General features: G+C 70.5%; 44 protein-coding genes and 1 riboswitch. Of the genes, 18 read left to right on the forward strand and 26 right to left on the reverse strand.

Features of this window, described 5'->3' with window-relative positions; all coding sequences use genetic code 11:
• Positions 1 to 150: 150 nt before the first annotated feature.
• The 4 genes from AB0I88_RS32770 to AB0I88_RS32785 all read left to right on the forward strand — a co-directional run bounded on the left by AB0I88_RS32770 (position 151) and on the right by AB0I88_RS32785 (position 5,280).
• Positions 151 to 996, forward strand: a complete 846-nt coding sequence (locus tag AB0I88_RS32770; protein ID WP_361033588.1) for a hypothetical protein — start codon at positions 151 to 153, stop codon at positions 994 to 996.
• Entirely contained in the window at positions 993 to 2,732 is a 1,740-nt protein-coding gene (locus AB0I88_RS32775; protein ID WP_361033591.1) for a hypothetical protein, read from the forward strand. The genes AB0I88_RS32770 and AB0I88_RS32775 overlap by 4 nt, the downstream gene beginning before the upstream one ends.
• 224 nt (positions 2,733 to 2,956) lie before the next feature.
• Positions 2,957 to 4,873, forward strand: coding sequence for a hypothetical protein (locus AB0I88_RS32780; protein ID WP_361033594.1), 1,917 nt, complete (start codon positions 2,957 to 2,959; stop codon positions 4,871 to 4,873).
• Positions 4,870 to 5,280 (forward strand): hypothetical protein, encoded by a 411-nt coding sequence (locus AB0I88_RS32785; RefSeq protein WP_361033597.1) that lies wholly within the window; start codon positions 4,870 to 4,872, stop codon positions 5,278 to 5,280. The genes AB0I88_RS32780 and AB0I88_RS32785 overlap by 4 nt, the downstream gene beginning before the upstream one ends.
• A gap of 254 nt (positions 5,281 to 5,534) precedes the next feature.
• Here the strand turns inward: AB0I88_RS32785 and AB0I88_RS32790 are convergent, their stop codons facing one another.
• Both AB0I88_RS32790 and AB0I88_RS32795 read right to left on the reverse strand, forming a co-directional pair.
• A complete protein-coding gene (locus AB0I88_RS32790; RefSeq protein WP_361033600.1) occupies positions 5,535 to 6,227 on the reverse strand; it encodes a hypothetical protein in 693 nt (230 codons plus the stop codon).
• 107 nt (positions 6,228 to 6,334) lie between these two features.
• Positions 6,335 to 7,762, reverse strand: a complete 1,428-nt coding sequence (locus AB0I88_RS32795) for an MFS transporter (RefSeq protein WP_361033603.1) — start codon at positions 7,760 to 7,762, stop codon at positions 6,335 to 6,337.
• Between the two features lie 178 nt (positions 7,763 to 7,940).
• Between AB0I88_RS32795 and AB0I88_RS32800 the strand changes: the two genes are divergently transcribed.
• Together AB0I88_RS32800 and AB0I88_RS32805 are read left to right on the forward strand one after the other, a co-directional pair.
• Positions 7,941 to 8,225, forward strand: coding sequence for a metal-sensitive transcriptional regulator (locus AB0I88_RS32800; protein ID WP_203684610.1), 285 nt, complete (start codon positions 7,941 to 7,943; stop codon positions 8,223 to 8,225).
• Between the two features lie 49 nt (positions 8,226 to 8,274).
• Positions 8,275 to 8,553, forward strand: a complete 279-nt coding sequence (locus tag AB0I88_RS32805; RefSeq protein ID WP_361033607.1) for a heavy-metal-associated domain-containing protein — start codon at positions 8,275 to 8,277, stop codon at positions 8,551 to 8,553.
• Between the two features lie 127 nt (positions 8,554 to 8,680).
• On the opposite strand, the gene AB0I88_RS32810 is transcribed toward AB0I88_RS32805, so the two are convergent.
• Positions 8,681 to 9,397 carry an alpha/beta hydrolase gene (locus AB0I88_RS32810; RefSeq protein WP_361033610.1) on the reverse strand — a complete coding sequence of 239 codons (717 nt, stop codon included), beginning with the start codon at positions 9,395 to 9,397 and terminating at the stop codon, positions 8,681 to 8,683.
• A gap of 246 nt (positions 9,398 to 9,643) precedes the next feature.
• On the reverse strand, positions 9,644 to 10,048 hold the full coding sequence (locus AB0I88_RS32815; RefSeq protein WP_361033613.1) for a hypothetical protein: 405 nt from the start codon (positions 10,046 to 10,048) through the stop codon (positions 9,644 to 9,646).
• 121 nt (positions 10,049 to 10,169) lie between these two features.
• Here AB0I88_RS32815 and AB0I88_RS32820 point away from each other — a divergent pair, with 121 nt between their 5' ends.
• Positions 10,170 to 10,469, forward strand: a complete 300-nt coding sequence (locus AB0I88_RS32820) for a metal-sensitive transcriptional regulator (protein ID WP_106330541.1) — start codon at positions 10,170 to 10,172, stop codon at positions 10,467 to 10,469.
• Between the two features lie 15 nt (positions 10,470 to 10,484).
• Here the strand turns inward: AB0I88_RS32820 and AB0I88_RS32825 are convergent, their stop codons facing one another.
• Positions 10,485 to 11,498 (reverse strand): flagellar M-ring protein FliF C-terminal domain-containing protein, encoded by a 1,014-nt coding sequence (locus AB0I88_RS32825; protein WP_361033617.1) that lies wholly within the window; start codon positions 11,496 to 11,498, stop codon positions 10,485 to 10,487.
• Between the two features lie 590 nt (positions 11,499 to 12,088).
• A riboswitch (cyclic di-AMP (ydaO/yuaA leader) is annotated at positions 12,089 to 12,277 on the forward strand.
• A 6-nt stretch (positions 12,278 to 12,283) separates the two neighbouring features.
• Here AB0I88_RS32825 and AB0I88_RS32830 point away from each other — a divergent pair.
• Positions 12,284 to 12,856: a C40 family peptidase gene (locus AB0I88_RS32830; protein WP_361033620.1), complete on the forward strand. Its 573-nt coding sequence runs from the start codon at positions 12,284 to 12,286 to the stop codon at positions 12,854 to 12,856.
• Positions 12,857 to 12,949: 93 nt separating this feature from the next.
• Here AB0I88_RS32830 and AB0I88_RS32835 read toward each other — a convergent pair whose 3' ends face one another.
• Genes AB0I88_RS32835 through AB0I88_RS32845 form a run of 3 tightly spaced genes read right to left on the reverse strand, consistent with a single transcriptional unit; the run spans position 12,950 to position 16,414 of the window.
• Complete coding sequence (locus AB0I88_RS32835) at positions 12,950 to 15,214, reverse strand: heavy metal translocating P-type ATPase (RefSeq protein ID WP_361033623.1); 2,265 nt, start codon at positions 15,212 to 15,214, stop codon at positions 12,950 to 12,952.
• Positions 15,215 to 15,227: 13 nt separating this feature from the next.
• Complete coding sequence (locus AB0I88_RS32840) at positions 15,228 to 16,205, reverse strand: hypothetical protein (RefSeq protein ID WP_361033626.1); 978 nt, start codon at positions 16,203 to 16,205, stop codon at positions 15,228 to 15,230.
• Positions 16,206 to 16,207: 2 nt separating this feature from the next.
• Entirely contained in the window at positions 16,208 to 16,414 is a 207-nt protein-coding gene (locus AB0I88_RS32845; RefSeq protein ID WP_361033629.1) for a heavy metal-associated domain-containing protein, read from the reverse strand.
• A gap of 494 nt (positions 16,415 to 16,908) precedes the next feature.
• Here AB0I88_RS32845 and AB0I88_RS32850 point away from each other — a divergent pair, with 494 nt between their 5' ends.
• A complete protein-coding gene (locus AB0I88_RS32850; protein ID WP_361033631.1) occupies positions 16,909 to 17,898 on the forward strand; it encodes a F510_1955 family glycosylhydrolase in 990 nt (329 codons plus the stop codon).
• A gap of 63 nt (positions 17,899 to 17,961) precedes the next feature.
• On the opposite strand, the gene AB0I88_RS32855 is transcribed toward AB0I88_RS32850, so the two are convergent.
• The 6 genes from AB0I88_RS32855 to AB0I88_RS32880 all read right to left on the reverse strand — a co-directional run bounded on the left by AB0I88_RS32855 (position 17,962) and on the right by AB0I88_RS32880 (position 21,481).
• On the reverse strand, positions 17,962 to 19,470 hold the full coding sequence (locus tag AB0I88_RS32855; RefSeq protein ID WP_361033634.1) for an ABC transporter permease: 1,509 nt from the start codon (positions 19,468 to 19,470) through the stop codon (positions 17,962 to 17,964).
• Positions 19,467 to 20,153, reverse strand: a complete 687-nt coding sequence (locus tag AB0I88_RS32860; protein WP_361033637.1) for an ABC transporter ATP-binding protein — start codon at positions 20,151 to 20,153, stop codon at positions 19,467 to 19,469. The genes AB0I88_RS32855 and AB0I88_RS32860 overlap by 4 nt, the downstream gene beginning before the upstream one ends.
• A gap of 176 nt (positions 20,154 to 20,329) precedes the next feature.
• The gene (locus tag AB0I88_RS32865) at positions 20,330 to 20,791 is read right to left on the reverse strand and encodes a DUF2752 domain-containing protein (protein WP_361033640.1); all 462 of its coding nucleotides are present in this window, start codon (positions 20,789 to 20,791) and stop codon (positions 20,330 to 20,332) included.
• Positions 20,788 to 21,096, reverse strand: coding sequence for a multicopper oxidase domain-containing protein (locus AB0I88_RS32870; protein ID WP_361033643.1), 309 nt, complete (start codon positions 21,094 to 21,096; stop codon positions 20,788 to 20,790). The genes AB0I88_RS32865 and AB0I88_RS32870 overlap by 4 nt, the downstream gene beginning before the upstream one ends.
• Positions 21,029 to 21,238, reverse strand: a complete 210-nt coding sequence (locus AB0I88_RS32875) for a DUF2933 domain-containing protein (RefSeq protein ID WP_361033646.1) — start codon at positions 21,236 to 21,238, stop codon at positions 21,029 to 21,031. Before AB0I88_RS32875 ends, AB0I88_RS32870 begins: the two co-directional genes overlap by 68 nt.
• 42 nt (positions 21,239 to 21,280) lie before the next feature.
• Complete coding sequence (locus AB0I88_RS32880; RefSeq protein WP_361033648.1) at positions 21,281 to 21,481, reverse strand: hypothetical protein; 201 nt, start codon at positions 21,479 to 21,481, stop codon at positions 21,281 to 21,283.
• 392 nt (positions 21,482 to 21,873) lie between these two features.
• Between AB0I88_RS32880 and AB0I88_RS32885 the strand changes: the two genes are divergently transcribed.
• Genes AB0I88_RS32885 through AB0I88_RS32895 form a run of 3 tightly spaced genes read left to right on the forward strand, consistent with a single transcriptional unit; the run spans position 21,874 to position 24,860 of the window.
• Complete coding sequence (locus AB0I88_RS32885; RefSeq protein WP_361033651.1) at positions 21,874 to 22,998, forward strand: beta-propeller fold lactonase family protein; 1,125 nt, start codon at positions 21,874 to 21,876, stop codon at positions 22,996 to 22,998.
• A 48-nt stretch (positions 22,999 to 23,046) separates the two neighbouring features.
• Positions 23,047 to 23,748: a response regulator transcription factor gene (locus tag AB0I88_RS32890; RefSeq protein WP_361033654.1), complete on the forward strand. Its 702-nt coding sequence runs from the start codon at positions 23,047 to 23,049 to the stop codon at positions 23,746 to 23,748.
• The gene (locus tag AB0I88_RS32895; RefSeq protein ID WP_361033657.1) at positions 23,748 to 24,860 is read left to right on the forward strand and encodes an ATP-binding protein; all 1,113 of its coding nucleotides are present in this window, start codon (positions 23,748 to 23,750) and stop codon (positions 24,858 to 24,860) included. The genes AB0I88_RS32890 and AB0I88_RS32895 overlap by 1 nt, the downstream gene beginning before the upstream one ends.
• 100 nt (positions 24,861 to 24,960) lie before the next feature.
• On the opposite strand, the gene AB0I88_RS32900 is transcribed toward AB0I88_RS32895, so the two are convergent.
• Positions 24,961 to 25,185 carry an SHOCT domain-containing protein gene (locus AB0I88_RS32900; protein ID WP_361033660.1) on the reverse strand — a complete coding sequence of 75 codons (225 nt, stop codon included), beginning with the start codon at positions 25,183 to 25,185 and terminating at the stop codon, positions 24,961 to 24,963.
• 152 nt (positions 25,186 to 25,337) lie between these two features.
• Positions 25,338 to 25,568 carry a DUF2933 domain-containing protein gene (locus tag AB0I88_RS32905; RefSeq protein WP_361033663.1) on the reverse strand — a complete coding sequence of 77 codons (231 nt, stop codon included), beginning with the start codon at positions 25,566 to 25,568 and terminating at the stop codon, positions 25,338 to 25,340.
• A 152-nt stretch (positions 25,569 to 25,720) separates the two neighbouring features.
• Here AB0I88_RS32905 and AB0I88_RS32910 point away from each other — a divergent pair, with 152 nt between their 5' ends.
• From AB0I88_RS32910 to AB0I88_RS32925, 4 genes are read left to right on the forward strand one after another with little or no spacing between them, the layout of a single operon-like run.
• Positions 25,721 to 28,507, forward strand: coding sequence for a heavy metal translocating P-type ATPase (locus tag AB0I88_RS32910; protein ID WP_361033666.1), 2,787 nt, complete (start codon positions 25,721 to 25,723; stop codon positions 28,505 to 28,507).
• A gap of 12 nt (positions 28,508 to 28,519) precedes the next feature.
• Complete coding sequence (locus tag AB0I88_RS32915; RefSeq protein WP_361033669.1) at positions 28,520 to 29,212, forward strand: isoprenylcysteine carboxylmethyltransferase family protein; 693 nt, start codon at positions 28,520 to 28,522, stop codon at positions 29,210 to 29,212.
• Positions 29,209 to 29,526: a metal-sensitive transcriptional regulator gene (locus tag AB0I88_RS32920; protein ID WP_361033672.1), complete on the forward strand. Its 318-nt coding sequence runs from the start codon at positions 29,209 to 29,211 to the stop codon at positions 29,524 to 29,526. Before AB0I88_RS32915 ends, AB0I88_RS32920 begins: the two co-directional genes overlap by 4 nt.
• 14 nt (positions 29,527 to 29,540) lie before the next feature.
• The gene (locus AB0I88_RS32925) at positions 29,541 to 29,969 is read left to right on the forward strand and encodes a hypothetical protein (protein ID WP_361033675.1); all 429 of its coding nucleotides are present in this window, start codon (positions 29,541 to 29,543) and stop codon (positions 29,967 to 29,969) included.
• A gap of 153 nt (positions 29,970 to 30,122) precedes the next feature.
• On the opposite strand, the gene AB0I88_RS32930 is transcribed toward AB0I88_RS32925, so the two are convergent.
• Together AB0I88_RS32930 and AB0I88_RS32935 are read right to left on the reverse strand one after the other, a co-directional pair.
• The gene (locus AB0I88_RS32930) at positions 30,123 to 31,520 is read right to left on the reverse strand and encodes a 4Fe-4S binding protein (protein ID WP_361033678.1); all 1,398 of its coding nucleotides are present in this window, start codon (positions 31,518 to 31,520) and stop codon (positions 30,123 to 30,125) included.
• Positions 31,521 to 31,537: 17 nt separating this feature from the next.
• On the reverse strand, positions 31,538 to 32,119 hold the full coding sequence (locus tag AB0I88_RS32935) for a hypothetical protein (RefSeq protein ID WP_361033681.1): 582 nt from the start codon (positions 32,117 to 32,119) through the stop codon (positions 31,538 to 31,540).
• A 408-nt stretch (positions 32,120 to 32,527) separates the two neighbouring features.
• Here AB0I88_RS32935 and nifJ point away from each other — a divergent pair, with 408 nt between their 5' ends.
• Complete coding sequence (gene nifJ, locus AB0I88_RS32940) at positions 32,528 to 36,040, forward strand: pyruvate:ferredoxin (flavodoxin) oxidoreductase (RefSeq protein WP_361033684.1); 3,513 nt, start codon at positions 32,528 to 32,530, stop codon at positions 36,038 to 36,040.
• Between the two features lie 195 nt (positions 36,041 to 36,235).
• On the opposite strand, the gene AB0I88_RS32945 is transcribed toward nifJ, so the two are convergent.
• The 7 genes from AB0I88_RS32945 to AB0I88_RS32975 form a co-directional block, all read right to left on the reverse strand.
• Positions 36,236 to 37,540, reverse strand: coding sequence for an MFS transporter (locus tag AB0I88_RS32945; protein ID WP_361033686.1), 1,305 nt, complete (start codon positions 37,538 to 37,540; stop codon positions 36,236 to 36,238).
• A complete protein-coding gene (locus AB0I88_RS32950) occupies positions 37,537 to 38,733 on the reverse strand; it encodes a PLP-dependent cysteine synthase family protein (protein WP_361033689.1) in 1,197 nt (398 codons plus the stop codon). Before AB0I88_RS32950 ends, AB0I88_RS32945 begins: the two co-directional genes overlap by 4 nt.
• A 74-nt stretch (positions 38,734 to 38,807) precedes the next feature.
• Positions 38,808 to 39,182 (reverse strand): hypothetical protein, encoded by a 375-nt coding sequence (locus AB0I88_RS32955; protein ID WP_361033692.1) that lies wholly within the window; start codon positions 39,180 to 39,182, stop codon positions 38,808 to 38,810.
• A gap of 173 nt (positions 39,183 to 39,355) precedes the next feature.
• Complete coding sequence (locus AB0I88_RS32960; protein WP_361033695.1) at positions 39,356 to 40,006, reverse strand: DUF305 domain-containing protein; 651 nt, start codon at positions 40,004 to 40,006, stop codon at positions 39,356 to 39,358.
• Between the two features lie 86 nt (positions 40,007 to 40,092).
• Positions 40,093 to 40,530: a DUF6153 family protein gene (locus AB0I88_RS32965; protein ID WP_361033698.1), complete on the reverse strand. Its 438-nt coding sequence runs from the start codon at positions 40,528 to 40,530 to the stop codon at positions 40,093 to 40,095.
• 65 nt (positions 40,531 to 40,595) lie between these two features.
• A complete protein-coding gene (locus AB0I88_RS32970) occupies positions 40,596 to 41,111 on the reverse strand; it encodes a DUF2269 domain-containing protein (RefSeq protein WP_361033701.1) in 516 nt (171 codons plus the stop codon).
• A complete protein-coding gene (locus tag AB0I88_RS32975; RefSeq protein WP_361033704.1) occupies positions 41,108 to 41,284 on the reverse strand; it encodes a hypothetical protein in 177 nt (58 codons plus the stop codon). Before AB0I88_RS32975 ends, AB0I88_RS32970 begins: the two co-directional genes overlap by 4 nt.
• Before the next feature lie 81 nt (positions 41,285 to 41,365).
• Between AB0I88_RS32975 and AB0I88_RS32980 the strand changes: the two genes are divergently transcribed.
• Positions 41,366 to 41,956: a TetR/AcrR family transcriptional regulator gene (locus tag AB0I88_RS32980; protein ID WP_361033707.1), complete on the forward strand. Its 591-nt coding sequence runs from the start codon at positions 41,366 to 41,368 to the stop codon at positions 41,954 to 41,956.
• Between the two features lie 51 nt (positions 41,957 to 42,007).
• On the opposite strand, the gene AB0I88_RS32985 is transcribed toward AB0I88_RS32980, so the two are convergent.
• Positions 42,008 to 42,886 (reverse strand): L,D-transpeptidase family protein, encoded by an 879-nt coding sequence (locus AB0I88_RS32985; protein WP_361033710.1) that lies wholly within the window; start codon positions 42,884 to 42,886, stop codon positions 42,008 to 42,010.
• Between the last annotated feature and the right edge of the window lie 157 nt (positions 42,887 to 43,043).

Here is a 43,043-nt window from a genome sequence, read left to right on the forward strand (position 1 = left end):
ACTGGTGTCCGACCGCGCCGCTGAGCGGTAAACAACTACCACCAGAACCGCCCAGACGAGCCTGATCAGGCATCAATCGCGCACCAAGTCGTTAGGCGTGATCGGTCCTGGCGCGGCCGCAACGATGATCGCAACGCGGCCTACTCCGACTTGCTGTTCACTTCCGGTCTGCGCCGTAGTGAGGGTGCCTCGCTGCTGACGATCGAGGTTCCGGCGCTGGGCTCGGCGACGCATCGTTATGGCTGCGGCCGGTTGGGCCGGCAGGTTACCAAGTCCCGCAAGCCGCGAACCTTCTACGCCTCGGCTGAGGCCCTCGGCGCCGTTACGGCCTACATCGGTACGACACGGCGGGCTGCGGTCCGCCGTGCCCAGGCCGCCGGCCGCTACGAGGCCACGCCGGGCCTGCGGGTGGTGACGCGCCGGTCCGGATGGCGTGAGACGACGTTGCACTGGACGGACTCGGATGGCACAGCGATGCGGCGCGACCTGGACATGGTCGGCGTTGAGGAGCGTGCGCGGCTGTTCGTCCGGGGAGAGGACGGGTTGGAGCCGTTGTGGTTGTGGCTGGCCGAGGACGGAACTCCATTCCAGCCGCACTCGTGGGAGGCGGTCTATCGTGCCGCTTCACAGCGCTGCCAGACGGTGCTGACCGGCCGGGTGGCGCAGCCGCCGTGGTTCACGCCGCATATGGCCAGGCACAGCTTTGCCCTGCACATGCTGGTGGTGTTGCAACATGCTCTGGACCGGCGGTTCGGGTTGAGCCCGGAGGAACGTCGGGCGATGCGTGAGCTCTACGGCGATGTCTGGGGGCTGGTCCGGGATTTGCTGGGGCACGCCAGCGAGGAGACCACACGAACGATTTACGCCGCTCCCGTGGCCGATCTACAGGTCAGATCCTTGCTGCTCGAGGAGGCTGCGGGCGATGACAGCACCGAGGTCCTGGCCCAGTTGGCGCGGCTGTCCGGGCGGGTACTGGACGCGCAGGTTCCGGCATGAGCAGGGGACGACCGGCGGCACGTCCAGACGACGTACGGCCGCACCGGCCGCGGGTGTTGGAGCAGGCCGGGCTGGTGGTCACGCACCTGGATGAGAAAGGCCGCCGCGCTGCCTACGACTTCGCGGTTCTGCCGGTGCACCAGCCGCTGGCCCGCGGCCTGGCGGAGCAGTTCGCGCAGTTCGTCGGGCCGGGCGGCACCTGGCGGTCGGTGGCCACCAGCGGATGGGCGTTCGAGATGCTGCGCTTGTTCGCTCAGTTCTTGTCCGAGCAACGCCCGCAACCGCAGGATCTGCCCGCCATCACGCCGGCGATCTGGGCGGCGTGGCGGCTGGCCACGGGCGAGCGCCAAAGCGGACTGCTGAAGTTCACCGCGGGGTTTCTGCGTGGGCATCCGCGTCTGCCGCAGGCCACCAGGGATCTGATCATGCGGCGGCTGCCTAAGGAGACGGTGCGGGAGACCGCCTACACCGCGCAGGAGTTCGATGCGATCAAGGTGCACACGACGCAGACGTTCCGCGCGGCGCTGCTGCGGATCCGGGCCAACGCCGAGCATCTGCGCCGGTGGCGGGCCGGGGAATTCAACGAGCCGGGCGAACAGTGGCACCTCGGCCGGCTGCTCGATCACATCGCCCGGACAGGCCGACCGCCGACCTACACCGCGATCGGCGGGGAGCAGCGGATCCGGTATCGCGACACGATCGTGCTGGGTGGTTCGCGGGCCGACGTCACGTGGGCCCGGCTGTTCCTGACGCCGCGCGAGGCGCGGGCGCTGCTGATGCTGATGGTGTGCACCTACGGCTGGAATGCCAGCTCGATCGCCGAACTCGACGTTCCGCAGATCGTCTCCGGAGAAGATGAGAACGCCGTGGTGTATCGCGTCGAGCTGCACAAGCCGCGGCGCCATGTCCAGCATCGCTACGAGAGCCGCAACCTCACCGACTGGGGAGCGTCGTCGCCGGGCCGGTTGATCAGCGAGGCGATCGAGGCGACCGCCCCCGGCCGGGCGGCACTCGCGCTGGCCGGCACCCCGAGCAGCAGACTGCTCGTCTGGCACACCCGGGACACCTCGGCGGCTCCGGTGAACATCGAATACGCGGTCACTCTCGACGACCTGACCAACACCCCTCGCGGCGGCCACCGGCGAGTGCCGTTCGGCCAAGGCGGCATCGAGGTGAACCTGCGGAGGCTGCGCAAGACCTTCGTCCTGGCCAACCAGCCGGAGCTGATCCAGCACAGCCGAGACACCCACGACCGCGTCTACGTGCTTCCCGATCCGCAAACTAAACAGCAGGCTCAAGCCGTGATCGAGGCAGGCGTCAACGACGCGGTCGAGTTCGCCCGCGCGCACTTTCGCGCAACGCTGTCGCGCGCTGAGACGGATGCCGCCGACGACACCGCAACGGCCAGCTGCGCCGACTACCACCACAGCCCGTTCAGCGAGCACGGCACCGGATGCCGGGCCTCGTTCCTGCTCTGCTTCGCCTGCCCCAATGCCGTGATCACACCCCGGCATCTGCCCCGGCTGGCGCTGCTGCACCGAGCGCTGAGCGATCTACGGGCGGTGCTTCCAGCCGACCAGTGGCTGCACGACTGGGACCAGCATCATCAGCGCCTGGGCGGCATCCGGCGTGCCCCTGATTTCACTGTGACCGAGTGGGACGACGCCCTCGCGGCGGCCACGGATGAGGACCGGCAGATGATCGAGAGCCTGCTGACGAAGGGATCGCCGGCATGAGCGCCTCGCCGCACCGGGACTTCAGTCCCGTACCTCATTCGGACACTCCGGTGATCGATCCTGGCAGCGTCCCGCCGGAGCGACGCCACCTGATCCCCCGCTTCGGCGACGCGCAGTGGCCGATCATGCCCATGTCCGAGAACCCGTCAGCGGCGAACCACAAGATCCTGTGGGAACGCGTGCCACCGGGGTTCCGGGAGAGTCTGCGCGCCGCGGCCTGGATCATGTTCCGTCACGCGCTGCCAGAAGCCCTCGTTGCCGAGCACGGCAATCGCATGGTGACCAAACCCAGCATCGCGCTGGCATACCACACCATCGTCGCCTGGCGAAACTTCGCGATCTGGGCCGCCGATCGCAGCATCACCGCCCTGCCCGACGTGACCGCCGCCGACATGGCCGACTACGTACGCCCACTCGTGCAGCGCGGGCTGGCTCGCGACACCGTCAAGGGCACGCTGGTGGCACTGGCCAGGCTCCACTACTACGGCGACCGGCACCTGCCCTCCGAGCACCACCTCACCGCGCCGCCCTGGCTGACCGACGGCGTCGACGACTACCTGCCGGCCGGTGGCGCTGGCGGCGAGAACAACACCGACGCCGTCAGCCCGGACACCATGGGGCCGCTGCTGATCTGGGCGCTGCGGTTCGTCGAGGATTTCGCAGACGACATCCTCACCGCCTTCACCGAAGCGCAGCAGCTGCGCACCGCCACCCATGCCAGGACCCGAACCGGCCCTGTGAATACCGAGGCATTCCCGAAGATCGAGGCATACCTGGAGGATCTGCTGCACCGCGGGCAGCCAATGCCGTCGCGGAGCCGCAACGGCGGACGCGAGCGGACGCTGCCTTCGCTGTTCCTCGCCGCCGTCACGAGCACCCGGATCAGCCAGGCCCTGATAGTGCTGCAACGCCCACGCTGGACCGCAGCCGCTGCGGCGAACCCGGGACCGTGCCGACTGAGCACCCCGGTCACCGCCACGATCGCCGGAACCCCGTGGCAGCGGGGGTTCGACTTCTACTCCATCGACGCTCTGCACCGGCATCTGGTCACCGCGTGTTTCGTGGTTATCGCCTACCTGACCGGTATGCGTCCAGCCGAAGTTCTCGCACTGCGGTCAGGCTGCTGTCCGCAACCGGAGGGCGTCTCAGCCGAGGCCGGCCCGCAGCGGTTTTTGATCAATGGCAAGGTGTTCAAGAACGCGCGAGACGATGACGGCGTCCATCTCTCTGCCGGGCTGGACCGCGACACCCCATGGGTTGCCATCCCTGCGGTGGTCCGCGCCATCAGGGTCATGGAGCGCATCGTCGGTGAGCGCGATCTGCTGTTCCGACTCGATTCTCCCGTTCTGCAGCGGGACCACGGCCCGGAAAGATCGCTGACCCACAAGACCGTCGCCCACCGCATCGAGCTTCTCATCAGCTGGGTCAACGACTGTGCGAAGGCGGCGGGCCGCCCCGCCGAGATGATCCCGCCGGACCCGGACGGCGCCATCGGGATCTCCCGGTTCCGTCGCACACTGGCCTGGCACATCGCCCGCCGCCCCGGCGGCCTGGTCGCGCTGGCCGTCCAGTACGGGCACCTGCGCACCATCGTCAGCGAGGGCTACTACAGCCGCTCCCGCGACGGCATCCACAAGCTGATCGACATCGAGACCGCCCGCGACATCGCCGGACGCCTCAGCGATCTGAACGAGGCCATCGACAACAACGAAGGAATCTCTGGGCCGGCCGCCCGGCGGCTCATCGATGCAACAAACCATGCACACCACCGCTTCGGCGGCATCATCGCCACCCACCGCCAAGCCCGGGCCCTGCTCGACGATCCCGGGCTGACCGTCTTCGAGAACCAGGAGGCCTTCCTGCTCTGCAACTACGACCGGGACAAGGCGCTGTGCCACCCCGGCCGCGTCAAGAACGACACCCCGAGCCTAGACCGATGCCAGCCGCGCTGCGCCAACATCGCCCGCACTGACCAGCACGCCGCCCGGATGCTCCAGCACGCCGCTCAACTACACGCCCAGGCCGATTCCGCAGCCACGCCGACCCCATTGGCCGACCGCCTGCGCAGCGAAGCCGCAGCACTCACCGACCGAGCCCAGCACCACCGCAACAACCGGACCACCGGCAGGACACCCTCATGACCAGCGAACACGTAGACGAACGCGATGCCATCAAGGCCGCAGCCGCCAGACTGCTGGCCGGTACACCTCTACGCTCCACCGGCGCACTGACGATCGTCGCCCTTGCCCAAGAAGCCGACGTCAAGAGGCACGTACTGACGCATCGCCACACCGACCTCAAAGACCTGTTCTACGCCCAAGTCCGTGCGCAAGGTCAGGTTCCCGACAGTGAGCGCCGGCTCCGCGACGACCTCGAAACGATCAAACGCCGACTGGCCGAAGCAACCGAGCGCATCACAAACCTGGAGAGCGAGAACGGCATGCTCACCCGCATCGTTAACGTGCTCGCCACCGAAAACACACAGTTTCGCGACCAGCTCCGCTCGACCTCGGCCGCCGTCGTCCGCCCTCTTGAACAGAAACGGTAATGCCGACCGCCATCGGCGCGTAGGGGTCTACTCTCCACGCCCGTCGATGGCTGCTGACCGGCGAACATGTGATCTGGAACCGTCGCACCTGCCCTGACCTGTGCCCGCACCCAGGAACGGGTGGGGGCAGGGCGGGTCAGGGCCGGCGGGAGCGGACGACCGCAGTATGCATGCCTTGGCGTCGGACCGAGTCCTCGCCGACGACTCGGCGTGGGGATCAACTCGGACCGGCCGATAGTTGTGCCCGGGGTGAGTCACCGGCTGAGCCGGGGCAGCCGTACAGCCAGCGGGGCGGTGGCGGCGGCGAGGGCGAAGCCGGTCCACGGCTGGGCGGACTGCAGGGCGAAGCCGGTGATCGCGAAGGCCGGGAGCAGGACGGCGTAGGCGATGCCATGCCAGCGCAAACGCCGGTCGGTGCGGGCGATCGCCGTGCCGAGCACGATCGCGGACACGATCAGGAAGGACGTGGCGATCAGGGCGACGACGAAGAACGCCGGGCCGTAGGCGGTGTCGGCGTTAAGGGCCGGCATGCCCGGCGTCCCGGCAAGGTGAGCGCGGCCGATTCCCGGCTGGACGAACGTGGCGCTGCCGAAGGTTGAGGCCAGGAACACGTTGGTGATCGTGGTCAGCACCAGTCCGGCGACGGCGGTACGGGCGGCGCGGCCGTGGGCGAGGAACGCGGTGACCGCGACGGCGCCGAGGACGGCCAGGGCTGCGCCGAAGATGCTGGCGCCGAGGTGGCTGATCAGGAAGACGTCGGTGGTGATGTAGCGGGCGTAGGCGTCGAAGTCGTCTATCGGCGGCTGGTGGGTCCAGGTGCTCAGGCCGAGCAGGAGCCCGTAGGCCGGTAGTGCCCAAAGTCCGGCGCGCGCGGCGCGTCGTGCTCTGCTGCTGGAGGCGGTGGCGTGGGCAGGGTGAGCGTTGGTGTCGTTCAGGAGTGTGGGCATCTCGATCGTTTCTTTTCGTTGCGGGTGAGCGAGTGGGGGCGGGGTCTGCCCTGTGCTCCGCCGGAGCCGGAAGGGCTCCGGCGGAGCGCTGGGACAGCACCCGGTGGTCATCGGGTGGCCGGCGTGTTCTCGGGTTGCGTGGCGGCGGGCTTGCCGTCGCGGCCGGTGAGGGTGATCGCGGCGAGGACGGCGGCCGCAAGGGCGATGCCGGCGGCGCCGAGCAGGGCTGCCGAGTAGCCGTCGGTGAGGGCGGCTGGGTCGCCGAGGGCGTCTGCGCCGTTGGCTGCGGCGAGGGCGGTCATGGCGGCCAGGCCGAGGGCGGAGCCGATCTGGTAGCTGGTGTTGACGATGCCGGAGGCGAGACCGCCTTCCTCGGGGCGTGCGCTGGACAGGGCGGTGCCCAGCGATGGGATGAAGGCCAGGGCCATGCCGAGGGCCGCGACGAGGGAGGCGGGCAGCACGTCGGTCAGGTAGTTGCCGGTCGGGCGGATCAGTGCGAGCCAGCCCAGACCGGCGGCCAGCACCGCGAGTCCCGCGACCAGGGTGGTCTTCGTGCCGAATCGTCCGATGACGCGCGGGGCGAGGACGATCATGCCGACCATGATGAGAACGGTCATCGGCAGCAGCGCGGCGCCGCTGGGGAACGCGCTGAAGCCGAGGACCTGCTGCAGGTAGAGGTTGAGGAAGAACCACATCGGGATCCACGCCGCGCCGAGCAGCAGCTGGGCGAGGTTCGCCGCCGTCAGGTTGCGGCTGGTGAAGATGCCCAGCCGCATCAGCGGCTGCCGGCGGCGGGCCTGGATGAGCAGGAACGCGGCGAGCAGGACGGCAGAACCGGCGAGGGTGAGCCAGGTCAAGGCGGTGTTCCAGCCGGCCTCGGGGGCGCGGACGATGGCGTAGACGGCGGCGGCCAGGCCGCCGGTGACGGTGAGGGCGCCAGCCAGGTCGAGGCTGCCGGGGCGGTTGCCGCCCGCGGGCATGAGCGCCGGGGTGGCGATCAGAGCGAGCACGGCGATCGGGATGTTGAGGTAGAACACCCACGGCCAGGCGACGTACTCGGTGATGACGCCGCCGAGGAACACCCCTGCGGTGCCGCCTGCCGGTGCTGCCGCCCCGTACAGGGCGAGGGCCTTGGTGAGCTCGGCAGGCCGGTTACCGAAAAGCATCATCAGCAGGGTTAGCGCGGACGGGGCGATCAGGGCGGAACCGGCGCCCTGGACGGCGCGGGCGGCGAGCTCGAGTTCGACGGTGCCGGCCAGCCCGGCGGCAGCGGACCCGGCGAGCAGGACGGCCCAGCCGGTGGCGAAGATGCGGCGGGCGCCGTACAGGTCGGACAGGCGGCCGCCGAGCAGCAGCAGGCCACCGAAGGCGACGACGTAGGCGTTGAAGACCCAGGACAGATTACTCGGGGTGAAGCCGAGGTCGTTCTGCATCTTCGGCAGGGCGACACCGATGATCGAGGTGTCCATGATGACCATGAATTGGGCGAGGGCGATGAGCGCGAGGGCCCACCACCGGCGCGGATTGCGGGACACGACCGAACCTCCTTGGTACCCCCGGGGGGTATCTGCTTTACGGCGTCATTGTTACCCCCCGGGGGTATAGGTGGTCAAGGGGGTGCGTCGATTGACTTCCGCGTCACAGCGTTGGACGTGCCGCTTTACCGAGATACCCTAGGGGGGTACGGTAGCGACGGTTGGAGGGAGCTGGGTCATGGCTCACGGCTACATCACGGACAAGGACGACTACCTGAAGCGGCTGCGCCGGATCGAGGGCCAGATCCGTGGCCTGCAGCGCATGGTCGACGACGAGACGTACTGCATCGACATCCTCACGCAGGTGTCCGCGGCGACCAAGGCACTGCAGACCGTGGCGCTCGGGCTGCTCGACGACCACCTCGCGCACTGCGTCGTCGACGCGGCCCGCGACGGCGGGCCGGACGCCGACGCGAAGCTGAAGGAAGCCTCCGACGCCATCGCCCGCCTCGTGCGGGCGTGACCTGCTCCCCCAGCTCAGTAACCGGTCATACGACAGCAAGGAGAAGCCGATGTGCGGCAGCGACACCGCCTGCGCCTGCGCCACCACGACCCCGGTCACCGAGCCGGCGACGACGCCGGACGGCACCCGAACGGTGTATCAGGTCGCCGGGATGACCTGCGGCGGCTGCGCCGGCCGGGTCAGTAAGCAACTCACCGATGTTCCCGGCGTGCGTGACGTCAGCGTCGACGTCGCCACCGGCACGGTCACGGTGACCAGCGCCGAGACGCTCGACGATGACAGCGTGGCTGCGGCCGTCGCCGCAGCCGGCTATCAGCTGGTGCGCTGACCGAAGGCGTCAGTACGGCCTTGGCGGGAGGGCACGCCGTCCGCTCTCCCGCCAAGGGACGTCCTCATTTCCGCCGATCAGCGGCGCTGCGCGCGGGCGACCAGCTCGACATGCCCCCAGTGCCGCGTCACAGCAGTGCCCGCAGGTCGGTGATGAACCTGCGGCCTGCGGCGAGGGAGGCGAATCTGCCCGGAACGTCGTAGACCTCCTGTCGCCACGTGTCGGCGGCTTGCGGATCCGTCTCGGGCTCGGACGGTGGCCGGCTGTACACGGCGAGCCGGGTAGGGGTGACGCCGATCGTGGCGGTCGCCGGGCGCCGGTGCCGCAGACCGGTCGCATAGGCGGCCAAAAGGCGCGGGTCATGCGAGGTTCGCACGAGGCCGCGATATTGCCCGGGGATCTCGGTGAGCCGCAGGCCGCGCAGATAGGTGTCGACGTCGGCGCACAGGCCCGTGGCGGGGATCGGGTCGACGGCTACCACGGCGCGAGTGGCGTAGCGTGCCGCGAACAGGGCCGCCAGCGTCGCTGACGCGCCGTGCCCGACGATCACCGGGGCGCGCCGCAGTTGCAGGCTGTCGATGAGCATGGCCAGATCGTCGACGAGATCGTCGGGTTCGTAACGGTCCCGGCCGGGCGAACCGCCGTGCCCGGGCAGGTCGACGGCGACGACGGTGGCGTACGGGCGCAGGTCGGCCGCGGTCGGCCACCAGCAGGTCCGGTCGAACAGCACCGCGGGGATGAAGACGACCGGCCGGCCGGTCCCGTCCCACAGGTCGAAGCACCACCGTCCCCCGGCGGCGTCGAACAGGTGGGTGGTGCGCAGCGGCGGCAGGGTCTCGGTCACGGCAGCGCCCCCGCGTCCGGCAGGTGGCGGCCGCCGCTCGAGCGATGCCGCTGGGACTGGCGCTGGCGCTGATGGGTGAGCAGGGCAGCGGGGAGGGCGTGAAGGTTCACGAGGGTTCGGCTTTCCGCGCAGGGAACAGGTGGACACCACCGCCGGGCGGGGGCGTGACGGCCACGTATGCCGGGCCGCCGGGCAGGCACGAGCACGCATCCGGCGATATCGGGATGCGTATGCGTGCGCGGTGTCCTATATGCGGCTTACACCGAGTTGGGTCAGGGCGACAGCAGGTGCCCGGGACGCCATTGGTGGCATCGTCGTGCCGGCTGCGCTGTTGTCGGCACAGGCGGTCAGCGCCGGAAGCGCGACGGTGCCGGCTCGCACGGCGGGTTCGGCGACGGGAGCGCTGACCTCGCAGTGCCCGGCTGTAGTGTCTGCCGTCCGGCCTTCCGGGACGTGCTGCCCGATCGCCGCCACGCCGTGATCCGAAACGTCGTGATGGTGTTCGGCGGCAGGCGCGTGTCCCACGTAGTGCGCGCCGATCGGTCCGTCGGCGCAGTGTGTGCTTTGCACGAGCCCGACACCGGCAAGGGTGACCACGATCAGCAGCCAGCGCAGCAGCCACGGGGCTGTCGGCTGGCACGGTCCGGTCACCGGGCCAGGCTACGACATCGACGGCTCGGTGGCCGCCGGGTCACTCCAGCGGGCGCGGCGACTGCCGGGACGGGTCCGCAGCCGAGACAGGCTGATACCGGTGCCGGGTATCTTGCACGGAATGAGTGAGGCGAAACCGGCCGGGCCGCACGGGTATTCGGCGGAGAAACAGGCGCTGATGGCCCGGCTGAAGCGGGTCGAGGGGCAGATCCGCGGATTGCAGCGGATGGTCGACGAGGACACCTACTGCATCGACATCCTGACCCAGATCTCGGCCGCCAAGAGCGCCTTGCACGCGGTAGCCGTCGGCCTGCTCGAGGACCACCTGAAGCACTGCGTGGTCCACGCCGCGGCGGAGGGCGACGTGGACGCGAAGATCAAGGAGGCGAGCGCGGCGATCGCCCGCCTCGTGAAGTCCTGAGTCGGCCGCCCGTTCCTACCGGCCGGGGCCGATCCATTCTCGCAGCTGCTGCGCGGCCTGCGCCGGGTCGACCGACCCGACCGCCCGTTGCTGTCGCCTGTCCTCGTCGAAGGCAGTAGCGATTGCCGCAGCCGGGACCGGAGTGCGCTGGACGTGCAGTTGGGCCCGGAGCAGCTCTCGCCGGTCGGCTGCCGCCGAGGCCGCCGCGGCCCGGCGCCGTTGCTTGCCGACGGCCAGCAGCGCGGCACAGGTCAACAGGATCAGAACCGCGGCGATGAGTGCCGTCCGTAGCGCGGCAGGGGATGCGGTGCCGGGCTGCGCGACGGCGTTGTCGGTGGGAGTGGCTGTAGCGGTGCGCATGGGCATGGCGGCGACCGTCACCCGGTCGCCGCGGCCGGCACCAACACCGGCGGCTACGGCGACGAGTTCACGGACCTGAGCCAGGTCGAGGTTCGCCGCGGCGGCTTCATCGACGAGGACGGCGACGCTCAGTCTGATGATGTCGCCGGGGGCTTCACGGCGGGTCTCGTGCAGTTCGTCGAGGGCGTTGACGCGCGACGCGCTGCTGCTGTCGTACCGGGTGCCGCCGTTGTCGCCGATGTAGGAGCGCTCGCTGATCCGTTCGGACAGGGCACCGGCGGACGGATCCTGCTGGTAGGTGGTGCGGGAGGTCACGACCTGGTCGAGGTCGAGTTCGACGTTGGTGGTGACCGTCGAACGGCCGGGGCCGAGCACGGTGTCCAGCATGTGCTGCAAAGCGCGGTCCAGACGGTCCTGGAAGGCCGCGGTGGTGGCATCGGCGCCGAGCGCCGCTCGGATGAAGCCGCTGCCGGCGGCCGGCGAAACGGTGTAGCCGCCCGCGATCGCCTGCTGCTGCGCCGACGGGGCTGCCGCGTGCGCGGGCGCGGCAGCGAGACTCAAGCCCCCGGCCAGGGCCAGCGCCACGAGCGCGGTGATCAGCCTCCCGGCACGCCCGCCGCTGGGCGAGGTGTCCGCGCCCAGGGCAGACAGGACGAAGATGTTGTTCACATCTTGCCTCCTCGCAGATTCTCGAACGCCGATGGCCGCCCTGATTAGTGCCGACTCCATCGTCGGACGATGCGGTTGATCGGGTCTGCCTCATCGCTCGACGGCACGGCCGGTTGAAAGGTCTGGTGGTTGCGGCTCGGTTGCATCGCTGCAGGGCCCGCCTTCCGGTGCGGTCGTCGCCGCAACGGACACCATCCGGGCGCCCACCCGGTGACCCCCAAATTCAGGGATAGCCGTCGGTTCGGGCGACGAGCGTCGGACGGTCGGCCACGATCAACCGACCGGCAGTCGCCTCGGGCGCGACAAACCGGGGAACAATGCCGGGGCCACCCACAGCTACCACGTACGAGATCGAGTGTTCCCTTTCACAGATCAAAACCACCCTGGGTCCATCATGTATGAGCAGCCCGTGTCGACAAACCTCGCACCGGTCTTCCAAATCGGACACGTCTCGGCACGCCAATCACTGAGTGTAATCATCTCCGGGAGCCGGGATCGGCGCCGACTGGGCTATCAAGGAGGGGCGGCGGGCACAGGCTCGCCGGTCGTGCCGACCTGGACCACGCCGAGCCCTGCCCCGGTCCGTCGGCACAACCCGCATGACGAGTCATGAGGCAATCGGGGGCAGGGACGGGGGAACCACGAGCGGTCCTCGACCGGCACGCCGCACTGCGGCGACCGGGACATGAGGACCTTGGGGTGAAGCCGCCAGCGTGCGGCCGGGCAACCTTCGCGCCCGAATCCGACAGCTAACCTCGCAGGCGTGCCGGAGGGATTCCTTCACCGTGCGCGTAAGCACCCTGAGCCGGCCCGCCCGTACCCTGGGAGTCGGCGCTATCGCCCTGTCCGTGGGTCTCGGTCTCCTGACCGGCGGGCTCGGCACACCGCAGTCCGCCTCCGCCGCGACGGTCGCCACCACACAGGTGTCCTCGCAGACCAGCGTGGCGTTCAGCCAGACCGGCATCACCGTCAAGGCGGCGGCGTCCCAGGCCGCCAAGTCCAAGGCGGCCGCGAACCGGGTCCTGACCGAAGCGGCGAAGCACAAGGGCAAGAAGTACAAGTTCGGTGCGTCCGGCCCCAAGCGGTTCGACTGCTCGGGCTACACGATGTACGTGTACAAGAAGGCGGCGGGCAAGAAGCTGCCGCACAAGGCCCACCTGCAGCAGCGGTACGGCAAGGCCGTCGCCAAGTCCCAGGCCCGCCCCGGTGACCTGATCGTCATCCGTAAGGGCACGAAGGGCACGCACGCCGGCATCTACGCCGGTGGCGGCAAGATGTGGGCCGCGCCGCGAACCGGCAAGACGGTCACCAAGCAGAAGATCTGGAGCAAGAACCACGTGGTCCGGCGCCTGGTCTGACCACGCGCATGCCCGCGTGCGTCTTGCTCGGGCATCGAACAGCGCCGCCGGCACCCGTCCTTGGCGGGGGTGCAGGCGGCGCTGTCGTACGTCCTACTTCGTGATGCTGGTGAAGCGGCGCAACCTAAGGCTGTTGGCGACGACGAACACCGAACTGAACGCCATCGCCGCTCCGGCGATCATCGGGTTGAGCAGGCCGGCCGCGGCCAGCGGCAGAGCCGCCACGTTGTAGGCGAAGGCCCAGAACAGGTTGCTCTTGATGATGCGCAGGGTGCGCCGCGACAGGCGGATCGCGTCAGCGGCGGCCATCAGGTCACCGCGAACCAGCGTCAGGTCGGACGCCTCGATCGCGGCGTCGGTGCCGGTGCCCATCGCCAGCCCCAGATCGGCCTGAGCCAGAGCGGCCGCGTCGTTGACGCCGTCACCGACCATCGCCACGACCTTGCCCTGCTCCTGCAGCCGCTTGACCACATCGACCTTGTCGGCAGGCAGCACCTCAGCGATCACCTCGTCGATGCCGACCTGCGCCGCCACCGCCCGGGCGACGGTCTCGTTGTCCCCGGTGAGCAGCACCGGCGACAGGCCCAGCGCCCGCAACTGGGCCACGGCGGCGCGGCTGGTCGGCTTGACCGTGTCGGCGACAGCGAGCACGCCGCGGGCCTGACCGTCCCAGCCCGCGACCACGGCGGTCTGCCCGGCGGTGTGGGCAGTAGCGACGGCTTGCTCGACGTCGGCGGGCACCGTCAGCCCGGCCTGGCGCAGCAGCGCCGGGCGGCCGACGTGCACGCTGTGGCTGTCGACGGTGCCGGTCACGCCGAGGCCCTCGGTGCTGGCGAACCCGGTCACCTGCGGCAGCGGCGCACTGTCGGCGGCTGCGGCGGCGATCGCCTGGGCGATCGGGTGCTCGGAGGCGGCCTCGACCGCCCCGGCCAGCCGCAGCAGCTGCTCGCGGTCGACGCCTGCGGCGGGGACCACGTCGACCAGGCTCATCCGGCCGGTGGTCACGGTGCCGGTCTTGTCGAGCACGACGGTGTCCACGGTCCGGGTCGACTCCAGGACCTCGGGGCCTTTGATCAGGATGCCGAGCTGCGCGCCGCGGCCGGTGCCGACCAGCAGCGCCGTCGGCGTCGCGAGGCCGAGCGCACACGGGCAGGCGATGATCAGCACGGCGACGGCGGCGGTGAACGCGGCCGTCCAGCCCGATCCGGTGCCCACCCACCAGCCGAGCGTGGCGACGGCTAGGGCGATCACGATCGGCACGAAAACGCCGGAGATCCGGTCGGCGAGCCGCTGGACGGCGGCCTTGCCGGTCTGGGCCTGTTCGACCAGCTTGGCCATCTGTGCGAGCTGGGTGTCGGCGCCGATCCGGGTGGCCCTCACGATCAGCCGGCCGCCGACGTTGACGGTCGCGCCGACGACCGGGTTACCGGGTGCGACCTCGGCCGGCACGGACTCGCCGGTCAGCATGCTGGCGTCGATCGCGGAGGTGCCGTCCTCGATGACGCCGTCGGTGGCGATCTTCTCGCCCGGCCGCACGATGAACCTGTCCCCGACCGCCAGGTCGGCGACCGGGATCCGTCGTTCGGTGCCGTCGCGCAGCACGGCGACGTCTTTGGCGCCGAGTTCCAGCAGGGCACGCATGGCGGCGCCGGCGCGGCGCTTGGAGCGGGCCTCGAAGTAGCGGCCGGCGAGGATGAAGGTGGTGACGCCGGCGGCGGCTTCCAGGTAGATGGCGCCGGCGCCGTCGGTGGTGCCGATGTCGAGGCTGAATGGGTGCGTCATCCCCGGTGTGCCTGCGGTGCCGAAGAACAGTGCCCACAGTGACCAGCCGAACGCTGCGATCGTGCCCATGGAGATGAGGGTGTCCATGGTCGCGGCGCCGTGGCGCAGGTTGGTCCAGGCCGCTTTGTGGAACGGTAGTCCGCCCCAGACGACGACCGGTGCTGCCAGGGTCAGCGACAGCCACTGCCAGTAGGTGAACTGCCAGGCCGGCACCATCGCCAGCAGCACCACCGGCACGCTGAGCACGATCGACGTGAACAGCCGGGTCCGCAGGCCACGCAGTTCGTCGACCGGCTGCGCCTGCTCGGCCGGGTCGTCGCCGGTCTGCTGTGGTGGCGGCGGAAGCTTCGCGGTATAGCCGGTCTTCTCGACGGTGGCGATCAGATCCTCGGCGCTCACCCCGTCGGGGTAGGCGACGCTGGCCTTCTCGGTGGCGTAGTTGACGGTCGCGACCACGCCGTCCATGCGGTTGAGTTTCTTCTCGATCCGCGCGGCGCAGGAGGCGCAGGTCATGCCGCCGATCGCCAGCTCGATCTGGTTCGGGGCCACGGGCAGCGGCCCGGCGACGGTTGCCATGACGCTCTCCTCCTCAGTTGTGGGTGTGGCCGTCGGCGTCGTGCCCGGACGGGCTCGGCGTCGCGGGCACCGCGGTCGTGGCCGGGGTGCTGCTCGGTGTGACGGTTGCGGTGCCGGCGACGGCGGTGAACTCGGCGGTACGGACCTTCCCGTCGTGCTGGAAGTCCAGGTAGAGCCGGTAGGCGCCGGTGGATGGCACTTCGGCGTGGAAGGCGACGTCGGGGCCGGGCGTGGTGCGGCCGTCGCCGGGTTCGCCGTCGGGATGCACGTGCAGGTACGCCAGATCGCCGTCGCGCAGTGCGACCAGGTGGCCGTACGCGCCGAGGTAGGGCTGCAAGTCGGTGACCGGCCGGCCGTCCTTGCTGACCGACAGGGTCAGCTTCGACGAGGCGCCGGGGGTGAGGTCTCCGGTGAGGGTGACCGTGTAGCCGTCGACCGTCGCGGTCCGGGCGGCCGCAGGAAGCGGCGCGGGCTGGTAGTCACCGGGAGCGGGCACGTCGGCGCCGAGGGTGAGCCCGTCGTGGCCGGTGGGCTGGAAGTCGGCGAAGACGCGGTATTGACCGGCCTCGGGCACCGCGAGCGGGATCGACCAGGTGCCGTCGGCGGCCAGTTCGGGATGTACGTGCTGGAAGCCGGACAGGTCACGGCGGACCACGATCAGGTGCAGGTCCTTGTCGTGGCTGGTCGTGTAGGCGGTGACCGGCCGGTCGTCCGGGCCGGTGATCTGAAATCGGAACGGCTTCGGTGTGCCCGTCGAGAGGCTGCCGCTGAGTGGGGTGAGCCGGTAGCCGTCCTGGCTGATCTGTAGCCCGACCGGCAGCACCGCTGCCGGTGGGGCGTTCTGCTCGGGTGCTGTGCTGGTATGGCCGCCGTCGTGGGCGGCCGGGGTGGCGGGTGCGGCTGCCGGGAAGAGGCTGCCGAGACCGAGGGCGGCCGTGAACACGGCCGCCAGCCCGACCCCGAAGCCGCCCAGCTTGATGGCGGTGTTCATGACTACCTCGCGAGTTCGTATCCGGCCTCGTCGACGGCCGCGGCCACCGCGGTCTCGTCGACAGGCTGGTCACTAGTGACGGTGACCGTGCCGGAGGCAAGGTCGACCTGGACGTCGGTGACACCGGGAATTGCGCCGACTTCGGCGCCGACGGAGTTGACGCAGTGCGAGCAGGTCATGCCGGTCACGATGTAGGTCTGGGTAGCCATCACGATCTCCTTGCCGTTGGTTGTGAGCAGCGGGAGGTCGCCGCCCACAACCAACCATACATATACCCCCTAGGGGTATCAAGCTCGAGGGTGGTGATGCGTTGCACGTGAGGCAGTGCGCCGGCCACAGCTGCCGACCACCCCGGGCCGTTCGGATGACCGGTGGGGAATCGTCGGGGCATCGACCGACGACGTCGGCGGAGGTTCGTGGGGGCGTGTCGGCCTATCACTGTCTGCCGTCATGTGCTCCGGGCGGTCGTCACCGCACCTACGATCGGTGGGGGTGATCAACCTTCGTGGTGTACGACGGTGAAGATTTACTGAAGCCGTGCCGGTCACGGCGACCGTGATTCGTCGCTTCAGCGAATCTTCATGACCCGCCGGCCGGTTCCTTCATGAGCCGCCGCCACGCTGGCCGGTACCGGGGTCGGTGAATCCTGGCTGAGCAATTGCGCGGGCACGCCGCCCGAGGCGACGACGATGAAGGAGACGCGATGAGCAAGCGGACCGGTGCCGGCCGGACCGGCACCCCGGCCGGCCGTGCCGCGTCGGCGCGGGGCGGACCGACCAAGGCACGCCCGGCCGGTGCTCGGCCGCGGGCTGCAGTGGGGAAACGCCCGCGCTCAAGCTGGCCGTTGGCAGCCGGCCTGGCGGTCGCGGCGGTGGTGTCGGCGGTGATCGTTTTCGTGATCCGCGGCCAGGACACCGGCGAGGGCATCCCGGGGACGGCCACGGCGGTGGAGTTCGGGCACGTGCACGGGCTGGCGGTCGACCACGGCAGCGGCGCCTTGTACGCCGCGACCCACGTCGGGTTGTTCCGCATCGACGGCGAGCGCACCGCGGTGCGGGTGTCCGAGGAAGGGCCGGACCTGATGGGGTTCACCGCGGTCGGGCCCGGTCATTTCCTCGCGTCCGGGCACCCCGACGAGCACGGTGACGGCCCCGCCAACCTCGGGTTGATCGAGTCGACCGACGGGGGAGTCACCTGGCAGACGATGTCGCTGTCCGGCGCGGCGGACTTCCATGGCCTGCAGGCGGCGCACGGGGCGGTGTACGGATACAACTCCACCGACGGGGCGTTCATGGTCAGCACCGACCGACGCGGCTGGGAACGCCGCTCCGCCACGGCGCTGGGCGCGTTCGCGGTCAGCCCGACCGATCCGCAGGTCGTTCTCGCGGTCGGTCAGTCGGGGTTGCAGCGCTCGACCGACGGCGGCCGCACGTGGACACCGATCGCCGGCGCACCGCCGGTCGGCAGGCTCGCATGGGAGCAGGGCGCCGAGGTGTGGGGCGCCGACCGCGACGGCACCGTCTGGCAGTCGGCCGATGGTGGCGCCACCTGGCAGAAGCGCGGTCGGCTGCCGGGCCAGCCGCACGCCCTGACCACTCACGAGTCGACCGTGTTCGCCGCGGTGACCGGCGACGAGATCGTGGCCAGCTCCGACGGCGGCACGACGTGGACTCGCCGCTACGCCCCGGCATAGTCGGCAACACTGAGCACGGACGGACGCGGCCACCCGGGCGAGGGCCGCGTCCGTCCGTGCCCGCTAACGGTGCGCCCGCGCCGGCCGGAACAGCAGCAGCGCGGCCACGGCTAGCCCGGCCAGCCAGGCTCCGGTGGCGGCGAGGCCGGTGAGCTGGTCGAAGCCGGTGGTGAAGGCGCCGTCGTTGAGGATCTGGTAGGCGCCCCAGCCCGGCAAAAGCCGTCCCCAGGCCGGGGTGTCCCCGAGCATCGGTGATTGGACCAGGCCAAGGTCGAGGAACGGCACCAGGAACGCGACGAACACGCCGGCGACCCGGCCGACCAGCGGGCCGAGCACCACGCCGACGAGGGCGTAGACCGCGGCGACGAGCAGGTTCGCCGCGGCGTACACCGGCCACTGCCGCGGCTCGAACACCAGCGCGGTGGCGGCCAGCGAGACGGCGGTGACCAGGCCGGCGGACAGGCCGACCATGCCGAGCCGGGCGGTGAGCAGGACTGGCACCCGTGCCCCGGCGAGGATCAGGCGACGGTCGGCAGCGCGGGCGTCGAGCACGGCGAACAGCCCGGTCAGAGCGGCGAGGGCCCCGATCGCGATGGGGGCCATGGTCCCGCCGTGGGTGTCGCGCATCGACAGATGCTCGGTGAGCTCCCTCCCGCCGTCAGTGAGCCGCAGGGTCAGGTCGGCGTCGGGGGTGACGGCGACCGCGCCGAGGATGAACACCGCCGGCACGACGACGAGCAGCACAGCCAGCACCGGGGTGCGGGCGCGTTCCCGCAGGCCGGCGGCGAGCAAGCCGGTGAGCTGCCGGCCGGGTCCGGCCGGGCGGCCGGCGCGGTGTGCGGCTCGGCCGAGCCGGCTGGTCGCGGCGATCACGGCCCAGGACAGAGTCAGTGCGCCTATGGTCCAGGCCACCGCCCAGCCGAGGTCACCGGGGCGGCCGGCGTGCCGGGAGGGCAGGTCGACCATCCAGAGGGTGACGAAATGGGTGGGCAGAGCGCGGGTGGCGGGCCGGTCGAGCCCGCCGAACAGCGGCCCGAAGAACACGTCGGCGATCCACACGAACAGGATCAGCACAGTGCCGTTGACCGGGCTCCGCACGGCCACGCCGACCAGCGCGCCGACGGCCAGGTAGATCAGGGCGAACATCGCCGTCCCGGCAATCACCCGGGCCGGGGACGGGACGTCGGTGCGCACGGCCAGGGCGAGCAGAGCCGTCGTGGTGGCGAGTGCGGCCAGCGCAAGGCCGGTGGCCAGGCGGGCAGTGACCAGCCGGGCCGCCGGTAGCCCGGCAAGCACGACGCGGCGGTCGGCGGCGTGGGCGCCGCGGACCTGGAAGTACATGCCCACCGCTGCGATGACTCCGGCGGCCCAGCCGGCGCTGATCACCTGCGTCCCCGGACCACTGGGGCCGCCGAGCAGGTTGCCCACCTCGGCCAGCGCACCACTTGCGGCAAACACGAACACCGCCGGCACGAGCCCGAGCAGCAGCAGGTTGACCGGGTTGCGCACGTAGTCGGTCAGGAACCGGCGCACGAACAGCCCGGTCGCATCGAGGACGGATGTGGTGGTCATCGTGGCACCGCCTTGCCGTCGCGTAGGTCGACGATGCGGTCGAAGCGTTGCTCGTCGGCGACGAAGTGGCTGATGATCAACACCGAGTGGCCGGCGTCGCGGCGCTGCGCGACGAGGTCCCAGAAGCGCAGATAGGTGTCCCAGTCGAAACCGGCGTACGGCTCGTCCAGCAGCAGCACGTCAGGCTCGGGCAGCAGCGCCAGACCGAGGTTGAGTTTGGCCAGGGTGCCTCCGGAGAGCTGGTCGGCGCGGGTGCCCGCGTAGCGGTCGAAGCCGAGTGCGGCGTAGATCGCCCGCCGCGACCGCAGTTCCTCGGCCGGTGCCATCCCGTAGGCGCGGCCGAACAGCTCGAAATGCTCGTCACAGGTCAGCCGCTCGTACACCACCGGCTCCTGCGGGCAGTAACCGAGCCTGCCGGAACGGGCGACCGTGCCGCTATCGGGCGTCAACGCCCCGACGAGAATCTTCATCAGCGTGCTCTTGCCGGAGCCGTTCTCGCCGACCAGCCCCACGACCTCGCCACGGCCCAGCGTGAGGTCGGCGCCGCGCAGCACCTGGCGGCGCCGGCGAGCGGGCCAGATCCCGCGCCGGTACGACTTGTCGATCCCGTGCGCCGTCAACACCGGTCCCTGCCCCGATGCGGCGCCCGACTCGACGGTGGCCGACTGCCCTACGGATGCCATGGCCCCTCCCCTCTCAGGCGGGTGGCCCTTGGCGCTTGGCCATCGCGAACCCCATGCCTTCCATCATAATCCCCTACCCGGTAGGGGTATGCGCCAATCGGCCGGGATTGGCAGGGCCGAAGACCCTGCGCTTGCCGGACGGTGCCGAGCCGATCCGCGCGGACCGTGACGGCCGCTCAGGTGAGGTTGGGGATGTCGAACCAGGTGAACGGCGGCCAGGGCAGGTTGCGCAGCACGACCGCGTACGCCAGCCACGCGGCGGCGTAGCCGAGGTAGACCCAGCGGGACAGCCGCGGCAGCGGCCAGGAGCGGCAGAACCACACCCGCGCGGTCCACACGACGAGGGCGTAGAGCGCGAACGGCACGCCGACGAGGGCAAGTAGGTGGTGGCGGGCGGCTTGGACGAGGTCGCCGTGCAGCAGGTACCAGACCATGCGGGTGCCGCCGCAGGTGGGGCCGTTGATACCGAACAGGGCGTGCCACGTGCACGGCCCGGTCGGGTCGGCGGCCCGGTCGGTGGGGTTGAAGGTCAGCACGTAGCCGAACGCGACGGCGAGCATCATCCACACTCCGGCAATTGCCGCCCGCGCGCCAGCGGCCGGGCGGCGCGGAGCGGTGGCCGGCGGTGCGGTGGTCATGCCGGGCACGCCAGATTGATCATCATGCCGGTCTCCGAGTGGCGGACGTCGTCGCAGTGGTTCATCCACTGGCCCGGGTTCGTCGCGTCGAAGTCGACGATAACGGTCTGGACCGGGGTGACGATGACGTGTCCGTTGCGGCGCCCTGCAGACCTGGCGCTGGTGCGCGGACGTCGCCGCGGCCGGTGGCGTGGTCCGGTTGCGGGCACGGCGCCACAACGCTCAAGCACGGTGTGCTCAACGGCGCGAAGGGGCGTCGTCACGCTCGCGGTGGGTAGCGTCGTGATCGCCGCCGTGACCTGCATGGCCGCCCATGCCGCGCATCATCACCAGCATCATCAACGGGCACGCCAGCAGCATCAGGAACGGCAGCACCGACTGCAGCGAGCTGCCTGCCGCCAGCAGTCCGACGACCAGGGCACCCGCCGCGATGAGTAGGTACTTCATGTGTTGGCCGTGCATGACATCCTCCCGATGATCGATTGCGGTTCAGTGCCGGTGCGCGTTGACGAGCTGCGGTTCGGCGTCCTCGTTGTCGCGCTGACGCGGTAGCGCCGACGCGCCGGGGTCGGCGCGGTCCGGGAACAGTCGGGTGATGCCCCAGACCACCGCGGCGATCAGGGCGACCCAGACCAGCAGCATGACGAGCCACCCGGCCACGCCCATGGCGCCGCAGAAGCTGGATACCATCTCGCCCTCCCCGGTCCTGCGTGTCGACGCTTTCGCTGTCACGTTCAACGTGCGCCGCCGAGGTGATGAAGCCACCGGTGAAGTGGTGAAGATTCCCTGAAGGCCCTGCCCGGGGCGCTGCAGCAGACGGCTCGCCGAGGCCGACGCCGCCCCGCGTCGAGTGCACGCTGCCGCACACCTTCGTCGAACGTTCATGGTTTGCCCGCGGCATTCTTCGGATCCGGTGGGGACCGTAGGCGGGTATCGGTGATCCGCCGCGCCAGAAGCGACGGCCCGGCACCGTGAGAAGAACGTGATTCGCATCAACAGCGACGAGCTCGCGGGTCGAAGGCGGGGCGGCGAGCCGCCGCTGCACCTTCGACCACGCCAGGTTCAGCCGGAGGAGACAGGGCATGAGAGCACGGGGAGGGCGCGCGGTCATCGCCGCCGGTGTCGTGGCGCTGGTGGCAGGGGCGGCAGGATGCGCCGCAACGGGTGATCCGGCGACCGCCCCGAGTGCACGCCTATCGGGTTCACCGGCTGCCGTGGTCGCGGGCACGGTGTGGGTGGCCAACGAGGGCGGGCACAGCCTGTCAGTCATCGACGCCGCCACCAACACCGTGGTCACCACCGTCGAGGGCATCGACGAGCCGCACAACGTACAGGTCGGTCCGGACGGCACCCGGGTGTACGCGGTCAGCGGACACGCCAACACCGTGGCCGCCCTGGACGCCGCCACGTACCGCCTCGCCGACACGGCCGCCACCGGCGCCGGCCCTGCCCACGTCGTGCTGACCCCGGACGGGCAGAAGACCTACGTCGCCAACTACGACGCCGGCACCGTGTCCGTCTACCGCACCGACCTGGCCCCGGCCGGCACCGTCACCGTCGGCGGCGGCCCGCACGGGCTGCGCCCGAGCCCGGACGGCACCACCGTGGTGGTGGCCAACCTCAAGGCCGGCACCGTGGACCTGATCGACACCCGCACCGACACGAAGACCGCCGCTGTGCCGGTCGGCGGACCCGTCGTTCAGGTAGCCGTCTCACCGGACAACCGCTACGCCTACGCCAGCGTCGCCCAGCCGCCCAGCATCGTCCGAATCGACCTGCAGACCCGCGCGACCACCGGCCGCGTCGCGGTGCCCGCCGTGCCGGCGCAGGTTTACCTCACCCCGGACGGGCACACCCTGCTCTCCGCCGACCAGGGCAGCCAGGACAACCCGGGAACCGCCCTTTCGGTGATCGACACGGCCGGCATGACGAAGGCAGCCAGCATCAACACCGGATCCGGTCCGCACGGCGTGGTCATCGACCCCACCGGCCAACGTGCCTGGGTCACCAACGTCTACGACGCCACCGTCTCCGTCATCGACCTGCCCAGCCGTACCACGGTCGCCACCATCAAGGTCGGCGAGCAGCCGAACGGCATCAGCTACGCCTCCCAGCCTCCGGCGCCTGCGGCGGCCCGGACGTCGGTCGTCCTGCCCAAGCCGTCGGTTTCCTCCTCCGGGCACGGGGATCACGGAGATCATGGGTAGCGGCATCTGCGGAGTTCTGCGGTACGGGTGCCCGGCAGGATGGACGTCATGAGTACCCGAGTGCTGGTGGTCGACGACGAGCAGAGCCTGGCCAAGGTGGTGGCCAGCTACCTCGAACGCGACGGCCACGAGGTGACCTGTGTGTTCGACGGCCTCGCCGCCGTGGACGCCGTCCGCGCGCAGCCGCCGGACGTGGTGGTGCTCGACCTCGGCCTGCCCGGGCTGGACGGCGTCGAGGTGTGCCGGCAACTACGCACGTTCACCGACTGCTACATCGTGATGCTCACCGCCCGTACCGAGGAGGTCGACAAGCTCGTCGGCCTCGGGGTCGGCGCGGACGACTACCTGACCAAGCCGTTCAGCCCACGGGAACTGGTCGCCCGGGTCCGGGTGATGCTGCGCCGTCCCCGCGACGTCCGCGGCACCGCGTCGGCGATGCAGGAGGAGCCGCCCCGCCTCTTCGGCCCGCTGGCCGTCGATGTGGCCGCCCGCGAAGTCAGCGTCGACGGCCGGGCGGTCGAGGTCACCCGCACCGAGTTCGACCTGCTCGCCGCGCTGTCCGCGCGGCCACGGATGGCGTTCTCCCGGCGGCAGCTCATCGACGCGGTCTGGGGCGAAGGATGGGTCGGCGACGAGCACCTGGTCGACGTGCACATCGGGCATCTGCGCCGCAAGCTCGGCGACGACCCGGCCGCACCCCGGTTCATCCGCACGGTGCGAGGCGTCGGTTACCGGATGGGCGAGGGCTGATGCCGCGCCTCAAGCTGGGGCTGGCCGGCCGGCTGTTCGCCGCGCAGACCTTGGTGGTGCTGGCCGGTTCCGTCACTCTCGGGCTGGTCGCCGCCGCGGTCGGCCCAGCGATCTTCCACGACCACCTGCGTCAGAGCGCCAGTCATGTCGATGCGGACACGGCCCGCCACGTCGAGGAGGCGTACGCCTCGGCCAGCGCGATCTCGCTCACCGTGGCGCTGATCGCAGCCCTCACCGCGGCGCTAGCGGTCAGCGCCTATGTGGCCCGCCGGGTGGCGCACCCGGTGGGCCAGCTGGCCGACGCGGCGGCGGACATCGCCGACGGGCGCTACGACATCCGGGTTGCGGCGCCCGGTCTCGGCGCCGACTTCACCACCGTGGCGGCCGCGTTCAACGCGATGGCCGGTCGACTGGCCGAGGTGGAAGCGACCCGCCGGCGGCTGCTGGGCGACCTCGGGCACGAGCTGCGTACCCCGGTCGCCACGATCGAGGCGTACGTCGACGCCGCCGAGGACGGTGTCCTCGTCCCCGACGAGGACACCTGGACGGTCCTGCGCGCCCAGACCGGGCGGCTGCGCCGCCTCGCCGAGGACATCGCCGCGGTGTCGCGGGCCGAGGAGCACCAGCTCGACCTGCATCCCCGCCGCGTCGCCGTGGCCGACCTGGTCGGCGCCGCGGTGTCGGCGGCGCACCCGCGCTACACCGACAAGGGCGTCACGCTCAGCACGGATCTCGCCGCCGATATGCCCGAGGTGCGGGCCGACGTCGAACGCATGGGCCAGGTGTTCGGCAATCTGCTCGACAACGCCCTGCGGCACACACCGGCCGGCGGCAGCGTCACGGTCACCGCCGGCCGCGATCGGGCCGGAGTCCGGATCACCGTCACGGACACCGGTGAGGGTGTCGCCGCCGAGCACCTGCCGCACCTGTTCGAACGCTTCTACCGCGTGGACGCCGCCCGTGATCGTAGCCACGGTGGGTCCGGTATCGGGCTGGCCATCGTGCGAGCCATCGTCACCGAGCACGGCGGCCGGGTCACCGCCCGCAGCGACGGCCCCGGCGAGGGAACGGCCTTCATGGTCATTCTGCCTACGGCCGGCGCGCGCCGATGACGAGCCACGCCCGGCAACGGCGTCACCTGTCGCCCTATCGAATCGTCGGAGGGCTGTAGCTCAGCGAGACCCGACGCGCCGGTGGCGGGCTCGTCCTCGTTCAGCGCAACGCGGCCAGACGCTCGTTGTACTCCTCGGTGTCCAGCTCGCCGCGGGCGTACCGCTCGGCGAGGATCCGTCGTGCCGTGCCGGTGTCTTCCGTGCCGCCACGCGGGCGCGCGTAGCTGACGGCCAGCCACACCACCAGCCCGACGATCAGTACGGTCAGCAGCAGCCAGCCGATCATCATGCCGCCCATCGGCCACATCGGTCCGTTTGTGTGCATCGCTCTCACCTCCCTCGCCTACGTCGTTGATCGCCGCGCGGGCCTCCTGCGCACCGAGCGTGCTTGCTCTCACTGTGCGGGTCGGTGACAAAGGTCCGCCGGGGCGTACCACGAAGATTCAGTGAAATCGCGCCTGTGCCGGCGAAGCAGGTTCAGCGCCGTCCGGCCAGGTGGGCACCTTCGCGGTCCTTCGCCGCGGCGCCGAGCCCGCCGTCGCCGGAGGCGTGGCCGTCGTGACCGCCGTGCATCAACAGCATCATCAGCGGACAGGTCAGGACCAGCAGGCCGAAGGCCACGGTGCTCAGTGGGACACCGACAGCAAGCGCCCCGACGATCGCGATGACCAGTGCGGCGGCGAACAGTGGGATGTGTTGGGGTTTCATGACCTCTCCTTTCTCGCAGGCCACCATCCACGTTGCCGCACGGTACCCCCTACCGGTATGGAGTAACGGCCCTCGACCGCAGGCGGAACGTCCCTACCCCCAGGGGGTACCAGGCGGGATGGTGGTGGAGAAGCCCGGTTGAGGAGGATCCGATGAACACCGCCGATGTCGTCGTCCTGTTGGCCGCCGCCGCCGTGGTGGCGGGATTGGCCTGGTACTTCTTCGGTCCTCGCCGGGCACATACGGCGCTGCTGACCGGCGGGGTGCAGCGGGTGCGGGTCACGGTGCACGGTGGCTACACCCCGGATGTCGTTCGCGTGCGTCAGGGTGTGCCGGTGGAGATCGAGTTCGACCGGCAGGAGAGCGGCGACTGCACCTCCCGAGTGATCTTCGCCGACTTCGGGGTCGCCGCGACGCTACCCGCCCACCAGGTCACATCGGTACGGTTCACCCCGCAGCGCGAAGGCAGGTTCGGCTTCGCGTGTGGCATGAACATGGTCCAGGGCACCCTGCTGGTCGACCCGGCCGAGGACACCGGAACGGCTGCGCAGGGCGGACCGCCACCGGGTCGAGCGCCGACGCCAAGCGGGACCGGTTCCGTCGATGCCGCCGCCTCAGACGCGACCGAGGCGGCCGAACGCCGCGCGGAGCTGGTGGATCTGACCCGCCGCGTGGTCGTGGGTGCGGCGCTCACCGCGCCGGTGCTGGTCGCGGTGATGGCGCACGAGTTGTTCGGCGCCATGTGGGTGCCCGAGTTGCTGCTCAACCCGTGGCTGCAACTAGCGTTGATCACCCCGGTCATGGTGTTCACCGGCTGGCCGATCCATCGCACCGGCTGGCTCGCCCTCGCTCACCGCAGCGCAGACATGAACAGCCTCATCACCCTGGGCACGCTCGCCGCCTACGGGTACAGCCTGCTCGTCACCGTCGCGCCCGGCCTGCTGCCCGCCGACGTGCGGCAGGTGTACTTCGAGGCTGTCGGTGTGATCATCACGCTGATCCTGCTCGGCCGGCTGCTGGAGGCCCGCGCCAAGGCCGGCACCGGCGAGGCGATCCGGGCCCTGCTCGGCCTGCGGGCCCGCACCGCCCGGGTGATCCGCGACGGCACACCGGTGGAGATCCCGGTCGAGGACGTGGCGGTCGGCGACGAGGTCCTGGTACGCCCCGGCGAGAAGATCCCGGTCGACGCCCTGGTGCTGTCCGGCACGTCCGCGGTGGACGAGTCGATGGTCACCGGCGAACCGATGCCGGTCACCAAACGCGACGGTGACACCGTCATCGGCGCCACCGTCAACGGCACCGGCTCGCTGCGCATCCGCGCCGCCCGGGTCGGCGCGGACAGCATGCTCGCGCAGATCGTGCGCCTGGTCCAGCAGGCGCAGGCGTCCAAGGCCCCCATCCAGCGCCTCGCCGACGCCGTGTCCGGGTTCTTCGTACCCGTGGTGATCGCCCTGGCCGTGGTCACCTTCGCCGCCTGGTTCGTGCTCGGCCCGCCACCCGCACTCACGCTGGCTCTCGTCACCGCGGTCGCCGTGCTGATCATCGCCTGCCCGTGTGCCCTCGGCCTGGCCACTCCGCTGTCGATCATGGTCGGCACCGGTAAGGGCGCCCGCGCGGGAATCCTGATCCGCTCCGCACAAGCCCTGGAAACCGCGCACAAGCTGAACACGATCGTGCTGGACAAGACCGGCACCGTCACCGCCGGCCGCCCAACCCTGACCGACGTACACCCGGTCGGCGCGTTCACCGGCACCGACGTGCTGACGCTGGTCGCCGCCGCCGAGGCCGACAGCGAACACCCCCTCGCCGCTGCCGTCGTCACCGGCGCCCACGAGCGCGGCCTCACCCCACCAGCCGCCACCGACTTCGTCTCGGTCACCGGCAAGGGCGTGCGCGCCACCGTCACCGGCAGGCAGGTCCTGGTCGGCACCGGCCGCCTGCTGACCGAAGCCGGCGTGAACACCGCCGTGCTGGACCCGCTCGCGGCCAGGCTCGCCGCCCAGGGCCGGACGCCCATCATGGCCGCCGTCGACGGCCACGCCGCAGGCGTACTGGCCGTGGCCGACACCGTCAAAGACGACTCGACCGCCGCGATCACCGCCCTGCAACACCTCGGTATCGACGTGGTGATGCTTACCGGCGACAACGCCCGCACCGCTGGCGCCATCGCCGCCCAGGTCGGCATCGAGCGTGTCGTCGCCGAGGTGCTGCCCGAGCACAAAGCCGACGAGATCCGCCGACTGCAGGCGGAAGGGCGCCGCGTCGGCATGGTCGGCGACGGCATCAACGACGCCCCGGCCCTGGCCGCCGCCGACGTCGGCCTGGCCATCGGCACCGGCACCGACGTGGCCATCGAAGCCGCCGACGTCACCCTCATCTCCGGATCGCTGAACGGGGTGGTCACCGCGATCCGGCTGTCGCGGGCCACCATGCGCAACATCCGCCAGAACCTGTTCTTCGCCCTGATCTACAACGGCGTCGGCATCCCCATCGCCGCCGGCGCGCTCTACCCGCTGCTCGGCTGGCGGCTCTCACCGATGCTGGCCGCCGCCGCGATGGCGTTGTCCTCACTGTCGGTGGTCGGCAACGCCAACCGGCTGCGCCGGCACACCATCGCACCGCTGCCCACAACCCCGGTCGCGACGGTCCAACCACGTGTCGAAACCCCCACCACCCGCGGGTCCACCCCGCACCCGTCGGCCGGACACGGCAGCTGCCACCACGGCGACGAATCCACCGCCGGCGACACCGCCTCAACCGGGAGAGTGGTCGACCCGGTGTGCGCAATGACCGTCGACCCGGCCACCGCACAGGCCGTATCACGCGGCGACGGCTCGACGGTCTACTTCTGCTCCGTCGGCTGCGCGGCAACCTTCACCGCCGACCCCGGCCGCTACGCCTCGACCAGCGGCACGCCGACCCGGGCGCCGCACCGATAGGGAGAGACCGTCATGGACGCCGACGCCGCCTACGGCCTGTGGCCCCTGGTCATCATCAACACCGCCGTGCTCACCCTGTTCGCCGTCAGCTTCTTCCACCCCCGCACCGGACGGGACTGGCGGGCGATGGGCGCGTTCACCGCGTTCCTGCTCGCCCTGTTCACCGAGATGTACGGCATCCCGCTGACCGTCTACCTGCTGTCCGGCTGGCTCGGTTCCCGCTTCCCCGCCCTGACCGCCACCCACTCCGGTGGGCACCTGTGGAACGACTTCATCGGCTGGACAGGCGACCCGCACCTGAGCCCGTTCCACCTGGCCAGCTACGTGTTCATCGGCGGTGGGTTCTGGCTCATCGCCGCTGCCTGGCGGGTCCTGCACGACGCCGCCCGCAGTGACCGGCTCGCCGCCGCCGGCCCGTACGCCCGGGTACGTCACCCGCAGTACGACGGCTTCCTACTGATCATGCTCGGGTTCCTGCTGCAGTGGCCGACCATCCCCACCCTGGTCATGTTCCCCATCCTGGCTTTCGTGTACCTGCGGCTGGCCCGCGCCGAGGAACGCGAGGTCGCCGCCCGCTTCGGCGACGCCTGGCATACCTACGCCGCCGCCACACCGGCCTTCCTGCCCAGCCGGCGCAGCTGGGCTCGGCCGCATGCACGAGATGCCGCCCCAACCCGTGACGAGATCACCCGGAGGCGGTCATGACCACCACGACGGCCCACCACCGACGCAACCCCGACTCGGAGCGTGCGCGGCCCCGCAACGACCGGATCAGCAACCGGCTGCGCCGCGCCGCCGGGCAGCTGGGCGGAGTGCTCACCATGTACGAGGACGGCCGCCAGCCCACCGAGATCCTCGACCAGATCGCCGCCACGCGCGCCGCCCTCGACGCGGTCGCCCTGCTCGTCATCGACCAGTACGCGGCCACCTGCACGCGCAACGCCACCGAAGAACGGGACACTGGCCGGACGCTGGCCGACCTGACCACCACCGTGCGCCGCTACCTGCGCAGCCGCTGAGAGGCCACCGTACGATGAGTCACCATCACGCCCCACGGCCCGCGACACCACCCATCGGCTCCGACCACACCAGCAAGACGGCGAAGCCGGGACGGCTGCGGGCCTGGTGGAGCAGCTTCGTCGGAGCCATCGGCGCCGTCGTCGGCCTCGCCCCACACCTGCTGCACCACATCGGCCCCCTGGCCGGCACGGCCCTGATCGCCGGAGCCGGCGGCACCGCCCTGTTCGGCGCACTCGGCCTGCTCGCCTCCATCCCGCTACTGCTGGGGCTGCGCCGCCGCTACGCGAGCTGGTGGGCGCCGACCATCGCCCTGGCCGTCTTCGCCGCCATGTTCTCCCTGTCGGCATTCGTCCTCGGCCCGATCGTCAGCGGCGACGGCGACCCTCCGAGCAACCAGCCAGCGCCGAGCAGCACGGAACACAGCGAGCACCACGCGAACTGACCTTGAACGGGCCTGTATCGGCTGCTGCGGTTGATGAAGGTGGCTTGCGATGGTGGCCCCATCGCTGGCGCCAGAGCGTGACGCCCGGTGGTGAGACCGGGCGCCCTCGCCGGCGCTCGGCCAGTCGTCATGGTCGTGGGGCGCCGGACCGGCTCACATTCGCATGGCCATCGGCAAGGCGAACAGGACCACGTTGGCGACGGCGAAGACGGTCACGACGGTCAGGAACGGGACCTGGGTGGCGCGCATGGTCGGCTGGTCGGTCCATCGGGCCTTGGCGATGCGGTGCACGGCGTACGCGGAGCCGGCGATACCGAGCGCGAGGATCACGTACTGCAGCACCTGGATCGTGCCGGTGCCGACCAGCGCCGCGGACCCCTCGGGCCGGTCTCCTCCGAAGGCGGCCACGGCCGTGTAGACCACTGACTTGCCCTCGGCGAGCAGGTGGAACAAGTTATGCGCGATGTGCCCGGCGACATCGAGCGGGATCAACGCGTACCCGAACCGGGCGAAGTTGGTCGTGATGCTGTCGGTGTTGCGCCGTGCCGCGACCGCGGACGCCGCCCACAGTGCGGTGACCGGTGCACCGACCGCGACGATGAAGGCAAGGGTGAAGATCACCGGATAGTTGGTGATGCCGAGGGTGTTCTCGATCCAGGCCAGCACGTCCTGCCAGATCTGCAGCATGGTGAGGTTCTGGATCAGGACGATGCCCATGATCGCCATGGCCAGGAACGAGGCCTCGATCTTCGGGTTGCGCACGAACCACAGTTCCCGGCTCGGCATCCGCGGCGTGATCGTGATCGCGTCGTTCGGGCAGTTCTTGAAGCAGTTGGCGCACAGGTTGCAGTTCGCCGAGGAGTCCATGGTGCGGGGGAACTCGAACAGCGGGCACGCCGGCGCCTTGTCACCGCCGTTGAAACAGACCGCCCGCGCGGTGCAGGTCCGGCAGATGTCGGTGTTCGCCCGCAGTTGCAGGGCGCCGACCTGGGCGTAGTTGCCGGACATACCGCCGAGGAAGCACAGGTAGCGGCAGAACGTGCGGCGCTGGAAGAACGCGCCGGAGGCGACCACGGCGGTGATCAGCAGCAGGAGCAGCACACCGGTGCCCCACGGCGACTCGACGATCCCCCAGATGTGGTCCGACCAGGTGATCAGGATGAACTGGGCGTCGATCAGCCAGATGCCGTACCTCTTCAGGAACCGCGGCACCGGCCGTTGCGCACCGACCAGGCTCTGTACCAGGTCGGAGAGTTTGCCGAACGGGCAGACGGCGCACCAGAAACGGCCGACGGCGACGAAGACGATCGGGATCAGCGGCCACCACAGCACCCAGACCAGGGCGGTGCCGAGGTTGTCGTGGGCGGTTTGCGGGCCGGCCAGCAGCTGCCAGACCACGACCACGAAGACCGCGACGGCGATCCACTGGAAGACTCCCGGATACCAGCGGCTGCGCAGCGCGCGGGCGATGAACGGGCGCTCCAGCAGGTTGCGTGGCCGGGGCGGTTCGGGTTGCGGCTGCGGCGGGCGCGGGGTGATGTCCAGGCTCATGATGTTCTGTCCCGTTCTCAGGCGGCCTGGGCGGCCGGGCGGCGGGTGGTCGGGGTCCGGCGGGTACGGCGGCGTACGACGGCGGCGGCAAGCAGGATCGCGGCGTTGACGGCCACGAACGTGATCACGACGGTGGTCCGGACGGTGGCCGAGACACCGGCGCCGGTGCTGCCGTGACCACCGCTGTGCTGCTCCGCGGCGGCGGGCCCGGCGGCGGCCGTCTCGTGGTCACTCCCGCCGTGCGTGTCGTCGGCGTGTCCGGCGGCCGCCGGACTCGAGGAAGCCGCGGGTTGCGGCATCGCCGCCATGCCGGGCTCGTTGGCGCCGTGCGCGTCGTGCGCGTGGCTGCCGGCCACCGGGCCCGAGGAAGCCGCTGGTTGCGGCATCCCCGACATACCGGCGTCATTCGCGCCGTGCGCATCGTGGGTGTGCTCGGCGGCTGAGGTGGTGACCGGTATCGGAGCACTGGCGGTTTGTTGGTGTGCTGCCGGGGCGGCGGAATCGTGCGCCGTGCCGGTTCCGGCGGCGACGTAACCCACCGTCGCGCCGAGAGCGACCACGACCGGCAGCAGCGCCCACATCAACACGTTGCGTCTCATCGATTCTCCCCATACCAGCCTGCTGATCGGCTTCCCGGTCATCACGATCGGTCGCCGTTCTCAACTTCTGCGGGCACGGTTGATGAAGATTCGCTGTAGGCGGCCCGGCCGATGACGCTGCGGCGACACACGTCGGGCGCCAATGACCATGGCTTTGCGCCCGCACAGCAGAAGCGCGGTGCCCCGCACCTCGTCTCGGTCGCTGTCTGTCACGGTCGGCTGTGCGGAAACCGGCCCGCGTACATGCCGCAAGATGTCGTGTCCCGCTTCGCAAACGGTCGTTCATCACGGAACCTTCATGGTTTCCGCAGCGAAACCTGCCGGTCCGGCCGACAAGATCGTCTGCGCTGGGTCGCGATGCCGGTCACGCCGGACCGCGACGGTTATAGGCGACGGGAAGTTGAACACATGAGCAGCAACGGCACGGGCTGGGCGACGGTGGACGGCAACGAGGCAGCCGCCCGGGTCGCTCACGCGTTGTCCGAGGTGGCAGCGATCTACCCGATCACCCCGTCCTCGCCGATGGGTGAGCTGGCCGACGCGTGGAGCGCCGCGGGCCGCACGAACCTGTGGGGTGCGGTGCCGCGGGTGGTGCAGATGCAGTCCGAGGCCGGCGCGGCGGGAGTGCTGCACGGAGCGGTGCTCGGCGGCACCCTGGCCACCACGTTCACCGCCTCCCAGGGCCTGCTGCTGATGCTGCCGGACATGTTCAAGATCGCCGGGGAGCTGACGCCCGCGGTGATGCACGTGGCCGCCCGCACCGTCGCCACCCACGCTCTGTCGATCTTCGGTGATCACAGTGACGTGATGGCGGCCCGGACCACCGGCTGGGCCATGCTCGCCGCCGCCTCGGTGCAGGAGGCCCACGACCTGGCGCTGGTGGCGCACGCCGCCACGCTGCGCACCCGGGTGCCGTTCCTGCACTTCTTCGACGGCTTCCGCACCTCCCACGAGATCAACAAGATCCGGGTTCTCACCGACGCCGATCTGCTGGCATTGTTCGACGCCGACCGCCTACAGGCGCACCGGCGACGACGGCTCACTCCGGACGCTCCGATGCTGCGGGGCTCGGCGCAGAACCCTGATGTGTTCTTCCAGGCCCGGGAGGCAGCCGGCCCGTTCCACGACGCGGTCCCTTCGGCGGTCCAGCAGGTCATGGACGAGCTCGCCGGACGCACCGGCCGGCAGTATCGGCTCGTCGAGTACACCGGCGCCGCGGACGCCGAGCGGGTGCTGGTGCTGATGGGCTCCGGGGCGGGCGCGGTCGCCGAGACGGTCGACGAACTGGTACGGCGCGGCGAAAAGGTGGGCGCGCTGACCGTACGGCTGTATCGGCCCTTCCCGGCCGCCCAGCTGGCCGCCGCCCTACCGCCGACCGCATGCCGGGTGCTGGTGCTGGACCGCACGAAGGAGCCCGGCTCGGTCGGCGAGCCGCTGTATCTCGACGTGGTCGCCGCACTGGCCGAGCACGGCCGCCGCGACGTCGACGTGCTCGGCGGCCGGTATGGGCTGTCCGGCAAGGAGTTCACCCCCGCCATGGTCAAGGGCGTGTTCGACGAACTGGCGTCGCCGGCGCCGCGGCGGCGGGTGACCGTCGGCATCGTCGACGACGTCACGAACACCAGCATCACTCCCGACCCGGGCTTCCGGGTGCCGACCCGCGCGGTGCAGGCCGTGCTGTACGGGCTCGGCAGCGACGGCACGGTCGGCGCCAGCAAGATGAGCATCAAAATCATCGGCGGTGTGCCGGACCGACACGCCCAAGGCTATTTCGTGTACGACTCCCGCAAATCCGGCTCCACCACCGCCGCGCACCTGCGCTTCGGGCCCGACCCGATCCGCTCCACCTACCTGGTCGAGCAAGCCGACCTTGTCGGCTGCCACCAGTTCGCCCTGCTGCGGCGGATGCCGATCCTGGACGTGGCCCGCCCCGGCGCCACCTTCCTGCTCAACAGCCCGTACCCGGCCGACCAGGTGTGGGACCACATGCCCGACCATGTGAAGGCGCAGATCCTGGACAAACGCCTACGCTGTCACGTCATCGACGCGCACAAGGTGGCCCGCGAGGTCGGGCTGCGCGGCCGCATCAACATGGTGCTGCTGCCCTGCTTCTTCGCCCTATCCGGGGTGCTGCCCGTCGAACAGGCCCTGGCCGAGCTGAAAGCCGCCGCCGAGACCGCCTACGCCAAACGCGGGCCTGAGGTGGTCGCCAGGAACCACGCCGCCATCGACCGAGCGCTCAGCGAACTGGCCGAGCTCGAGCTGCCCACCCAGGCGCCCGCGGTAACCGCGCCGCCGGTGCTCGACGAAGACATGTTCACCCGGGCCACCCGACGGATCTTGGCCGGCGAAGGCGACCTGCTGCCGGTCAGCGCGCTGCCGGCCGACGGCGCGTTCCCGACCGGCACGGCGAAACTGGAGAAACGGGCCATCGCCGAGGAACTGCCGGTCTGGGACCCGTCGCTGTGCACCGACTGCGGCAAGTGCACCCTGGTCTGCCCGCACGCCGCGCTGCGGATGAAGGTGTACGACCCAGCCGTGCTCGCCGCCGCCCCGGACGGTTTCCTGGCCAAGGACTACAAGGGCCGCGAGTACGCCGGACAGAAACTGACCGTGCAGGTCGCCCCGGACGACTGCACCGGCTGCGGCATCTGTGTGGAGGCCTGCCCCGCGGTCAGCCGCACCGACCCGACGCACAAGTCGATCAACATGTGCCCGGCCGCGGAACACCGCGACGGCGAGCGGCCCCGCTGGGACTTCTTCGCCGCGATCCCGGAGACCGACCGCACCGCGGTGCGCCGTAACACGGTCAAGGGCTCGCAGTTGCTGCAGCCGCTGTTCGAGTTCTCCGGCGCCTGTTCCGGCTGCGGCCAGACGCCGTACCTGAAGCTGCTGACCCAGCTGTTCGGTGACCGGCTCACCGTCGCCAACGCCACCGGCTGCTCCTCGATCTACGGCGGGAACCTGCCCACCACCCCGTGGACCACCGGCCCCGACGGCCGAGGACCGGCCTGGGCGAACTCGCTGTTCGAGGACAACGCCGAGTTCGGCCTCGGTCTCCGCCTGAGCCACGAACACCACGCCGGCGAGGCGCGCCGGCTGCTCACCGGACTGGCCGGCACGGTCGGTGCCGGCCTGACCGCCGCGATCCTGGACGCCGAGCAGGGTGACGAGGCGGGCATCGCCGCGCAGCGTGAACGCATCGCCCGGCTCAAGAACGTCCTGGCCGGCTGCGCCGACCCGGACGCGGCCCGGCTCACCGATCTCGCCGACGAACTGGTCCGCAAGACTCACTGGATCGTCGGCGGCGACGGCTGGGCCTACGACATCGGTTTCGGCGGGCTGGACCACGTGCTCGGCTCCGGGCACGACGTGAACATCCTGGTCATGGACACCGAGGTCTACTCCAACACCGGCGGCCAGGCATCCAAGGCGACCCCGCGCGCCGCGGTCGCCAAGTACGCGGCGTCGGGCAAGAACACCGCCAAGAAGGACCTGGCGGCGATCGCCCGCACCTACCCCGGCGTCTACGTCGCCCAGATCGCCATGGGCGCCAACGAGATGCAGACCGTCCGGGCGCTGCTGGAGGCCGAAGCCCACCCCGGACCGTCGCTGGTCATCGCGTACGCCACCTGCATCGCCCACGGCATCGACATGGCCACCTCGATGGACCAGCAGAAACGCGCCGTGGCCACCGGCTACTGGCCGCTGCACCGCTACCGGCCCGGCACCGACCGGCCGCTGACACTGGACGCGAAACCGCCGACCGAGCCGCTGCACCACTTCACCGACGGCGAAACCCGCTTCACCACACCAGCCGGCACCGACCCCGGCCGAGCCAGAGAACTGCACGACGCCGCCCAGCACGATGTGCAGCAGCGCTGGCAGCGCCTCACCGCCGACACGGAACGACAACCGTAAAAGCGCCAGTTTCCAGTACCTTCCGCTAGGACCAGCCGGTATCGGGATGAGCAGTCGCTGAGATCAGCCGTGCGGTCATCGATCGCACGGCCCAGGGGCGGCAGGGCACCACAGGCGAGGCCATCGGCCGATACAGCGCGGCATGTGGCGTGGTCCGCCGGTGACTACCGGCCCGCGCCATGCATCCGAGACTGGTCAGCCGTAGCCGCGACCGGTGGCCTTGCTCTGCTGTCCAGCCGCTACGGTGGCAGGCGGCGTCGCGGCGAGATGCCCCCCGCGCGACAAGGCGCCGACCGCGACCGTGCACAGCAGTCCGGTGGCGGTCAGCAGCAGCCATGGTAGGGCCGGCCAGCCGTGTCGGGAGCCCGCGTCGAGTGCCGCACCGGTGAGCAGGTTCCCGGCAGCGATGCCGATACCGGCGAGGGTGTTGTAGAGGCCGTAGTAGGTGCCGACCAGGCGTTGACCGGCGAACTCGACGATGGTGGCCATCTCGAACGGGTACACGATCATCGTCGCGACCGTCAGCAGCACCGTGCTGAGCAGCACCGGTGTCAGCGCCAGCGCGGTGCGCCACGGGCCCGCGCCGATCGCGGGGCTGATCGTGGCGGTGGCGGCGAGCGGTAGGAAAGCGGCGGCCATCAACGCCAGGCCGCGGAGGATGGCCTGCGGTGGGGTCCACCGGCGTTTGGCCCAGGCCGTGACGCGGACCTGCCCGGCCACGGTGAGCAGCCCGGAGACGGCGAACAGGATCGCCACGCCGGTCTCGGAGCCGGTCACCCGGCGTACCTCGATGGGCAGGCCGAGGTAGACCTGGAAGTTCAGCACGTAGGAGCCGATCATCGCGGTGGAGAACAGCAGGAAGCCGCGGTGGCGCAGCACCTGCCGCCAATCCGCCGTAGCTCTGCTGTCATACGGGTCGGCTGGGGCGCGCCTTGCAGGTAGGGCGCGGGCCTGGGCGATCAGCAGCAGCAGGAACAGCACCGCAGCCACAGTGCAGACCCATCGGAAGGATGCGGTGAGCAGGGCGAGGCCGATCAGCGGCCCGGCGAGGATGCCGGCCTGGTAGAAGACGTTGAACACGGCGAACGCCTCGGTCTTGCGTTCGCCTGATTCGGCGGCCAGGTAAGCGCGGACCGCCGGGTTGAACAACGCTCCGGCCAGCCCGGTTAGAACCGAGGCGGCGATGAGCAGGGGGAGGCTCGTTGCGAAGCCGAGAAGGGCGAACCCGGCCACGCGCAGGCCGAGGCCGGCCAGGATCAGCGGTTTGTAGCCGTACCGGTCGGCGAGGGTGCCGCCGAGCAGGAACATGCCCTGCTGGCTGAGGTTGCGCACGCCCAGGATCAGGCCGACCGCCCAGGCGGCCATGGCCAGGTTGCCGGTGAGGTAGCCGGCCAGGTACGGCATGAGCATGTAGAAGCCGATGTTGATGGTCAGCTGGTTGACCAGCAGCAGCTGCACCGGCCGGTTGAACGAGCGGATCTGGGCCAGGGTGCCGGTCATGAGGTGCCCTCGACAGTGGGGTCGACGACGCGGGTGCAGCGCGTCCAGCGCCGCACCTCCCGCTCGCGGGGATGACGGATCTTGTCCGGGTCGGCGGCCGGGGCCGAACCGAGCAGGCCGTGGCGACGGCAGTAGTCGTCGCTGTAGACGGTGTCGGCGTAGCGGTGCGGCCCGTCGGGGAAGATCGCGGCGATGCGGGTGTCGTCGGGCAGGGTCCGGGCCAGCCAGGAGGCCACCAGGGCGACCGCGCCGACGCTCCAGCCGCCGCTGACGTAGTGGCCGCCGGCCAGGCGCCGGCATGCCCACACCGATTCCGGGGCGGCGACCCAGTGGACCTCGTCGAAGGCCGGGTAGTCGACGTTGCGGGGGTGGATGCTGCTGCCGAGGCCGCGCATGAGCCGGGTCCGGGCCGGCTGGCCGAAGATGGTGGAGCCGCACGCGTCGACGCCGACCAGGCGCAGATCGGGGAAGAACTCGCGCAGCACCCGGGCGGTGCCGGCGCTGTGCCCGCCGGTGCCGACGCTGCACACCAGCACGTCGACGCGGCCGAGCTGGGCCGCGAGTTCCAGGGCGAGGCTTTGGTAGGCGTCGACGTTGTCGGGGTTGTTGTACTGGTCCGGGCAGAACCCGCCCTCATTGGCGAGGAGCTGGTTGACGCGGTCGCGGCGGGCTTGCTGCCAGCCGCCGGTCGGGTGCGGGGTGTCGACCAGGTCGACGCGGGCGCCGTAGGCGGTCAGCAGGTTGCGCAGCGGTGGTTCCATGCCGGGGTCGGTGACCAGGGTGACCGGGTGGCCGTGGATGAGTCCGGCCAGGGCCAGGCCGAGGCCGAGGGTGCCGGAGGTGGACTCCACGATCGGTGCGCCGTCGGCAAGGTCACCGCGCTCGCGGGCGCGCTGGATCAGGTGCAGGCCGGGTCGGTCCTTGATGCCGCCGGGGTTGTGGCCTTCGAGTTTGGCCCAGAACCCGCCATCGGTGGTGGCGGTGATGTCCGGCGTCCACAGGACGGGGGTGTTGCCGACGAGCTGGTCGAGGTGGTGGCAGGTGGAGCTGGAGACGAGCTGGGCGGGAAGGGGCCGGCGCTGGAGCCGGGGAAACGTCACGTCGATCATGTGCGTAGCCGCTTTCGCAGACGTGGTCCGCCGCCCGGCGTCCACGGCGAGCAGACGTCGGGTGCGGAGGTGAGCAGAGGTCACGAAGGCACGTCGCCGACCGAAACCGGGGCCCTGCGCAGCGGCAGGGATGGGCGGGTCGGCGCGTGCGGGACCTGTCAGCTCCGGTACACGCTCGTCAGCGACAGCACGGTGTGCCGTTGTCTGCCTGGCGGGTGGGCCGCGTCAGCCGCGGCGGCGGCAGCGGTGAGGGCGTCGTCGGCGGTGGGCGGGGCCAGGGCCAGCGGCAGGTCGACATCGTCGCTGGAGGGCTGCTGTAGCAGCGCCACCGGAGTGCAGGGATGCTCGGGATGAGCTTGGTCCGCCGCTACCGCGGTGCACTCGGCGTCCTCACCCGAGGACGAGACGACCGTATGCGGGCCTGCTGCGGTCGGAGGATGGCCGTGGTGCGCATGCTGGGGCACGTGATGGAGCATGGCGCCGCAGATCAGCAGCAACGCCATGGTGGTCATCCGCACGATCAGCTGGAGCATGGCCCTTCCCGCTCAGCGTTCCAACGAAGCCGAGCGGCAAAAGTACCAAAGACCCGTTTCGTTCCGCCGGGTTTCGCGGACTTGCCACGCCGCTGCCGCACACCCGGTGCGACACCGAACACGGGCCGGGGGCGGCCAGGCGCGTCACGCCTGGCCGCCTGCGGATCAACGGGTCAGAGGCGTTCGAGGATGGTCTTCATCGTGGCGATCTCGGCCTGCTGATCGGTGATGATCTTCTGTGCGAGGGTCTTGGCCTCTGGGTTGGAGCCTTGCGACACCTCGGTCTGGGCCATCTCGATGGCGCCCTCGTGGTGGCTGATCATCATGGTCAGGAAGTGCTTGTCGAACGCGGCACCTTTGGCGTCCATGAGCTTTTTCATGTCGGCGTCGGTCATTATGCCGGGCATCGAGCCGTGATCCATGCCGGAGCCCATGCTCATGTGCGGCTCGGGGGCGGGCTTGCCCCAAGCGGTCAGCCAGCCGGTCATGGTGTCGATCTCCGGCTGCTGCGCCGCCTGGATCTTGCCGGCGAGCTCTTTGACCTCGGCGTCGGCGGCGCGGCCGTCGGCCATGTCGGCCATCTGCACGGCCTGCTGGTGGTGCGGGATCATCGCCTGGGCGAAGGTGACGTCGGCGTCGTTGAACGTGCCGACCGCCGACGCGGCCGGAGACGCGGCGGTGGTGGCACCGTGGTTCATGCCGGAGTCAGTCGACGAGTGGTCGCTGCCGCCGCAGGCCGACAGCACGAGGGTGGCGGTGACGGCGGCGCCGGCGAGCAGGCCACGGCGCAGCACGGTGGTGGGCAGCTGGGAATGACGCATCATTGCGGTCGTAACCTTTCGGCAGATTTTTCGGGTACGCGCGAACGCCTCGACACGACCGCAGACGGGTCGCCGTCGAGGTGGCGTTGCTATATGCGCAGTACCGCTGCCGATGCGAGCGTGAGCCCGGTGGTGCGATCCGGTGGCGCCCGCGGAGACAGCGCCCGCAACACCGCGGGCACGGGCAACAGACGGGTGCCTCGGACTGCGGTGAGCAGCCAGAGCAGCATCACGATCACGGCCAGCCCGGTCAGGATCGCCAGGCAGGCGCTCCAGGCGCCAGAACCGTGCCCGCCGTGACCGTCGCAGTGCCCGTCCGGACACGGCTGCGCCGCGGTGACCACCGTCGTCAGCATCCCAGCGACATCCGCCGCCGCAGTCGTGCTCATGCCGGTCATCGCCGGGTGCGAGTCGGCGCGGACACCCGTGTGGCCGAGGGTGTGCATAAGCGCCAGCCCCAAGGCGGTCGCGAGCAGCAGCGCGAGGCGGGCCGTGCGGCCCACCGTGATCGCTGCTGTCCTCGTCACGGCGTCCACGGTAGCGCGCTCTCCGACAATCCCCGACGACTGCATCCCAGGCCCGCGGTCGACGTTCAGCCGATGGCTGCGGAGCGGCGCCGGCGTTGCCCGGCCGGTGTCAGCCCGCGGGGCTTGTACACCGACAGCGCCAACGCGACCAGCAGCAAGACCGCGGCGCCGGCCGCATGAACCAGCGGTGACGCGGTGGCCGTCATCGGCGACCCACCGTCAGCCGCGACGCGCGCCGCATCGGCGAGAGCGTCGAGCGTGCGCGTGTACAGCAGCAACACCGCGACGGCGAACGCGGTGAGCACGAGTTTGACGACCACCCAGTAATGCCGGACCAGACCCCACACGGTGATCAGAGACTGTGTCACCCCGGTGGCCAGACTCGCGATCCCGAACGGAACGAGCACGTACCAGCCGAGCGGCCGAAGGAGCAGGTAGACGGCGTTGACGAGGCGCGGGTCGTCGGCGGTGACGGCCAGGCCGGCCAGCACGAGCGAGGTCGCGACCGCGCCGAGCCATCCGACGGACGCGGCGATGTGCAACATCAGCCCGGCACGGCGCCACCCTACTGGCAGCGTCATCCCCGCTCGCCGCTGGCAGCAGCCGGGACCGGCCCGTGGCCCAGATGGCGGCCGGGACCATGGCCGGTCAGCACCGCCACCCCGATCAAGACCAGCACCAGCACGCCGATGACCAGGAACACCTTCACCCAGCGCGGCATGCCTTCCTCACCGACTGGCACCTGACGTGTCATCCTCCACCTCCAATTTTTGCGATACAGAGTGTTTTGAGGATGACAGAGTGACGCCGCGCAGGCAATGCGTATGCTGCAAGGGTGCCGAAGTTGTGGGACTCGACCGTCGAACAGCACCGCCACACCGTGCACGCGGCGATCCTGGACGCCACCGCCGCGCTCATCACCGAACACGGCCTGGCGGTCAACATGTCGCAGATCGCGGCGCAGGTCGGCATCGGCCGGGCAACGCTCTACAAATACTTCCCCGACGTGCAGACCATCGTGGGCGCCTGGCACGAACGTCAGGTCACCGCCCACCTCGATCAACTCACCGACGTCGCCGCGACGGACCGGAATCCGGGCGAACGGCTGCGGGCGGTGCTGGCCACCTATCTACGGCTGTCCAGTACCGGGGCGCATCCCGGGTACGACGGTGGGCCGGCCTCCCAGGTCGCGATGGCGCTGCACTCCGCCGCGCACATGCCGGCAGCCCACCAGCGGCTGCACGCACTCGTCACCTCAGTCATCACGGACGCCGCCGAGGCGGGCATCGCCCGCACCGATGTACCACCGGCCGAGCTGGCGACCTTCTGCTTGCACGCGCTGGCCGCCGCCAACTCGCTGCCATCACTTGACAGCCGCGAACGCCTGCTCGAGGTCACCTGGAACGGCCTGCTGCCACCACGGTGACCACGACGCTCCCGGTGCCGGCAGGGCAATACCTGACGGCCGCTGCACCGATCAGGTGCCGGGACGGCGCCCGAAGGTGTGCACGCGGGCACCAATCTGCAGGTGGTCCCACATGGCTACAGCGTCGCGGTGCAGCAGGTTGACGCAGCCGTGCGAGCCGCGGGCGGCATCGTGCAGATACGTGGTCGTCTCGTGGAAACCGATACCGCCGATGAACCGCTGCCAGTACGGCAACCACACCTCGTACGGATCCGACCACTCCTTCTCGGCCCGCTTGTTGACCCGGAAAGTCCCGGCGGGGGTGGCGTGACCGGCGAACCCGGTCCGCACGACCGTCGGCCCGGCCACGACGGCACCGTCACGCATCACCCACGCGGTCTGCAACGTCAGATCGACACAGGCCGTGACCTCAGCACCGGCGTCGCAGCGCCGCAGATTCCCCGGCTGAGAACTCGTGGCGATGCGGCGGGCGACATCAGCGGTCGTCGCGTCGGCCTGCCCGGCGGCGGGCTCGATGCCGAAGCGCTGTTGAAAGCCGCGAATGGCCGAGCAGTCCGTCGGCGACTGCCGGCCGTCGACGCTCACCGCACCGAACGAGCCGAGCTGAGCCAGGTGTTTCTCGATGTCGTGCTGCCATCGGCCGCCCGCGCACGGTGCCGCGACAGCGGCACGCGACGTGGCGGCGGCCGGGGACGCCTGAACCTGCTTCTCAGGTTCGCCGGATGAGGTAGGGGCGGCTTCGTGGCGGATCACGGTGACGAACGACTTCCCGGCAGGCGCCGCCTCCTGCGGCGGCGGTGCGGCCGTCGCCGTGGTGACCGGCGGAGTGGAACTGATCAGGTCGGCGACGTCGCTCGCGCCGGCGGTGACCGCCAGACCGAGCACCGCCGCCGCGCTCAGCAGGTACACCGCTGCTGATGAACCTGACACCCTGGCAACCCACCCTCCGACCGACCCGACGGTCGAGAGATCGGCACCCTCAGCTGCCGGGATTCACCATTCTCGGGAGTAGTCGCGGTGCGATCTTCTGCATGGCCGTCGAGAACGGCGGGCGGCACTGGCGTGCGACCGTCTGCGAGCCGACGGT

This window comes from Actinoplanes sp. NPDC049802 (assembly GCF_040656595.1).
Taxonomy (GTDB): Bacteria; Actinomycetota; Actinomycetes; order Mycobacteriales; family Micromonosporaceae; genus Actinoplanes.

What these genes read in the sequence shown, in the direction of transcription:
- AB0I88_RS32775 (WP_361033591.1), top strand. Translation starts at nt 993, where the DNA reads ATGAGCAGGGGACGACCGGCGGCACGTCCAGACGACGTACGGCCGCAC.
- AB0I88_RS32780 (WP_361033594.1), top strand. Translation starts at nt 2,957, where the DNA reads ATGTTCCGTCACGCGCTGCCAGAAGCCCTCGTTGCCGAGCACGGCAAT.
- AB0I88_RS32785 (WP_361033597.1), top strand. Translation starts at nt 4,870, where the DNA reads ATGACCAGCGAACACGTAGACGAACGCGATGCCATCAAGGCCGCAGCC.
- AB0I88_RS32790 (WP_361033600.1), bottom strand. Translation starts at nt 6,227, where the DNA reads ATGCCCACACTCCTGAACGACACCAACGCTCACCCTGCCCACGCCACC.
- AB0I88_RS32800 (WP_203684610.1), top strand. Translation starts at nt 7,941, where the DNA reads ATGGCTCACGGCTACATCACGGACAAGGACGACTACCTGAAGCGGCTG.
- AB0I88_RS32805 (WP_361033607.1), top strand. Translation starts at nt 8,275, where the DNA reads ATGTGCGGCAGCGACACCGCCTGCGCCTGCGCCACCACGACCCCGGTC.
- AB0I88_RS32820 (WP_106330541.1), top strand. Translation starts at nt 10,170, where the DNA reads ATGAGTGAGGCGAAACCGGCCGGGCCGCACGGGTATTCGGCGGAGAAA.
- AB0I88_RS32835 (WP_361033623.1), bottom strand. Translation starts at nt 15,214, where the DNA reads ATGGCAACCGTCGCCGGGCCGCTGCCCGTGGCCCCGAACCAGATCGAG.
- AB0I88_RS32840 (WP_361033626.1), bottom strand. Translation starts at nt 16,205, where the DNA reads ATGAACACCGCCATCAAGCTGGGCGGCTTCGGGGTCGGGCTGGCGGCC.
- AB0I88_RS32845 (WP_361033629.1), bottom strand. Translation starts at nt 16,414, where the DNA reads ATGGCTACCCAGACCTACATCGTGACCGGCATGACCTGCTCGCACTGC.
- AB0I88_RS32850 (WP_361033631.1), top strand. Translation starts at nt 16,909, where the DNA reads ATGAGCAAGCGGACCGGTGCCGGCCGGACCGGCACCCCGGCCGGCCGT.
- AB0I88_RS32855 (WP_361033634.1), bottom strand. Translation starts at nt 19,470, where the DNA reads ATGACCACCACATCCGTCCTCGATGCGACCGGGCTGTTCGTGCGCCGG.
- AB0I88_RS32860 (WP_361033637.1), bottom strand. Translation starts at nt 20,153, where the DNA reads ATGGCATCCGTAGGGCAGTCGGCCACCGTCGAGTCGGGCGCCGCATCG.
- AB0I88_RS32865 (WP_361033640.1), bottom strand. Translation starts at nt 20,791, where the DNA reads ATGACCACCGCACCGCCGGCCACCGCTCCGCGCCGCCCGGCCGCTGGC.
- AB0I88_RS32870 (WP_361033643.1), bottom strand. Translation starts at nt 21,096, where the DNA reads ATGCAGGTCACGGCGGCGATCACGACGCTACCCACCGCGAGCGTGACG.
- AB0I88_RS32875 (WP_361033646.1), bottom strand. Translation starts at nt 21,238, where the DNA reads ATGAAGTACCTACTCATCGCGGCGGGTGCCCTGGTCGTCGGACTGCTG.
- AB0I88_RS32880 (WP_361033648.1), bottom strand. Translation starts at nt 21,481, where the DNA reads ATGGTATCCAGCTTCTGCGGCGCCATGGGCGTGGCCGGGTGGCTCGTC.
- AB0I88_RS32885 (WP_361033651.1), top strand. Translation starts at nt 21,874, where the DNA reads ATGAGAGCACGGGGAGGGCGCGCGGTCATCGCCGCCGGTGTCGTGGCG.
- AB0I88_RS32890 (WP_361033654.1), top strand. Translation starts at nt 23,047, where the DNA reads ATGAGTACCCGAGTGCTGGTGGTCGACGACGAGCAGAGCCTGGCCAAG.
- AB0I88_RS32895 (WP_361033657.1), top strand. Translation starts at nt 23,748, where the DNA reads ATGCCGCGCCTCAAGCTGGGGCTGGCCGGCCGGCTGTTCGCCGCGCAG.
- AB0I88_RS32900 (WP_361033660.1), bottom strand. Translation starts at nt 25,185, where the DNA reads ATGCACACAAACGGACCGATGTGGCCGATGGGCGGCATGATGATCGGC.
- AB0I88_RS32905 (WP_361033663.1), bottom strand. Translation starts at nt 25,568, where the DNA reads ATGAAACCCCAACACATCCCACTGTTCGCCGCCGCACTGGTCATCGCG.
- AB0I88_RS32910 (WP_361033666.1), top strand. Translation starts at nt 25,721, where the DNA reads ATGAACACCGCCGATGTCGTCGTCCTGTTGGCCGCCGCCGCCGTGGTG.
- AB0I88_RS32915 (WP_361033669.1), top strand. Translation starts at nt 28,520, where the DNA reads ATGGACGCCGACGCCGCCTACGGCCTGTGGCCCCTGGTCATCATCAAC.
- AB0I88_RS32920 (WP_361033672.1), top strand. Translation starts at nt 29,209, where the DNA reads ATGACCACCACGACGGCCCACCACCGACGCAACCCCGACTCGGAGCGT.
- AB0I88_RS32925 (WP_361033675.1), top strand. Translation starts at nt 29,541, where the DNA reads ATGAGTCACCATCACGCCCCACGGCCCGCGACACCACCCATCGGCTCC.
- AB0I88_RS32930 (WP_361033678.1), bottom strand. Translation starts at nt 31,520, where the DNA reads ATGAGCCTGGACATCACCCCGCGCCCGCCGCAGCCGCAACCCGAACCG.
- AB0I88_RS32935 (WP_361033681.1), bottom strand. Translation starts at nt 32,119, where the DNA reads ATGAGACGCAACGTGTTGATGTGGGCGCTGCTGCCGGTCGTGGTCGCT.
- nifJ (WP_361033684.1), top strand. Translation starts at nt 32,528, where the DNA reads ATGAGCAGCAACGGCACGGGCTGGGCGACGGTGGACGGCAACGAGGCA.
- AB0I88_RS32945 (WP_361033686.1), bottom strand. Translation starts at nt 37,540, where the DNA reads ATGACCGGCACCCTGGCCCAGATCCGCTCGTTCAACCGGCCGGTGCAG.
- AB0I88_RS32955 (WP_361033692.1), bottom strand. Translation starts at nt 39,182, where the DNA reads ATGCTCCAGCTGATCGTGCGGATGACCACCATGGCGTTGCTGCTGATC.
- AB0I88_RS32960 (WP_361033695.1), bottom strand. Translation starts at nt 40,006, where the DNA reads ATGATGCGTCATTCCCAGCTGCCCACCACCGTGCTGCGCCGTGGCCTG.
- AB0I88_RS32970 (WP_361033701.1), bottom strand. Translation starts at nt 41,111, where the DNA reads ATGACGCTGCCAGTAGGGTGGCGCCGTGCCGGGCTGATGTTGCACATC.
- AB0I88_RS32975 (WP_361033704.1), bottom strand. Translation starts at nt 41,284, where the DNA reads ATGACACGTCAGGTGCCAGTCGGTGAGGAAGGCATGCCGCGCTGGGTG.